Below are 49665 nucleotides of genomic sequence, written 5' to 3' on the forward strand. Positions count from 1 at the left end.
CACCAAAATAGGTCTGAGGCGCCACGTCCGGTAAGCACCCTTCCGCCACGATTGCCCCCACCACCGTTTTTTGAAATAATGGATATGATAATAAGGACCACTATGATAATAACTACAAAGGGAATGCCGCCCCCCTCATCCTTGCGGTTATTCTTTCTAGGATCGGCTTTATACTCTCCTTTTGTATAGGAAATTATCGCATCGGTTGCCCGATTTAAGCCTTCGTAGTAATTCTGTTGCCGAAAATAGGGCGTAATTTCGTTCTTTATAATCCTATAAGTTATCACATCTGGTATTGCTCCCTCCAGCCCATATCCTGTCTGAATAGTTACGGCTCGATCTTCGAGCGCCGCGAGTAGCACAATGCCATTATCGCTTTTTTTTGTACCAACGCCCCACTTCTTAGCCAATCGAACCGCATAGTCAGCTATTTCGTAGCCGCCTGTCGTTTTTATCAATACCACCGCTATTTGAGTAGATGTACTATCTTCAAAGGCTAATAGTTTGTTTTCCAGCGCTTGCACCTCATCAGCACGCAGTGTGCCAGTATAGTCCGTAACCAAATGATCTGGAGCAGCTGGCAGATCTTGAGCCTTTAAAAAAAGTACAGATAGCCACGATGCCAAGTAAAAGAAAACGAGCTTCTTTTTATTCGGTAATAAATCTCTTAGTACATGCATTAATTTTTTCCAAAATAAATATCATCAGGAAGTTCGTTGACATCATCTGGACGACTAGGAAAAAACCGCTGTAGCTGTTCTCCAGCATGGTGAATGCCGGCAACCAGTCCATCTGCTAAACTACCTGCTTTAAAGAATGTGGCCATTTGCTCTTTCGTTTCATTCCAAAAGTCATCGCCTACCTTTGTATTGATTCCACTATCACCGATGATTGCAAAGGCATGATCATCAACGGCCAAATAGATTAACACGCCATTTTTAAGAACTGTTTTGTCCATATCCAATTTCCGAAAGTAATAGATAGCGCCTTCTATCGCCGACGCCCCAGCCAACTTCTGATCTACCACCAAGCGAATTTCACCTGAGGTTTTACTTTCTGCCACACTAATGGCTTGTACGATACGTTCTTGTTCGCTAGTTGTGAATATATCCGTCATCTTTCAACAAAAAATGGCTGAAACGGCGTTAGCAATGAATAAGCCAACGCCGCTCATCTTATGTATGTATCTTATTAAAACGCTACGGTTGGTGCCTTATCCGATCCTTCTGTCGCCTTGAATGTTCCTTTTGCTTTGAAACCGAATATACCTGCCATGATGTTGTTCGGGAAGCTACGTACTGTGGTATTGTAATCCTGTACGGCATCATTAAAAGCTTTGCGCTCCACCGATATCCGGTTCTCTGTGCCCTCTAGTTGCACCTGCAGTTCTTGGAAGTTTGCGTTGGCCTTAAGGTCAGGATAGGCCTCTACGCTAACCAGCAATCTGCCTATAGATTGAGACAACGCGTCCTGTGTTTGCTGGAAGCCTGCTATTGCCTCATCAGAAAGATTTGACGGATCTACGTTTACAGATGTCGCTTTGGCGCGAGCCTCAACAACCGCGGTTAAGGTTCCTTCCTCATGCTGCGCTGCCCCTTTTACAGTAGCAACTAAGTTAGGGATAAGATCTGCGCGACGTTGATAGGCATTTTCTACTTGCGCCCATTTCCCCTTCACGTTTTCATCTTTCGAAACCATCGTGTTATAACCACAAGAGCTGAAAGAAAGAGCGGTGAACAGTCCAACAAAAACAATGAGTAATCTTTTCATGTGCAAAATTTTAATCTATTTTTTATAAAAATAACAAAAATGTTCAATAGTAAAAAGTATTAAACAAAGCGCATACCAAGCTTAAGAAAGAGGGCATTTTGACAGACAATGCTTAACTTTGCAGGGTTTTGGGATAAAAACCCAGCCCACCTATATGCAAAAAGAAATTGAAATAGCGTTAGCGCCCGAGCACATTCACGACAACAACTACCTCCTTGATATGGCTAGTAAGAAGCTGAATATCGAGAAGAGTCGTATAAAAGGGCACCACATTATAAAGCGATCAATCGACGCCCGCGGTCGTCAAGTTCGTTACCGGTTGCGTGTGGTATTTTTTATTGACGAGGACACGGCACCTACTATCCTAGCTTCCGATATAAAAAAAGTGCACGATGCGCCGTCCGTGATTATCATCGGTGCGGGGCCGGCAGGTTTGTTTGCAGCATATCGTTGTCTGGAGAGGGGACTAAAACCCATTGTTTTGGAACGAGGGAAATCTGTAAAGGATCGGCGGCGGGATTTAGCCCTTATAAATCGGGAAGGCGTCGTTAACCCCGAATCGAACTATTGCTTTGGAGAAGGTGGAGCCGGTACATATTCAGACGGGAAGCTTTATACGCGGTCTAATAAGCGGGGCGATGTACAGAAGGTATTACAAATTTTTGTAAAGCACGGCGCCACAGAAGATATCCTTGTAGATGCGCGTCCGCATATCGGCACAAACAAGCTCCCTCATATTATTGAAGATATGCGCCATACGATTCTTGAGCATGGCGGAGAGATCAGATTTGACTGTCGGGTTGATGATATTCTGGAAGCATTCGGAAAAGTCAAAGGGGTGCAGACAAGCCAAGGGGATAGGATACTTTCCGATCATGTCATCCTCGCGACCGGACATTCTGCTCGCGATATATTTCATCTATTCCGACGCAAGAGTTGGTTGGTAGAAGCTAAACCATTCGCATTAGGGGTTCGTATCGAACACCCGCAGGACATTATTGACCGCGCACAGTACCATTGTTCTACACGACATGAAAACCTTCCGCCAGCTTACTACAGCTTGGTCGAGCAGGTTAATAACCGCGGTGTATTCTCTTTTTGCATGTGCCCGGGAGGTATCATAGCGCCCTGCGCTACAGCGCATGAGGAAATTGTCGTTAACGGTTGGTCGCCCTCCAAACGAAACAATCCACACGCTAATTCAGGCACGGTAATTCAGGTAAACTTAGAAGATGTGCCGCACGCAGATACAAATCCTTTCGCGCTGTTGGAGTTTCAACACGATATAGAGCAGCGGGCCTTTCGCGCCGGCGGCGGGCAGCTAGTCGCTCCAGCGCAACGCATGGTTGACTTTGTACAAAACCGGCTTTCTAACGACTTACCGGATAACTCCTACAAACCGGGAACCAAAAGTGCTGACTTGAGCGAGATCCTTCCGCCATTTGTTCACGAAGCATTACGAGGCGCTCTTCCGATATTCGGAAAGAAAATGAAAGGGTACTATACCAACCAGGCTGTTCTTGTGGGAGTAGAATCGAGAACCTCATCACCTGTGCGTATACCTCGTGATAAAGATAACCTTCAACATCCAGAAGTTGCCGGTTTGTATCCATGTGGTGAAGGTGCGGGTTATGCCGGCGGTATTGTATCCGCGGCTATTGACGGGATAAATTGTGTGGATGCGATTAGGATTTAAAGCCAAATTAATATTGTACGCCGGAACTTTTTGAATACTCCGCATATAGTCCTTCCGAGGGTACAAATTAATTTTAAAAACCTGTTGACACATATTCAGTAAATTGGTACCTTTGTACCACAATCAGCGAAAGTAGCTCAGTTGGTAGAGCACAACCTTGCCAAGGTTGGGGTCGCGAGTTCGAATCTCGTCTTTCGCTCACATTAAGCCCTCCTAATGGAGGGCTTTTTTTATGATCTATGTTGATCGCTTGAAAATATAGACATCTGGGATCATATTTTAGATTACATACAAAAAGCGTTCGGGATATCCGAACGCTTTTACTATTATCAAATGTAAGGTGTAAATTAACTTGCCTTGGCCTCGAGACCTGCAGCGACTAAATTTTCCACATAACTTCTAACCGTCGGGTTTGAGAAACGCGATGTGACATCGAAGGCAAAGGCGTGCACCAATAAAATGCGTGCAGACTCTTCCCCAATTCCTCTTGCACGAAGATAGAACAAGGCCTCATCATCAAACTGCCCCATCGTACAACCGTGCGAACACTTTACATCATCGGCAAAAATCTCCAATTGCGGCTTGGTGTAAACCGTGGATTTATCGCCAATCAACATATTGTTATTTTGTTGGAATGCATTTGTTTTTTGCGCGTCTTCGCGAACAAAGATTTTCCCGTTGAATACCGCCGTTGACTCATCTTGCGGAATATTTTTATACCACTCGTAAGATTCGCAATGCGGCTTCATATGGTCTACAATAGTATGATTATCGACAAACTGCTTACCTGATGTTAAATTGACACCATACAAGTGCGATTCTACATTTTCTGCGTCTAATCTCACATTGATGTTATGCCGTATAAACGAGGCTCCCGGTAAATTGCAATTGTAATTATTGTAAAGGCTATGTTGCTCTTGATAGACTTCCGTATGATGAATATAATTACTACTACTTTCTGATACCTGAAGATAATAATGCTGCATCTTCGCATTTTCCTGCAACACGATTTCCGTAACTTTTGTATTCAGGTTTTTAGCCGCGCCATTGTTCGTTATGAAAGACTCGACAACTTCAATTTCTGCGTTTTCTTCCAGTACAATGAGGTTACGAGTTTGCGAGAAAAAGTCTGTATCCCCTGCTGCAACATGTATGATGTGCACAGGCTTAGCAACAACTTTATTCTTTGATACGGAAATATATAATCCCGCATGTTGCAAAGCCGTACTTAACTGAACAAATATATTATCTGACTTATCTGCATGCTGCGCGTAATGCTTTTGAAAATTCACTTCGCCATGCGCGTCTGCTATCGTTTTAACGACCAGCCCTGTTTCTTCATCCAAGGTTGATAAGGCTGGGGAAAATTGACCGTTCACCAACACTATTCGGTAAGCCTCAAGCTCTGGGATCACCGCTTTGCTAATATTGATGTCGTTAGGTATCTCAGCCTCGGTATCCAGTACGTAAGCTGTACTAATGAGGCTATGTAAATTTGTGTATTTCCACTCTTCGTTCTTTACAGTCGGGAAGCCTTCCTTTTGAAAACGATCAAAGGCGACCTGCCGCAATGAAACAAGTTCAGCGGGCTCTTGTGCGTTTGCAATCTCTTGAAACGAAGAAACCAACTGTGGATATAATGAATCTGCAACTAATGTACTCATGCTATTTTTTATCAATCCGCTACTAAAGTTATCCATAGATAAATTTTGTTATGCGGTTTGCGTATCGTATTCTTTTAACCAATCGTATCCTTTTTCTTCCAATTCCAATGCAAGCTCTTTGGGTCCAGTTTTCACAATGCGACCATTATAAAGCACATGTACGAAATCAGGAACGATATAATCCAAAAGCCGTTGATAGTGTGTTATGACAACAAAAGCGTTATCCTTAGACCGTAATTGGTTTACGCCGTTCGCCACTATACGTAAAGCATCAATGTCCAATCCCGAATCGGTCTCATCCAAAATCGATAACTTAGGGTTAAGCATAGCTAGCTGGAAGATTTCGTTCCGCTTTTTCTCACCGCCAGAGAACCCTTCATTTAAAGAGCGATTAGCCAAGTTTGCAGAAAATTCCACCAACTTTTGTTTGTCTTTTACGGTTTGTAAAAATTCTTTTGCTTCCATCGGAGGCAAACCTTTATACTCGCGGATATCGTTTACTGCAGTTTTTAAGAAATTGATATTTGAGACTCCCGGAATTTCCACAGGATATTGAAAGGCTAGAAAAAGACCTTCACGTGCACGATCTTCTGGTGATAAATCTAGAAGATCAATGCCATCCAATAATGCAGTACCTTCGGTTACTTCGTAAGAATCACGACCGGCTAATACATTTCCTAATGTGCTTTTGCCGGCACCGTTCGGTCCCATTATTGCATGAACTTCTCCTGCTTTAACTTCTAAATTTAATCCCTTTAATATTTGTTTGTCCTCTATAGACGCGTGCAAATTATTGATTGATAACATTCTATTCTGTATTGCTTACGAACGACGTCGACAGCCGACGCCTCCTCGTTAATTATTAAAATTTAACCTACTGATCCCTCTAAGGATATCGCTAAAAGCTTTTGCGCTTCGACGGCGAATTCCATCGGTAACTGGTTTAAGACTTCTTTCGCGTAACCGTTCACGATCAAACCTACGGCTTTCTCAGAATCGATTCCACGTTGATTCAAGTAGAAAACCTGGTCTTCACCGATTTTTGATGTGGTGGCTTCATGCTCCAGTTTCGCCGTCCGGTTTTTGTTTTCTATATATGGAAACGTATGTGCTCCACAGCGATCACCGATCAGCAGCGAGTCGCACTGCGTGAAGTTTCGCGCTCTATCTGCATTTGGCCCTATTTTTACCAAACCGCGGTAGCTGTTGTGGCTTAATCCTGCCGAGATTCCCTTGGAGACGATCTTTGACCGAGTGTTTTTCCCTAGGTGTATCATTTTAGTTCCCGTATCTGCCACTTGCTTGTTGCGTGTCATCGCTACGGAATAGAACTCACCGACGGAATTATCACCTTTCAAAATCACTCCTGGGTATTTCCAAGTTATCGCAGAACCTGTCTCCACTTGTGTCCAAGATATTTTGGCGTTATCGCCCTTGCATATACCGCGCTTGGTTACAAAATTATAGATCCCCCCTTTTCCATCTTTATCCCCAGGGTACCAGTTTTGCACCGTAGAATATTTGATTTCTGCATCGCGCTCGGCTATCAATTCCACCACGGCAGCATGCAATTGATTTTCATCCCGCATGGGCGCTGTACATCCTTCCAAATAGGATACGTAAGACCCTTCATCGGCAACGATTAACGTGCGTTCGAACTGCCCTGTATTTTGTGCATTGATTCGGAAATAGGTAGAAAGCTCCATCGGACAGCGCACTCCTTTAGGAATATACACAAAGGATCCATCGGAGAAAACAGCAGAATTTAATGCTGCATAGATGTTATCCGTTTGAGGAACAACAGTTCCCAAATATTTTTTTATAAGTTCCGGATACTCCTGAACAGCTTCGCCGAACGAACAGAAGATGACCCCTTGTTCTTTAAGCTTTTCACGAAACGTTGTTTTGACGGAAACCGAATCGAATACAGCATCCACCGCTACGACACCAGCCAAGATCTTTTGCTCATCCAAAGGGATGCCTAGCTTTTCGAATGTAGCCAATAATTCCGGATCCACTTCGTCCATGCTCTCCAACTGCTTCTTCGCTTTTGGCGCGGCGTAGTAAGAAAGCTCCTGAAAATCCACTTCTGGATTTTTAAAGTTTTGCCAAGCTGGCATCTTCATGGTTAAAAAATGGCGAAACGCTTTTAGGCGCCATTCCAACAACCATTCAGGCTCATTTTTTTTTCCGGAAATTAAACGTATTGTATCTTCATTGAGCCCCTTAGGAGCAATTTCCATTTCTATATCGGTCGTAAAACCGTATTTATATTCTTCGAGTTCTAACTCTTTTAGTAATTCGTCGTCTTTGGTACTCATTTCTCTTCCCCTTTTTTTAATCGGCGATTCCTACCTTATTTTGGACTACAAAGATACGATTTAATATACAATTAACGGTATCGCGCTCTGCCATAAATAAGCCATATCAGCAAAAAAAATGATATTAGTCTCTTTCTAACTGTATGATCTCCTATCCAATAAAATGCTTTTTTACATTCCCATGATTTCAGATAATCTTACATTATAGCAATCTTATATTAACATAAATTTTATCTATGGGCATCATGGAAGATAGCGCACTTTCAATCAAAATAAAATTTCGTATATTTACAGATTGTAAAATTAAATATTCGATTTAAGTAGATACGAAAAATGCCTTACCAACCGGATAAAACTGATCTAAAAATCTTGAAGTTATTACAAGAGAACGGCAGGATAACAAATTTACAGCTAGCTTCGAACATTGGATTATCGCCTGCGCCTACATTGGAGCGCGTGCGTAAACTCGAGAATTCTGGCTTTATCAAAAGTTATCATGCATTTGTTGATGAAGAGAAATTGGGGCTGGGCATAAAATCTTTTATTCAGATATCGTTGGATTTCCACACCCAAAATGCCATACCCGAATTTGTAGAGGCGGTAAAGCTGATTCCCGAAGTTACCGAGTGTCATCATGTGACGGGAAATTGTGATTTCATTCTTAAGGTTTACGTGAAAGATATAAAAGCATACGAAACGGTGATCATGGAAAAAATTTCAAAAATCCCTTTCGTAAAAACGTTTCAAACAATGATGATCATGTCGACAAGTAAAAAAGAACCTATTGTGCCTCTAGCATATTAAATTAAGAATTGATGCGATTTAACCAAATGGAATATAACGATTTGGCTTTGATTCTGACATGGCCTGATGCGACAATAAGAGGTGACGAAAAATGGATGATGTTTTTCAAAAAAGTAGGCATTGTCAAAAACTTGAATTTTAAAGTTGGCCACACAGGTATTGTCATCCTTAAACGAGATACGGGAGAAATGCTTTTTTATGATTTTGGACGCTATATAACGCCCCGCGGTTACGGTCGCGCTCGTTCAAAATTTTCAGACCCACGTTTAGAAATTAAATTTAGGGCGACTTTTGACGGGGAGGATATAGAAAATCTTGAAGAGATCATTGTTCATTTTGAGGAGTTAAAAAATGCGATGTATGGCGAAGGGATTCTTTACTTCTCTATCGCAGATGGTATAAACTTCGAATTAGCCAAAGCTTATGGTGATGATTGCGTTCACCAGGGAACTTACCCTTATGGCGCAGTAGCAAAAAATAACAACAACTGCTCCCGTTTTATCACGCGTATGCTCATGAAAGCGTCTCAAAAATACCGTTGGAATCATAGCATAAACTTTCCGGAAACAATTAAAGCGAGCCCGATAAGCAATGTGGTAAATGCCGTTTCTAATAGGATGATTTATTCGTTTACACTGGAGCAAGGCTTAAAACATTTTAAGATGAATCGTTGGCAATCTTTTGCTTTTCTTCTTAGAAAGCTAGGCGATAATGTCAACCGCAAAAAGGCTTCTTGCTTACCAAATGACTTGATTATCGGTTACATGCATTTCCCGTCAAAACCAATCAGCGTGCCTAAAGATGCGCAATATTTGGGCGGCGTGGGGGATGGAGCTTGGTTTTGCGTGCATGCTACTACCGAAGATAAAGTGATTATTAAACGGTTTACGTCGAAGGGCGATCTGGAATACGTGGTTTTGGGGGAACCGATGGAGCCCATCAACCTAGCGGAATCTTTTGAAGTTACTTACGATAGTCATCTATTATTCACACACATCAAGCAACTGGGTCGTAAGATTCGTATAAACCATATCCAAAAGCTTGACATAACAGACTTTCAATACAAAGGTTTGAAAGAACGGTACGCTTAAACCTGCCAGTTAATTGTTGGTTTGGACGCTGCGGCTAAGTATTCATTGGCTTTGGAAAAGTGCTTGCTCCCGAAGAACCCGCGGTAGACGGATAGCGGCGAAGGGTGCACCGATTTTAAAATTAAATGCCGCTTGGCGTCTATTAAAACGGCTTTCTTCTGAGCATAGCTTCCCCAAAGGATAAAGACCACATTGTCTAATTTTTGGGATACCGCATGGATAATTTGATCTGTAAATTCCTCCCAACCTTTCTTTTGGTGTGATGCAGCTTGATGAGCACGTACAGTCAGTGTAGCATTTAGCAGCAGTACACCTTGCTTTGCCCATGCGGTGAGATCGCCCGATGTCGGGATTGCGAAGCCGGGAATATCCGTAGCAAGCTCTGCATAAATATTTCGCAATGATGGAGGTAACATGATTCCCTTCGGAACAGAGAAAGACAGCCCATGCGCCTGACCGTCGTTGTGGTAAGGATCCTGTCCGAGAATAACGACCTTGACATCTTCAAAGGCTGTAAGCTTAAATGCATTAAAAACTAAGTTTTCCGGAGGAAAAACCAGCGAGTTCTTCCGTTCCTGCTGAACAAACATGGACAATGTTCGCATAAAGTCTTGCTTTAGCAACGGTTTCAAGATAGGCTCCCAGCTCGGATGATAACGTTCTGACATACAACAAATGTACAATTTTACAATTTTATAAGCTAAACGAGTTGTATAAGCTCTAAAATAACCGGATATTTGTGGCTAAATTCATCTTTAAAGAAACATCAATATGTCGAATATAGTTCGAATAATCCTTAGCAGTTTGCTGCTCATCGGGACAGTAGTACTCTTTTGGTTTGGACATTGGGGCTTAGGTATCTTAGGCATTTTATTCACTATACTGGCTTGGGTCACGGTATTTTTTAATGAAAACATGCTGCTCGCGCAGTGGTTTTTGCGTAAGGAAAATATGCCAAAGGCGGAAGCCTGGTTAAAACGAATCACAAATTATGAAAAGCAACTAATTTCTGCGCAACACGGTTACTACCACATGCTGTTAGGAATTATTGAGTCACAGCGTGCCCCATTACAATCCGAGAAGTTTTTCAAAAAAGCGCTTACTCTTGGCTTACATATGGATCATAATATTGCGTTGGCAAAACTTAGTCTTGCGGGTGTAGCTATGGCGAAGCGTAATAAGCGAGAAGCAGAAAAATTACTTGCAGAAGCTAAGAAGGCAGATAAAAATAAGTTGCTAGCAGATCAAATCAAAATGATGAAAGATCAAATGTCGATGATGGACAAACAACAGTTTCGTTATTCGCGATAAAGAAGGTGGCAAGCAGGTTGCTATGTCCTTATGCTAATACATACAAGAGGTGGAGCTACAGCTCCACCTCTTGCGTTATAAATTTCCCGTCTTCCCCGCTATCTTCAAATACAAGAAGCAGCTTTTTCGGTTTCTCACCTGTCCAATCTGCATACTTTATAGTCAACGGTACTGGCACGTTTTCTTCGAACAAATAGTGCAGATAATTTTGCTTATCGGCGATATTGATTGTTACCCGACCCATTTTCATTAAAGTATATAGATGCTGTTCTCCTTTCTCGTCAAGCACTTGCGTGGCGTAGGTGTTCAGCTTAAATTCACGTTGATCCATTTGATAAGAGATTAAAAATAATTCTACCGTCAATGTATCCGTTTCGGCATTAAGGTTTACGCTTTTTACGTCGATTTGGATGTCATCTGACACCTTATTTCCCTCAGTTTCCTGGGCGAACAATTGGCATCCAAACAGAAAGAAAACTGGGAGTATGTACCACTGTAATACCTTCATAGTTTTATCTCAAACGATCTGCAGATTTAATCAATTTTTCGTCCTGACGGATACCGCCAATGGCCATTGCTAAAAAAATAATAGCTACCGGCAGCAAGAAGAAGCCCACCCCAATATTTCCTGCCTGAATTCGTTGGGAAATGGTGTCTAAAACACTGCTTGCTGAGAAAAACATCCACACGCCTAAAAGTACGATCAACGCGATGGCTATTCCAACGAATAAAATTTGCTTCTTTCTATTTCTAAATAGAAAAACAGTAACTAAGGGCAGCGCGGCAACTATACCTGCTAAAATGGCCTGAAAGATCGAACTACTCTCGCGGCTCATCTCATTATTTAATGACGAATATGTCCCTGTCACAAAAATCTGCTTCCCAAGTCCTACCAAATCAATAAAGCTAACATAAGGAAAGACGAACAGTCCCAGTAATGTGATCGAAGCGGCCAATAACCATAGGGTTTGAATACGTTGAATCATAATCTTATTTTAAAACAGCACAACAAATATACTATAAACATTAAAAAATCCAATTTGATTGCGCGATGGCCGCTTTAATTTTGTTAGCCGCTATCGACATCGCGCTGCTGGGTAATGGAATTGTTAGATTGTATTTTAACCAGAGCAGCATAAGGGACTTTTAGCTACATTTGCACCGTGGAAAGTAGCATGCAACGTTTTTTTCTGGAGGTGGTTTATGATGGCACGAACTATCACGGGTGGCAGGTTCAAGACAACGCGATTTCTGTACAGCAAAAGCTTAATGAAGCGTTGAATAAGATTTTGCGCACAACGGTTGAGACTGTAGGTGCAGGCAGGACTGATACCGGCGTGCATGCGAAACAACTTTATTTGCACTTTGATGTAGAAGAAGACCTAATCAAGGATGAAATTCGTTTTCTGCATGCGCTAAATTCCTTGTTGCCTACAGACATTGCCGCGCATCGCTTACTTGCGGTACACAAGGATGCGCATGCACGATTTGATGCCATAGCGCGATCTTATGAATATCATATCCATTTTGGTAAAGATCCTTTTCTGTTAAACAAATCGTGGCAGCTGCGCGAATTACCAGATGTATCAAAAATGAACGACGCGGCGAAGCACTTGCTTGGAACAAAGGATTTTGGCTGTTTTTCAAAAAGTAATACACAGGTTTTCACCAATATCTGTACAATAACGCGAGCAGAATGGGTTTTTGAGCGGGGGCAGTTGGTTTTCCATATAAGCGCCGATCGCTTTCTTCGCAATATGGTACGGGCCATAGTGGGCACGCTACTTGATATCGGGCTAAAAAACAAACCGGCGGCGTCTATTGTTGACGTTATCAACAGTAAAGATCGGTCAAAAGCGGGCACATCCGTTCCGGCCCATGGCCTTTACCTAACAAAAGTAATTTATCCTTATATAAACGAACATTGAGCGAACAAAAAATATCTGGCAAAACTTACGACAGTAAGCTATTAAAAAGAATGGCTTACTATATGCGTCCCTACCGAGGCATCTTTTGGGCATCCGTTGTTTTGACCGTATTATTAGCGGCTGTAGCTCCGGCGCTGCCCCTACTTATTGAATACACGCTGGATAACTACATTTTAAAGTCAGATTCATCCGGGTTGACAATGATGTTAATCGCTATGATGGCTTTACTTATCGGTCAAACAGTCATTCGTTATTACCATACATTAGCAACGAACGTGCTTGGTCAAAATGTTATTCGCGATATTCGTATACAGGTGTTTAACCACATCACCAACCTACGGCTAAAATATTTTGATAACACACCACTGGGCAAGCTTATTACACGTACAATATCCGATCTGGAAACGATATCCAATATCTTTTCTCAGGGATTGATACAAATCATTGGCGACTTGCTTCAGCTGGTTGTCATATTGGGCGTGATGCTTTATACGGACTGGAGCTTAACACTAATTGTACTTATTCCTATGCCACTTATGGTATGGGCAACTTATATTTTCAAAGAATCGATGAAGTCTGCATTCGTCGACGTTAGAACATGGGTTTCCAATTTAAACACCTTCCTGCAGGAACATATAAGTGGTATGGCTATCATCCAATATTTCGCCCGTGAAAATCAGGAGATGCGGAAGTTTGATAACATCAATCAGAAACATCGTGATGCGCACATCCGCGCCAATTGGTATTTTTCTATCTTCTTCCCGGTATTGGAGATTATCTTGGCTATTGCCACGGGTCTTTTGGTCTGGTATGGATCGAAGCAGATTTTAGCAAATGCTATATCACCAGGTGTCGTGGTGGCATTCCTGATGTATATCAATATGATCTTTAGGCCCATTCGGGAGCTTATTGACAAATTTAATACGTTACAAATGGGTATGGTGTCCGCTGAACGTATTTTTGAAGTATTGGACACGGATGCTTTCACCCCAAATACAGGCACGCATACCGCTGAGCATGTAGATGGAAGAATAGATTTCGAACATGTGTGGTTTGCATACAATGATGAAAAATGGGTTTTAAAGGATGTTAATTTCAGTGTTAAGCCTGGCGAAACGCTTGCTCTAGTAGGTGCAACGGGCGCGGGAAAATCTTCTACAATCAATATTCTCAGTCGCTTTTACGAAATACAGAAGGGTACTATCCGACTAGATGGAACAGATATACGGGAATACGAACTGAGTCATTTGCGAAATCATATTGCAACAGTTTTGCAGGATGTTTTTCTATTTGCCGATAGTATCTTCAACAATATCACATTGCATAATCCAGCCATCACGCGCGAAGAAGTCATCCATGCTGCCAAGAAAGTGGGAGCCTATTCTTTTATCATGCGATTGCCTGGAGGTTTTGACTACCAAGTTCAGGAGCGTGGCGCAACACTATCATCAGGCCAAGCGCAATTGATATCATTCATACGGGCTTTGGTGCATAACCCGACTATTTTGATTTTGGATGAAGCAACCTCCTCCATTGATACAGAAACGGAGATTTTGATACAAACAGCTATCGATAATATGATGCAAGGACGTACCGCAATCGTGATTGCCCATCGCCTATCAACCATTCAAAAAGCGGATAAGATTATTGTCTTTGATAAAGGAGAAATAAAGGAAATCGGCACGCACAGTGAATTGCTGGCAATAGATGGCTATTACAAAAAATTGTATGAGCTGCAGTTTAATTCGCTCAGTATATAGCTAACAGCCCCATCACTTATTTGTCGCCTTTATTGCACAAGATTTGTGATGGAGCTGTTTTAATTTGTGCCTAGTTAACCTATTTTTTGAGGAACGATGACAGGCTACTAGGACTTGATATCTTAGTTAGGATGGATCATCTCATGGATTTGTCGCATATAAAATCCCTCATTCATCGATTTCGTAAAGTCTATCCATTCTTCATGTGTAAAGGTGAATATAATCTCCCGAACAGGTGTATTCAATACGATTCGGGCGATTCCATCGGGGAACCGGAAAAATTCTTCAACACCCATTTTCTCTTTGATCACATTCCAGAAGCAACTGTATTGTTGTGCATCAAACGTTAACAAAAACGTCTGGTGCCAGATGTAACAATTTCCGCAATGCTGGCAGTAGCTCACTGTTGTTGTTCCGTTTTTGCTAAGTATAATGGATTGACACATGTTATTTTTATTTAGAACAAATATAAATAATGATAGAGAAATAGCAAATTCTTTTTTAAGAACTTTTTATAAAAGCCCTGCTATTCCGATGATGCCAAACATTTCAGGTGAGAAAACAGGGGGATGTGGGGATTCGTTTGCATATTTAGCTATGGCGCAAACGGGAAAATAGGGATAGGGAGCAATCTAAAAACAAAAGATCGGAAAAAATTTCCGATCTTTTTATGTGGACAAGTTGTGCTTGTAAGGCGTTAATTTAATCCTCGCTTTTTCATTAAGTATACCGGATTTGGATCAGCACCCCGGAATGTACGATACATCTCTGCAGGATTGCCCGTTCCTCCGCGTTCCAAAATATTTCTTCGGAATGAAGCGGCAGTTCCAGCATCATAAAGCGATTTCTCTTTGAATGCAGCAAATGCATCGGAATCTAACACTTCCGACCAGATGTATGCGTAGTAACCCGATGAATATCCGCCAGCGAATATATGCTGAAAATAGGTACTTCTATACCGAGGAATAATTGCGTCAATCAAGCCAATTTTTTTCATTGCTGCTGTTTCAAAAGCATTAACATCGGCAGGAATAGGGCTTGTGGCTGCGTGATAGGTTAGGTCTAAAAGGGATGCTGCCAGATATTCTACCGTAGCAAAGCCTTGATCAAAGGTGCCTGCTTTTTCCATTTTCGCAATTAACGAATCTGGAATAGCTTCTTTCGTTTTGTAATGTTTCGCGTATGACTTTAACACCTCCGGATCTGCAGCCCAGTTTTCCATGATCTGCGAAGGCAATTCTACAAAATCACGAGGAACGGACGTACCTGCTAAACTTTTGTATTTCACGTTAGATAACAGTCCGTGAAGTGCGTGGCCAAATTCGTGGAATAATGTCGTTGCCTCATCAAATGTAAGCAACGCTGGATCATCGCCTACGGGTTTTGTAAAGTTACATACGATAGAAATTACAGGTGCAACACGTTTGCCATCTTTTCTACCTTGTGGGCGGTAGGATGTCATCCAGGCTCCGCCTCTCTTGGATTCTCTTGGGAAAAAGTCTGCGTAGAGCAGTCCAAGGTGCGAGCCATCGTTATCTTTTACTTCGAAAACTTTCACATCGCTGTGGTATGTTGGCACATTGTTCAATGCAATGAATGTCAAACCGTATAATTTATTTGCTGTTGCGAAAGCTCCTTCAAGTACAGACGGCAGACTAAAATAAGGTTTAATCTGGGCTTCATCCAATGCAAAACGAGACATGCGGATTTTTTCCTGATAATAGCGCCAATCGTAGGGTGCAACGGTAAACGTATCCTTTGCCAGTGCAATTTCCTGCTGTATGTCAAATGCTTCTGCCTTCGCTTTTTCCAATGCCGGTGCCCATATTTTGTTTAACAAGGCATATACATTAGTTGGGTTTTCAGCCATTGACTCTTCTAAAACATACGCCGCATGCGAGGAGTAGCCCAATAACTTAGCCTTGTTTTGACGTAGGTTGGCAATTTCCACCAGCACCTTTTTATTATCATTTTTGTTATCGTTATTGCCTCTTTTCTGGTACGCTTCCCAAATGTTCTTGCGTAAATCTCGGTTATCGGCATATTGTAAGAACGGCATCACCGAGGGATTCTGTAATGTAAATACCCATTTTCCTTCTTTGCCTTTCGCTTTCGCTTCATCGGCGGCTGCAGAAATCAATCCCTTGGGGAGACCTGCAAGATCTTCCTCTTTATCAATAACCAATTCAAAGGCGTTACTTTCCGTTAAAAGGTTTTGTCCGAATTCGGTTGTTAAAACAGAAAGTTGCGCGTTTATCTTTTTGAGTTTCTCTTTGTTTTCCGATGTAAGGTTTGCTCCTGAGCGAATAAAGCCTTTATAGGTTTCTTCAAGCAATTTGGAATCCTCGGCGTCTAAGTTAAGTGCTGTCCGCTTTTCGTATACCGCTTTTACCTTTGCAAAAAGCTTTTCATTTAAAGATATTTCATCAGAGTGGGCCGAAAGTATTGGCGCCATATCTTTGTCGATAGCCTGTATAGAGTCATTGGTATTGGCACTATTCAAGTTACCAAACACCGTACGCACACTAGACAATAAACTTCCCGCATTTTCAAGTGCTAGGATTGTATTATTGAAAGTAGGCTCTTCATTATTATTGATGATGGAGTCGATTTCTAAATTATGTTGTGCAATAGCTGCTTTGAATGCCGGACGAAAGTGCTCATCCTTGATTTTATCAAATGGCGGAACTTGAAATGGTGTATCGTAGTTGAGTAGTAATGGATTATCTGTTTGTTGCGATGTGTTTTGATCTTGACAGCCTACTACAACCGCTGCAATGACCAAGCAAAGGGGTAAGAATTTGTTTTTACTCATTACTTCTATTTAAATTTCGGAACAAAGATAATAATTCAAGGCTGGTAAATACAAAAATCAAGGAGAATCTCTCAGGAACCAAGCTGTGTACTCCCTATCAAGCAGTAACTTGGCTTCATTTTTGAATATTACAGAAACAGGATTGTTACCTGATAGCATGCTAGAAAATTAAAGAAAAAAGATATGATTGGAATAGTAGGAGGTGTCGGTCCGCTTGCTGCACTTGACATCGCAACAAAAATTATTGAAGAGACACTGACGGAGACAGAGCAGGATCATCTCCCTGTATTGCTGCATTCGCAGCCGCAACTTATTGTTGATAGGGCAGAATATCTATTAGGGAAGGTTGCTGAAAATCCAGCGTACGCGATAGCAAATAGTATTTTGGAGCTTGAAAAGGAGGGAGCTACAGTCGTAGCGATGCCCTGCCATGCAGCGCACGCCCCGCGTATCTTCGAAGTTGTCGAAGAGGAGCTGGTCAAGGCCGGTAGCCGTGTTCGCTTACTTCACTTGGTAGAAGAAACAGCGCAGTTTATCCAGCACGAAGGAGGCGTTTCTTCTGTTGGCATTTTAGCTACAGCTGTCACAAAGAACAGCGGTTTGTATCGGAATAGTCTTTCCAAGCATGATTTGCAAGCTATAGAACCGGATGAAGAGCTGCAAGCCAGGATTGAAGCAGCAATTGCTGATCCTACCTACGGTATTAGAGCGGTATCGTCGCCGGTGAGTAACCGCGCCCGACAAGAAATTATCAATGCAATAACAGATTTGAAAAAAGCGGGAGCGCAATCGATTATTATGGGTGGCACGGAATTCAATCTTGCATTACATGAGAAAGAAAGCGATGGACTGCCGCTTATCGACCCGAATAGAATTCTTGCTCGCGCGCTTATTCGGGAATTTGCGCTCAACAAACTACGGGGATTATCTATATGATATAGGTTTTAAGAACTTTGTTTGCTGTGGATGTATTAAAATAACGTACTCCACCAATTTTTTTTAATGCCTACATACCATGACCCTTGCTCTTGTTTGGTAGGATAAACCTGCACAAAGTTATTTTGTCCAACATCTCCTTTACCTGACTTGAAATCAAAACGATGCCTGTGATAAGGGCACACCAGCTTCTGTTCTTCGCACCAACCCTGCGACAGATCCGCGCCAGCGTGTGGGCAGCGTGCCGCTGTGGCGTAAATTTGACCTTGTGACAACAACAAGCAAAGAGTTTTGCTGCCTACCTTGATTTTTAAAATTTCTCCCTCCTTTTTTGGAGGAACAATAACATGCCATTCCAACCTATCCATCTTTAAAGATAGAAAACTGGCACCAAAAGTAAAAGGAGCCTCAGACAACTGAAGCTCCTTTCAATTTTATATTTTTTAGCGTTTAATTAGATTTGTCTAAAACCTAAATAGGCGCTATAGATTACTGGAATTTTTTCGCGTTAATTTTACGATCACCTTCAGAAAGGTAAATCTTACGCAAACGCATAGATTGCGGAGTAACCTCGATGTATTCATCTGCTTGAATGTATTCCATACATTCTTCCAAAGAGAATTTAATTGCCGGTGCGATACGCGTGTTATCATCTGAACCAGACGCACGCATATTTGTCAATTGCTTCCCTTTAGTGATATTGATCGTTAAATCGTTGTCGCGGATATGCTCCCCTAAGATCTGTCCTTCATAAATATCCACACCTGGATCCACGAAGAAGCGACCACGATCTTGCAATTTATCGATAGAGTACGCTGTAGTAGATCCTGTATCCAAAGAAATCAATACACCTGCTAAACGGCCTGGGATCGTCCCTTTCCATGGCTCATAGCCTTTCAAACGGTGGGCCATTACAGCTTCACCGGCGGTAGCTGTCAACACATTATTCCGTAATCCGATAATACCACGTGAAGGGATAGAAAACTCTAAGTGTTGCATTTCGCCTTTCGATTCCATGATCAATAGTTCGCCCTTACGCTGCGTAACCAACTCGATCACTTTACCAGATACATCACCCGGTACGTCTACCACCAATTCTTCTATTGGCTCGCATTTTACACCGTCAATCTCTTTGACAATTACTTGTGGCTGACCCACCTGTAGTTCATAACCTTCGCGGCGCATTGTTTCGATCAATACCGACAAGTGAAGGATACCACGGCCGTAAACCAACCAAGCGTCTGGAGACTCCGTAGGGACTACACGCAGGGCAAGGTTTTTCTCTAACTCTTTTTGTAAACGATCGTATATGTGGCGGGATGTTACAAATTTACCTTCTTTACCAAAGAATGGTGAGTTGTTGATGGTGAACAACATATTCATTGTTGGCTCATCAATATGCATCACCTCTAGTTGTTCAGGGTTCTCAAAATCGGCAATGGTATCACCGATTTCAAAACCTTCGATACCAACAACAGCACAGATATCACCTGCATGAACCTCTGAAACTTTTATACGGCCCAAACCTTCGAACACTTGCAATTCCTTCACACGTGACTTTACAATTTTCCCATCACGTTTTACCAATGAAACAGGTTGGTTTTCTTTGATAACCCCACGTGCAATACGGCCGATAGCAATACGACCAACAAATGTTGAGTAGTCTAATGAAGTAACTTGCATTTGCAACGTACCCTCAGACACTTGTGGTGCTGGAATGTGTTCCAAGATAGCGTCCAATAGATCTGTGAAGTCTGTCGTTGGCTTTTTCCAGTCGGTAGACATCCATCCTTGTTTAGATGAACCGTATAATACCGGGAAATCCAATTGCTCTTCTGTCGCCCCTAAGTTGAAGAACAAGTCAAAAACGTTCTCATAGACCTCATCTGGACGACAGTTCTCTTTATCGACTTTATTGACGACAACGATAGGCTTGATACCTAAACCAAGTGCTTTACCTGTTACAAAACGTGTTTGCGGCATCGGACCTTCAAAAGCGTCAACCAAAAGTACAACACCATCAGCCATTTTTAACACGCGCTCTACCTCACCACCGAAATCGGCGTGACCAGGCGTGTCAATAATATTGATCTTGACATCCTTATATTTTACCGATACGTTTTTGGAAACGATAGTGATTCCACGCTCACGTTCCAAATCGTTATTATCTAAAATTAGTTCACCAGCATTCTCGTTCTCACGGAATTGATTAGTGAAATATAAAATCTTATCAACGAGGGTAGTTTTACCGTGGTCAACGTGTGCGATAATCGCAATATTTCTGATGTTTTGCATTGAGCGATACTGTATTATAAAAAATTCGAGGTGCAAAGATAATTATTTTGCACCTCAAATTTTTATTTTTTATATTATTATTTTATTACGTTTAATTCCTTACCCACTTTCGAAAATGCGGCTATGGCTTTATCAAGATGTTCGATTTCATGCCCGGCAGATATTTGCACCCTTATTCGCGCTTTTCCCTGAGGAACAACAGGATAATAAAACCCGATCACATAGATGCCTTCTTCTAACATTTTAGCAGCAAATTCTTGCGCTAATTTCGCATCATACAACATGACGGGGACGATGGGATGAAATCCAGGTTTGATGTCAAACCCTGCCGCAGTCATCTTTTCCCGGAAGTACTGTGTATTGCCCTCCAGTTTATCACGTAAGGAAGTTGTCTCACTCAACATATCCAACACTTCTATGGAAGCTCCGGCGATGGATGGTGCCAGCGTATTGGAGAATAGGTACGGTCGCGAACGTTGGCGTAACATGTCAATGATCTCCTTCCGCCCGGATGTAAATCCCCCGGATGCACCTCCCAGCGCCTTACCCAAGGTTCCGGTTATGATATCTACGCGATCGATCACATCAAACAACTCATGGGTACCTCTACCTGTCTTCCCTATAAAACCAGAACAATGCGATTCATCGATCATTACTAAAGCTTCATATTTATCGGCCAAATCGCAAATTTCATCCAAAGGCGCGACAGAACCATCCATCGAAAAGGCACCATCGGTTACAATAATGCGATGCCGAGCGTCAGCCGCCGCTTTTAGTTGTTCTTCCAAATCGGCCATATCGCAATTTTTATAACGGAAGCGCTGCGCTTTACATAAACGTACACCGTCGATGATTGAGGCGTGGTTCAGTTCATCCGATATAATCGCATCCTCCGCCCCAAACAAGGGCTCGAACACGCCGCCATTGGCATCAAATGCGGCAGCATAAAGAATAGTATCCTCCATACCCAAGAAGGATGAAATTTTTGCCTCTAATGCTTTATGAAGATCTTGTGTACCGCATATAAATCGTACCGAGGACATGCCATAACCATGGCTGTCTATAGCTTTTTTTGCCGCCTCTATCACCTTGGGATGCGATGAAAGGCCTAAATAGTTATTGGCACAAAAATTAATCACTTCCTCGCCTGTGGACACTTTAATATCAGCACCCTGGGGCGTAGTGATAACGCGTTCTTCCTTATATAATCCAGCCTCTTTAATAGCGGCAAGTTCCTTTTCCAATGCGGGTTTTAACGTTTTAAACATGTTTAGCAAATTAAAAAGTGATAATTCAAAAGTTAGAAGTCAAAATTAAAAAGTCAAAAGTGATAATTCCAAAGTCAAAAGTGATAACTCAAAAAACGCACAGCAATCTACACCCTATAATGTTGCGACTTAGATCTAACTGACTGCGAAGATAAAGCTATAATTGAAAACTAAGGCATGAAATGGATTACTTAATTTATTCGTAACGTAGTGCTTCTACGGGATCGAGTTTTGATGCTTTTGACGCTGGATAATAACCGGACAGTATCCCGACGATTATACACACCGATATTCCTAAACCCATCCATTGCCAAGGAATAATGAAATCGGCGCCCAGCGCCAAGGCCAACAAATTGCCTATGGTAATTCCTAATATAATGCCTGCGATCCCACCTAACACACAAATCACAATGGCCTCCATTAAGAATTGTTTACGGATAACATTTGGCGTAGCGCCAATTGCCTTCCGTACGCCTATTTCCCGCGTACGCTCAGTAACGGATACGAGCATAATATTCATTAAACCTATTGATGCACCAACCAATGTGATAAACGCAATAATGATTGCTCCCATCGTCACATAGCTGAGATTTTGCATCAGAATTTGGGCTACAGCATCTGACTTAACAATCTCAAAATCATTAGATTGCTTCGCATTTAACCCCCGTATTTTACGGAACGTCGCTACAGCTTCCCCTTCGGCTGCATCCATCTTAAACGGATCGCTAGACATTACGGTAATGATAAAAGATGGGTTTCCGCGCGCCATCATCGCTCGACCGCGAGAAAGGGGAACGAAACAGGCTTTGTCAGATCCGAAGCCGGCGCTGGATCCTTTGCTCTCTAAAACGCCAATCACCGTAAACCGATCGCCGCCTAACGAAATATACTCCCCTAACGGATTTTTATTGTTTTTAAACAACTTATCTTTTACCTCTTTGCCAATAATAACCACGCTCGCTGCATTTTCAACATCTTGCGTGGTAAAATTACGCCCATCCGCAAGTTTGTAGCCGGACGTTTGAAGATAGTTTTCATCGGTTCCTAAAACACCGATGTTAGGATTGGTTTTTTCATTTTGGTATTTCGCGGTGGCGCCCCATGTAACATTTGCATTAAGCGATACCAATGCGCCAAAATCAAAATTACGTTTGAAATCCAAAGCGTCTTGATAGGTTATGGCTGGAAAGATTTTCGCTTGGCTCCCCGAATCTCCAATCCGAACGTTAACGCCTCGGTTTCGTATATTGAAAGAATTAGAGCCCATGGAAGAGAAAGAGTTGGTAAGGGAGCTTTGTATTGCATCGATGGAAGTGAGCACTCCGATTAATGCCATAATACCGATGGCGATGATCAGCGCCGTTAAAAATGTACGCAACTTGTTACTTACAATAGATTGTAAGGCCAACTTTACATTCTCCCGATAAGACATGTTAACCGACATGGCAAGTTATTTCCACCAAAATACGGGAAAAAGTTAAAAACAGAAAGCGAATCTGAAAAAGATAAGACCGCAGCCTGCGCGCCGCAGTCTTGTACATTAGTCGATTCTTTTCCAGGTTTCGGTGCGACCGAGCAACGATACGCCCATGTATCCACGGATATCGAGCTTATCCTTGCCTTTCAGCGTCATCTTGCAGCTATACGTCTTTCCCGATTTCGGATCGTAAATCTGACCACCGGAATAGGTGTCTCCATCTTTCGTGAAATTTGTTAAAATTTCCAGCCCCTGTATTTTTCGGGATCTTAATTTCTCATCCGGGTTCTTTGCATCTTTCTTATTTGCATCCTTTATCCAGTAAAGCTTCCCGTAATATTTATCGCTTTTTTTGTAAATTTCTATCTTGCCTTCGCCACTGGGATTTTGCCATTTGCCTACGATGGGATCATTTGCCTGCGCAAAAAGAAGTACTGCAAAAAATACAGAAACAATAGTTAATACAACCTTTTTCATATGTTTATCGTGTAATGAGTGAGCAGGATAAGCGTCATCCTTGTTTGGACTTAGAAAACTTACCCCAGATAACTGTTTATAATCTTAGGTTAAAGATACGCATTATTCATATGCAAGCATAGTATTCGGCTCAAAAAAAGTTTTTTTTGCTTTCGTTCCTGATACATTTGGAATCACGACGTCCGATTTCGATGATTCTGTTATAATCATGCCTTTTGGCATTTTTTTTGACTATACCCTTTTATTGTTTTATAGTATAATACGTAACTTATGAGATTTATTATCAGTCTATTGCTAACCGGCTTAGTGATTGCCGTCGCATCTTTTATCGTACCTGGGGCGCATGTTGACGGGTTTGGCTGGGCAATTATCACTGGCTTGGTGATTGGTTTAGTTAACGCTGTTGTCGGTGGAATTCTACGGCTATTTACTTTTCCCTTAAACTGGTTAACGTTCGGTCTCGTATCGTTTATTATTACGGTGTTAATGATAATGCTTAGTGATAGTGTGATGGGTAGCAAATTCGACGTAGACGGTTTTTGGACTGCCGCGCTTTTTGCTATCGTCGTAGCGGTTATTGAGATGTTTTTGGGAAGGCTTGCAGGAACCAAAGAGTGATATCAATGACTATTAGGCAAGGTGCTAACATTCATAGTGGCATGCCGAATAGTAAGCATTTTGTACATAACGATTAATTGGTCTACTTTAAAAAGTCGGGACGCTTTAAATGATGATGCGGTAATAATCAAGCTCCGATAACGAACGGAGTTGGTAGAAAGAAAAAATAGGTAAGGCTTTTTCGCCCTACCTATTTTATATGTGTTATAGACCGTAGTTATTAGTATGCTCCTAAATAGAAGCTACCTGACTGATTTTTCAACCTAGCACCTTTCGTGATCTGTTTGGTCTTCCAGTTGATAAGGTAAAGATTTCCGTCTACACCGTTTGGTGTCATCGGCACGTAAGCATAGTCACCAGCTACACCAATATTTTGATATTGACCAAAAGTACCCGTGATAGCCGCAATGCCTTGTGCATTATTTGCAGAGCGACCTGAGAACCCAATATCGGTCTGATTTTCTGTTTGCAATTTCGTAGCTGTTCTTGCTGTAAGATCTACCAAAGCAATAAAACCACCATCTACATTTGCCTCTGTGTATAACACAACAGCGACACCATCTCTGATGTATCTCCATGCTCTTATCGACACATTGTTTGATGCACCCAAAGCTGTTTTCAAGTCGAAATTGTAGCTATTGTCATACTCATTTGTAGATCCGTTGATACGTAAAATTTGCGAACCCGATGTTGCTGTAGCTTGGTACACGTTACCGTCTGTCCCTACGTACTGCGTCATCGTCCGGTAAGAGTGGTTGTTTGTTTTGCTGATCGCAGGATCCGCATAGATAAGTTTAGGATTGGCTAATGAAGGGTAATCAACAACCAAAGTCGCTGTACCTAACTCTCTTACACCGCTACTCCATGTTTGATTTCCGCTGTTATTGACGGTTGATTTTTTGGTTACATCTGTTCTAGTCAAGTTACAACCAATGAAGACTTTGGTTTTTGCGGCATTGATAATCGGCACATCAATACGACCAATCTGGTAACCCGCTTTTGTTTGTTCAGCTGTGAAAGGAATAACGAACTCTGTTTGGCGCGTTATCTGCGGATCATCCAGATCCAAAACAGCTATTTCTGCAGTACTTTTTACATCGACGAAGTCAGCATTTGCGCCAGCTGCAGATCCGGTTATCACTGCAGACGCATAAACGCCGATCCCAACGCCTTCAGCAGCAACTACCCAACGTGGAGCAGTACCAAGAATTGGTTCTGTATTTACCTCTTCCCCTGTATCAACAAAATCTTTCCCACCATTCACTCTGTATTTATTAAATATCCCACCATCATTACCCGTATATTGGATATTGTACAAAAAATTTCCGTTTGCGGAACCTTGCACGCGTGCAGTACGCTGCGAGCGCAGACCGTAACCACTAGTGAAAACATTTACTTCGAAATTTGGGTCTTTGGCCTGATCTAATGAGATAGAATAAGCCATAGTACCGCCATTACCGGCAGTATTTTCCGCATCAGGAAAAGCTGCAGTAAGCGTTATTAAACTTCTTTCCCATGCATCTGGCCCAGAAGGCTGGCTCCCCGCAGGGGCATTATCTTTTTTACAACCTGCTAAAGTAGCTACCGCGACCGCAGAGCCAAACGTTAGTGTTTTAAACAAACTAGTTCTCATATTATGATTTATTAAAATTATTAATTGTGTAATTTAATTTGATATAAAAAGCTCGACCTGGTTTTTGAACGCCAAAATTATCGTAAACCTCCGCATTGAATAGATTCTTGCCATCCAAGCTCACGATAAGCCTTCGATTAGGAAAACCATAGCTTACGCCAAAATCATGTGAAAATTGTGCGGGGGTCGTAAACCATTCCGATTCTATCCAGATTGTACTAAATGGGGCTACGTATCCGGTGTTGTAATACATGTTTAAAATTGATTTCTTTTGGAAGACGTTATCAAAACGATACTGTAGATTTCCGTTTACCGTAAAGAACGGCTCGTTGGGCACTTGCAAATCGTACAGGCTATGAGGGTTTCCGCGCTCATCAGTTTCTACCTTAAACAGCGAGTTGAATTTTGAAAAGTTAACCACAGCATTTAAGCGATTATCAAATACGTAATTGATCTCGGCCTCAAACCCTATCGATTGGGTGCGTGCCAAATTGACAAACTGCGTTACTTGAATATCCTCAACTTGGTTTTCACGACCTTCAATGACAGGATCTGTCCGCGTTTGTTGAATAATTTTATCCCGACCGTTTCTCCAGAATGCATTTCCATAGAGGGATACCCTATGGCGTTCATTCGTGCTAAACTGATATCGCGCCCCAAGGTTATAATTTATGGATACCTCCGGCAAGATATCAGGGTTTGGCAGTAAATTGATCTCTGGCTCCCCAAATACGTGTCGGTCCGTTGGCATAACAAAAGCTTTCTCTGCTGATACCAATAAAAAACCATCTCGAATAAACTGATAGGAAAGCGCCCCACCGAAACCTTGATTATCTCTAGTGCTGGTATTTCTCGCATAGTCGATGACTCCGTTAACCTCGCTCTGCGGGGCCAGTTGAATGGTTTTCACAACCGAATGCTTTCCAAAGAGATTGGAGCGTAATCTCCCATCAAACCATTCCGACTCATAGTTAAGCGCAAAAATATTTGTCATGATCTCGTTATTCGTGATCCAACGGCTACGTTCTGGATTCAGCAGGTCGCGGTCATCACGTTTGGAGTTTTCAAACTTGTGGTTGAATGATACCCGATGACCTTTTGTTATATCATAAGACAAATTAGACCGGATGTTTGATATCGTCCGATCGATATCAGTAATGACTGCTTCCCCTTGTTGACCTCGCCCTGGCACATGCGGAAATGGTCTTGAAACTCCATCTTGGTTTGGCGGGGCCATTATCACGGTGCCATCCCAGTTATAAGGCTGGCTGACGGTATCTTGCAGGTAGGTAGAGCGCATACTATGCACCGCATTTACATTCAATCCTAAACCGGGCAGGAAAAGATCTTTTTTAATATAGTTCAAACTAAGCACATGCGCCTGATACTCATTAAAACGACCAAAATAAGGCTTCGTCATAGTGATTCCGTGTGGAACTTCTTTATACGTATCAGAAATATTATAACCTATAAAAAACTGATCAGCCCATTTTACGTCAGTGAAACCGAATTCAAATCGTCCCCCTATGGTTTCGAATTTGTCGTTCGCTCGTTTTGTCCTGTAATAACGTTGCAAGCGTTGGCCAGGTAGGGTATACTTTGAGAACTTGCCCCACATTTCGTAGTCATTATCTGAATGACTGAAAAAACCTGATACCCGTGCCGTAAATCCATTCTTTTGGTTACGGTACAAGCCGCCCACATCAGCTCGATAGGTGTTAAAAGATCCATAGGAAACAGATGCGGTAATATTATTTGCGGAAGCATCTTTCTTCATGATGACGTTGATGGCTCCACCGATATAGTTACCACTCAAGTGCGCGGGAAGCACACCTTTGTACACCTCTATACGTTCGATCATGGCAGGAGGGATATTGTTTAGATTAAAAGACGAGCCGTATGTTGAAATCTCTATTCCATCCAAAAAAAGACCGATCGTACTTCCAGACATCCCATTTAAGTTATAATCAATCGGCGAACCCTCGCCGCCATTTTGTCTTACACGAACGCCCACCGTACGATCCAATAACTCATTGGTCGTTAAATTCCTTAGCGATGCCTCTTTCGTTTCAACAACGGCTACCGCAAATCCACCCACCTCCATATCTCGCTTTTCTGTATTGCGGCTAACGGTCACTTCTTCAATACCCACTACGCCCTTATCATTCACGGAAATATCAAAGCGTTGATTGGGTTGATTAATGGTTGTGGCAAACTGTTCCTTTTCCACCTCAACGGAGCTAACTTCAAAAAGCTGCTTTCCATAGGGAACCCCCCGAAGTTCGTACCTTCCTTCGGCATTTGTCATCGTAGCAATCGTGCTCCCGATGAGCTTTATAGACGCCTCGCTTACTGCCTTGCCCTCTTTCGTTTTTATATAGCCATGGAGCTGCGATACTTGAGAAAATGCGGTAAAAAATATTATTGTAAGAAGAAATGATAAAAATATTTTTTTCATTATTCGAGATTAATACAGTATATTGGGCGATCTTTAGAACAAGTCTAAATTAACCGTTGCAAAAATAGAATTAATCTAAATAGCGAGATGACAGGATTGGAAAATAAACATGTAGATTCCGAAAAATATGCTTGTGAGCTTCAGACTCTCGCATTTAGCGAGCTACAAACAAGGCTACAGTATGTGGTACTTCAGGCACAAGAACAGCTCAGCATCGTTTTTCCAGCACATGGTTTCCTCAATATTCTTTGCGGCGAGCAAAAAACTACATTATCCTACCACATCGACTCAGATAGTTACGCTATAGAGAGCGATCAAAACGTGCTTCAACGGATTAGCGAATCACAACGCTTGCGTATAAAAAATCTACCAGGAAGGCGGCAAATCATCATTGTATTTATACCGCAAAACTCGCTTCCAGAGTGGGCTGTTCAAGCAGATGTCATGTGTCGCATAGCAGACAATAGTCGGCTGAATTTGCTTAAGGCACGGGTTCTAGATCTACACTTTACCGAAAACATCGCTAAAAACATCCGAATCCAGAGCCTTTTACTGGATGCACTGGCGTTACAACTGGAGAGTTTGCAGCACAGCTATACCTCAACGATACAGACAAACCTTTTGGAGAAGATCATCCAAGCGCAACAGCTTATAGAAAAAGACCTTGCCAAAAGTTTTACGATTAGTGAATTAGCAAAAGCAGTGGGCACAAATGAGCAGTATTTGAAGAAGTATTTCAAACAACATTTAGGCAAAACTATTATGCATTATACATTGGAGGCTAAAATGTTGTATGCCAAGAAATTGATTATGAGTGGAGACTATCGTATAGCCGATATCGCGCGTATGACTGGATACAAACACGCCACGCACTTTAGCATGAGTTTTAAAAAGTTTTTCGGCATTCTCCCGACCGCCTTGAGGTACATCTTAATGGTATGGCCAAGTAGTCTTATCGAATTTGTAGAAGTCGAGCTGCTTGTCCTTGTCGAATCGAGCAGCATCCTCAGCTATTGTTAAAGATTTCTTGTGCGTCATTCGTGCGATCATTTCTAGCACAAACTACCTAAAATAAAGTATGTTTAAAACAGAAAAAAAAGCCCGCCGAAAGCGAGCTTTTAAAATATCAGGCTGCTGTTAATCAAATTTCCAGCGTACGAAGGCTTCAATAGCTTCGTAATCTGCTAAGCCCAATTTATGATAAAGTTCCGCAGTTTCACTGGTGCGATCTTCCGCACGTACCCAAAATTCGCGTGGATCATCACCCGGGAAAACAGGGACATCTTTCTGCGACTGGTGTTTGAAGATTGCCAAACGTTTCCGTTTAACTTCGAGTGGAGACAGGGGTACCGCCATTTCGATCTCGTGGATAGGGTATTCGTGCCAAGCACCGCGATACAACCATAGCCAACAATCTTTGGTCCACTCGTCCGTTTTCGATAAGCGTTTAAGTGCTTCAAACAGTATATCGAAACAGACTTTATGTGTACCATGCGGATCCGCAAAATCGCCTGCTGCAAATACTTGGTGAGGCTTTACTTGGCGTAAAAGCTCCATGGTTTGCACGATATCATCTTCGTTGGACACTTCTTTTGAAAATTTTCCCCGATCGTAGAATGGCAGATCCTGAAAGTGGATATTTTCATCAGGTAAGCCTACAAAGCGCGCGCCGGCAATGGCTTCTCCCTTACGGATCAATGCTTTGATCGTCCTGATAATCTCTGGATCAACTTGATTGGGCTGTTTTGTTTTGAAGAATTCGCGCGCTTCCTTATAAATTTTTGTCGTGACCCCATTGTCGTCATCTACCGCAACGGCGAAGTCTTGAACAAATTCCAGATATCGCAGAACGTCATCGTCCCACACGGCCGTGTTACCGGATGTTTGATAGGCTACGTGCACATTGTGTCCTTGATCTGCCAAACGGATAAAAGTACCTCCCATGGAAATCACATCATCATCCGGATGCGGCGAGAACAAGATAACATTTTTACGTGCGGGCTCGGCGCGCTCCGGTCTGCTGGAATCATCCACACCAGGCTTTCCACCTGGCCAACCTGTAATCGTGCGCTGTAGCTCGTTGAAAATTTTAATGTTTATATTATATGCTGGACCTTGCTCAGTTACCAACTGCGCCATACCGTTATTGTTGTAGTCTTCATCTGTAAGCTTCAATATCGCTTTATTCAGTTTCAAGGACAACCAAACAACGGCCTTTTTAATTACGGAGTCTGTCCAAACTACTTCATGGGCTAACCATGGCAAATAGAAACGAGTTAGTTGGGAAGCAGCATCCTTGTCCAAAACAAACTCTACTTTGTCTGAAAGTTGCAAGAAGGTAGCAGGGATATCGGCTGAGATTTCGCCTTCTATCGCTTTCTTCACGATATCGGCCTTTTTCTCGTTCCAAGCCATCAAGATAATCTCCTTTGCTTTGAAGATCGTTCCGACGCCCATTGTTATTGCCTTTGTTGGTACGTTTTCTTTACCACCGAAGTCGCGTGAAGCATCCCGACGTGTCAGGTCGTCCAAGATAACCAGTCGTGTTCCCGAATTGGGAGCAGATCCCGGTTCATTGAAGCCGATGTGGCCTGTCCGTCCGATCCCCAATATTTGAATATCCAAACCTCCCAATTCAGATATTTTATGCTCATAAGCTTCACAGAAAGCCTGAATTTCATCCTGTGGCAAGGTACCGTCCGGAATATTGATGTTTTCTTTAGGAATATCAATGTGGTCGAACAGGTTTTTGTTCATAAAGGTCACATAACTTTGATCAGCATCCGGCTTCATTGGGTAGTATTCGTCCAGATTGAACGTGACCACGTTGGTAAAGCTAAGCCCCTCTTCCTTGTGTAAACGAACCAATTCTTTGTACACCTGAACGGGAGTAGCCCCCGTCGCTAAACCCAATACCGCCTTCTCACCTTTCTTTTGTTTTTCTGTGATAATTGCCGCTATTCGATTCGCAACATCCACAGAGGCCTCGCTTTGACTTGGGTACACTTTTACCGGTACGCGCTCAAAGCGTGTTTCCTCTAATAAATTTAATCTTGCCATTAATAAGGAGAATTATATTGTTAACAACCTGAATAACAAATTTAAAAAATAAAATGATTCAAAAACTAAAAATCAGGCGAAATCCTGCAAAAAAATGCAGGAACCGCATTGCAATCGATTGTTAGACTATCTTATGGAGCAAATCTACTGCTTTGGCGAGTGTGATATGGTCTTTTGCAAAGCATATTCGGAGCAGGTTTTGCTCACATGGCGCGCTGTAAAACGTCGATACAGGAATTGTCGCAACGGCATAATGTTCAGTAAGGTGTTTCGCGAAATCCAGTTCGGAAAGATTACTAACGGCACTGTAGTTAACGAGCAGAAAGTAAGTTGATTCGCTGTCGACCACTTCCAACCGAGAGCCTTGCAAACCACTTGTTAAAAAATCTCTCTTTTCCTGAAAAAACGCCGCTAGTTCAAGATAACTATTGCTATCCTTTAAGTAATCTGCAATAGCTAACTGCATGGGCGTATTGGCACTAAATACATTAAACTGATGCACTTTTCTAAATTCACCGGTCAATATCGGCGGCGCTATGACATAGCCGAGCTTCCAACCGGTGGTATGTAAGAGCTTACCAAAGGATGCCACTACATAGCTTCGCTCGCGGAGCCGTGGATAGGAAAGAACGGTTTCATGCACACGGTCATCAAACACAATATGCTCATACACCTCATCACTCAGCAGGAAAGCATCGCTATCTTTCAATAACAATTCCAGTTGGAGTAGGTCTTCCCTACACAACATTTTCGTGGATGGGTTATTAGGGTTGTTGATGATGATCAATCTTGTTTTTTCCGTCATGGCGGACCGTACGTATGCCCAGTCAATGTTAAAATCTGGAGCCAGCAAACGGATCGGGATAACCTTACCGCCGAACAGCTCGACACTTGGGCGATAGGAATCATAGGCTGGTTCGAAAATAATTACTTCATCACCGGGGCGGATCAGCGCGGCGATAGTCGTGAAAATGCCTTGGGTAGCACCGGCGGTAATTGTAATTTCACTTTCGGGGTGAACATCCAACCCATACATTGCCTCGATCTTTTGCGCAATGCGTTCCCTTAGGGGCATCATTCCAGCCATGGGCGCATACTGGTTGTATCCCTTTTCCATATAGGCGTTCACCAATGCAATCAATTCTGGAGAGACAGGATAGTTTGGAAATCCTTGAGACAAATTAAGTGCTTGGTATTTTTCTGCTAAGGCTGACATCTGCGAAAATATGCTGACCATTGTGTTGGGCAGTTTCGAATGTATTGGAGGGTATTGAAACGATTTTGTCATTTTAGTAAAGAGTTACTCCACTAAAATAATAGATTATTTATATTTGATACCACGAACGAATAAAATAACGAGATTTCATGAAAAAAATAATTTTTATCGCCCTTTTCGCTTTGCCTTTCTTGCTATTTGCGCAAACGAAAGAGCAGCTCATCACGCAAGTAAAGGCAAACCCTAAAAATATTGAAACCCTAAAAACTATCCAACGTGTCGGCGGATACTATCCGGAATATAAAGAACTGCGAAGTCTTTTTAATGGCCTGGATAAATCTGTTAAAAAATCAAAAGAGGGAAAGGCCTTCGATTACTATCTCAAACGGCTTGAAAGCACTTCCGTTGGCAAAAAAGCGCCCGGCATAACGCAACTCACACCGGAAGGTGAACCTTTTTCGTTAACAGACTTACGCGGGAAATATGTCTTGATCGATTTTTGGGCGGCATGGTGTCCTGACTGTAGAAAAGAAAATCCAAACTTGGTAAAGACTTATGCTGAATTTAAAGATAAAAACTTCGAGATCTTAGGCGTTTCTTTTGACCGAAAACTCGAAGACTGGGTGAAGGCTATTAAAAATGACAACCTCACCTGGAAACATATTTCGGATTTACAATCTTGGCAAAATGCAGCGGGGACGTTGTATGGAGTGCGTTCTATCCCTCAAAATATCCTCGTAGATCCGGAAGGTATTATTGTCGCGCGCAACCTTCACGGCGAAGATTTGAATGCGAAACTTCGGGAATTACTAAAATAAAAATTTTCCGCGTGCATGTCTATATTTGCATGCATGCGGTACTTTCTTATGACTCTTCCTCTATCCTAACCAGCTCCTCGTAATTTTTATCTAATTTCCTTACCAGCCGTCTATACAATATCTTATAGTACACTTTGACGATGAGAATAAACAGCCAGCAAAACAACGATATAAATAAGACCATAAAAATTACCTTAAAGACTATGTTCCCGGGAGATTTATCGACTAGATCGGTCATCATTATATCGATGGTGACAAATGCAAACATAAATATGATGGAATATATGTTGAACTGGATGTAGTGATTGACGTGCTTCCTTGTGTTCAGTATCGTTTCCAACAAGATTTTTGTATTTGTGGTGTTTTTAATATTCCGGTAGCTCGCAAAGAAATTATAGATGAAATAGCCTATCACGACGTAAAAGACGACGGAAAATACGATATAGATAATGTCGTAAAACGATGTATGCACACGATCTTCGGTAGGCAAGACAAAGCCCCAAACAATACCTAGCGCAAGCTCGATAACACTAATTATAAATATCCATTTCACGATAGAGGATGAGCTTTTGTAAAGCATGCTTTTGATCTGCTCTTTATCCACTTTAGGAAAATTATTGTCCTTATTCCAATGCTGCTTCAGTAAATCCAAACCATCCATTATATACCTCCTTGCTGATTTAACATACTTTTTAATTTCGTTTTGATACGATTCATTTTTACGCGGGCATTCACTTCGCTGATCCCGAGGGTTTCGGCTATTTCCGAATAATCCTTATCTTCCAGGTACATGTAAACCAAGGCTTTTTCAATATCGTTCAGTGTCCTCACTGCCGTGTATAAAAACCGGAGCTGTTCTTCTTGCTCATCATTATATTCTTCATAGCGAATATTTTGCAGCGTATGGTCGAGCTCTACGGTTGCGATACGTCGCTTTTTTGTTCTGTATAAAGAAATTGCGGTGTTTAGAGAGACACGATATGCCCATGTCGAAAATTTAGATTCCCCTTTAAACTTTGGGTAAGAGTGCCACAACTGAATGACCATTTCTTGAAACAAATCTTTGTGCGCCTCTAAATCCTCTGCATATAGCTTACAGATTTTATGGAGGATATTTTGGTATTCCTCCAGCAGGTCGACAAATTCCGTTTCCAGATTATTAATCATATAAGGCTATATGTCGAAGGTAAGGACTAGTTGTTACAATTGGCAGAGAATATTTGAAAAAATAATATCCGCTGAATTTGCTAATTTCGTAGAATGGCTAAAGCAAAATCGACATACTTCTGTCAGCAATGTGGTTACGAGTCAGCAAAATGGTTGGGTCAGTGTCCATCGTGCAAGCAATGGAACTCTTTTGTGGAGGAAGTGGTAGAGAAGACAAGTTCTAAGGTTCCTGAATGGCGCAGCACGACGGCTCCGGCGTCTACGCGCCGCACCAACAAGGCTGCCGTGATTAACGAAATTGTCTACCAAGATGAGCAGCGCTTGGCCAGTCCCGACCGGGAGTTTAACCGCGTACTGGGCGGGGGTATTGTCCCGGGATCGCTGGTACTTATTGGCGGAGAGCCGGGCATTGGTAAATCGACGCTGATGCTGCAATTAGCATTAAGCATTCCGGCGGTAAAAACATTATATATCTCCGGTGAAGAAAGCGAACAGCAAATCAAGATGCGGGCGGAGCGTCTTGTTCAAAACTCCACTGCCAATTGTTATATATTAACAGAAACTTCTACGCAGAATATTTTTAAACAAATAGAAGTCGTACAGCCGGATATTGTGGTGATAGACTCTATACAAACCTTGCATTCCTCACAAATTGAGTCGGCACCGGGATCGGTATCTCAAGTTCGTGAATGTACGGCAGAATTGCTGCGTTTTGCCAAGGAGACGAGCACGCCTGTATTTATCGTGGGCCATATTACAAAAGATGGCTCTATTGCTGGGCCAAAGGTACTGGAGCATATGGTGGATACGGTGTTGCAGTTTGAAGGTGACCGGCATCACGTTTACCGAATCTTAAGATCAGTAAAGAATCGTTTCGGTTCGTCGTCGGAGTTGGGCATCTATGAAATGCAAGGCTCCGGTTTGCGCGAGGTATCCAATCCTTCCGAAATTATGCTGTCCCAGCGTGAGGAACCTGTGGGCGGGGTCGCGATTGCGGCTATGCTGGAAGGCGTGCGCCCGATCATGATTGAGGTGCAAGCCTTGGTAAGCAATTCCGCCTTTGGCACGCCACAGCGTACGTCTACAGGCTTCGATACGAAACGACTCAGCATGCTACTCGCCGTGTTAGAAAAGCGCTTCGGCTTTCGGTTAAGTGCACAAGACGTATTTCTGAATATTGCGGGCGGTCTTCGTGTGGAGGATCCTGCTATCGATCTGGCCGTTATTGCGGCATTAATTTCTTCCCAGCAAGACATTCCCTTATCATCTCAGTTGACCTTCGCCGGTGAAGTCGGCCTATCTGGGGAAATACGCGCGGTAAACAGGATTGAGCAGCGCATTGCTGAGGCCGAAAAGCTGGGTTTTGAAGGCATCTTTATATCGAAATACAATACAAAAGGGCTTGACGCAAAAAAATATAATATTGCTATCCGTCCGATGGCGACGTTAGAGGATCTTTTTAGGGCATTGTTCGGATAATGGAATCGCCATTATTCGTTTTCCTTGAGAATGCGCAAGAAATTAAGCCCCATGATTTTGGCTATATCTTCTTTCTTATATCCGCGCTTTAGCAGTGCGTCGGTAAGTACCGGGAATTTAGAAACATCATCTAAGCCTTGCGGTGCTGATTCAATGCCATCAAAATCAGAGCCTACTGCAACATGATCTATACCCAACTTTTTCACAAGGTAGTCGATATGATCCAGCAACAGACTTAACGGCGCGTCAGCCTTACGTTGTATGGCGCGCGGTAGCTTTTCGTACTGTCGCGTCGCAGATAGACTGTAGTTACCCTTATCCCCGAAATGCTGCTTATACAATTTTTTAGCACGCGCTGAAAAATTAGGATCCAAAAAGCCCGAATAAAAGTTTACGCCGACTACGGCTCCATTTTTCTTTAAAGCTTCCAACTGTGCATCTTTCAGGTTGCGGTAGTGAGGCATCAGACTATAGGCATTGCTATGGGACACCAACACGGGCTTGCTCGTTATTGCCAGCACATCATAAAACGTTTTCTCCCCCACGTGCGATAGGTCGACCATCATCCCTAATTGATTCATTCGCTTGATGATGGCTTTGCCCTCTGCAGAAAGCCCTTTGCCTTGATCGCCGGTCGTTTTGGATTCTATGGCTGCTGCGGTTGCCCAGGAAAGGTTGTAATTCCAGGTCAACGTGAGGTAGCGCGCGCCTCTATCGTAAAGTGCTTCGAGGTTTGCTATACTTCCTTCAATCATATTGCCGCCCTCGATTCCAATCAGTGCGGCAATTTTGCCTGTTTTCAATATAGATGCTATGTCGGCGCTACTTTTAGCGATTGCAATCGCTGAGGCATTGGCTTTCACCATTTTTTCTAGTGCGTCGATCTGTGCATTGGCGTGTTTAAAAGCCTGCCCCTTACCGAATTTTTTATCATCAGACCATACGGCAAAAACCTGAACATCGACACCTCCTTTTTGCAGTCGTGGAATGTCGGTATGACCGACCGCGAGCTGCTTGCCGATATCGCGGCCTTTCAGTAAAGATTCGTAAATAACATCATTGTGCCCATCGACAACAATTAAGCTTTTGTGAAATGCCGCGTAGTCTTGTGCCAATACCGACAGTCTTGAGCATATTGCTAAAACCATCATGATTATCGTTTTCTGCATGGTATTAAATATCTTTTTAGAACAGTACTTCTAAGTCTAGGATTAGCTACCGCTGCGCGGTAGGCTGCATTCCTGACTCCTATTTCGCCTCGTTTATTGTTTCATAGATTGCATCCTGAATACGGCTTCGGATGTTCAGATTGAGTAGCTTGTCGCTGACCTGCGGATGCACACGGTTTGACAAAAATATGTAGACCAGTTGGTTTTGGGGATCTATCCAAATACAAGTTCCCGTGTAGCCTGTATGTCCAAACACCGAAGAGTTCGCGAGTTTGGATGGATATCCCTTTCTAACATCGGGGTCATAGCGATCGAAGCCCAGCCCGCGGCGGCTTGTAAGCGATTGTTTCGAGGTAAACAAATCCACGGTTTCGGGTTTGAAAAAGCGCACACCGCCATACTGTCCACGATTGAGCAACAGCTGACCATAAATGGCTAAATCATTTGCTGATGAAAACAGCCCGGCATGGCCAGCAACGCCGCCTGCCATTGCTGCCCCCTGATCGTGCACGTAGCCCTGTAGCAAAACCTTTCGAAAGGAGGTGTCGTTCTCCGTGGGAACAATACTGTTTTTAGCAAAACGTTCCCGCGGATTGTACCCCGCCGTTTTCATGCCAATAGGTCTGTAGAGCAACTGCTGTATATACGCACTCATGGGCGTCGCCGTTAGATGTTCAGCAACCTCTTTCATCACATACATACTGATGTCGCTATATACATAATTTCCTATAGGTTTTACGGCAGACTGCAACATTTGCGGCCACATCACATCACGGTAATAGTTGTTGAGCAAGTAGGCACTATCCGCTACTTTAACTTGATGGCGAGCATCTTCTGTACGTAGTAAATCGCCTTTTTTAAGATTCTTGTAAAACGGAATGAAAGGCGTAAATCCGGCTTCGTGAAGCAGAACCGACCGTAGGGGGATGTTTTTTTTGTTACCCTCTTTGGCTTGCCATAGGTAATAGCCCATCGTGCTATCGAGATTGATCAACCGGCGCTCTTGTAAATGCATAATGACCGGGGTGGTTCCGGCGATTTTACTGACAGACGCTAAATCAAAAATGTCCGTAACCTTTGTATCTCGCTCATTGTCGTAAGTATGGGAACCATAGGCCTTTTCGAAAATTACCTGTCCGTTTTTTATTGCCATGACCACTAACCCGGGCGTGGCACGTTGCTGGATAGCCTCCCTTGCTATTGCATCAATCTTACTTGTCATGCGTTTGATATGCAGTCCGGAGCCTTCCCCTTGCGTATATTGTAATCGCGTTTGTTCCGTTTTATGATCTCCTGCTGTGATGGCCAAGCCGCCGAAGATAGACATGGCTGCGTTTTGCTGTGCAGACTGGTTAAAGCTTGGATAACGCAATACTACGCCCTGATTTGATGAGCTTACCTGCGTCCAAGACGACTGCCCGGTGTCGCGACCAAAGCGAACGACAATAACATTCTTTTTATTCACCAAGGATTGTGTCGCTTTCAACAGAACGTCGTTCCGAAGATCTTCATCAGTGCCTGCCACAATTATCGTATTGAAATACTTTGTTTGCTCATCATATTGATTGAAATCAAAGCTAGCCACCTCCGCATACCGCCCCATCCTATCGATGAAAGCTTTATATTTATTGGGGAAGGGTGTAACGACAGCAATTTTAAGCTGATCTAAATTTTTAAACGGGATCAGGTTTTGTGCGTTATTTAGTAATGTGGCTTCGTTAACGATGGTCTGTTTATACTGTGCCTGGACTTGAGGGACATGGGATAACGCACTTGCAATAGTCATTAGCGCGATAATAAAACATTTAGTATTCATGTTAGGGCTGATTAAAAAGTAGTATTGCTACGTAAATTTAGAAATAAAACGCAGAAATAGGCATAGCAGGCGGGAACAATTCCAAATGTTAGTCTTCAGTCGCGCTTGATTAGTTCGCAACACAGCCGCTTGTTCAACTAAACGCTAAGGTTAGGATATTGTATTTAAGCCCAATTTTTTTTATGTTTGGTTTATGCCGGAAGTCGTAGACAGCAAAACCATATTCTCTTTATTGGAAGTATCGCGAAGCGTTCAAAAAACTATTGCCGATCGATACAAAAGCCTGTATTGGATCAAGGCAGAGATGAATAAGCTGAACCATTACACCCATTCCGGCCATTGTTATCCCGAACTGGTCGAGAAGAAGGATGGAAAGATTGTTGCCGAGATGCGATCTACATTGTGGAAAGCCGATTTCCAACGCATCAACCAACTTTTTATGAAGGTGTTGGGCGAGCCTTTACGGGAAGGCATCACGATCTTGTTTCAAGCAGCGATAGCCTACGATCCTCTATATGGTTTTAGTCTGAAAATTATTGATATCGATCCGACTTTTGTATTGGGTGAGTTGGAAAAGGAAAAGCGGGAAAGCATCCGTAAGCTTCAAGAGGAGGGCCTGTTTGATGCCAATAAGCGATTAGTATTTCCGATGATTGCGAAACGACTAGCCATTATTTCTGTGGAGACCAGTAAAGGGCTGTCTGACTTTTTTAAGATCATACGAGGAAACCCTTGGGGCTATCGATTTGAGTATAGCTTATTTCCTGCCTTACTACAAGGTGATAAGTCTATTCCATCAATTATCAGACAGTTGGCAATTATTGCCGAGCGGCTAAGCGATTTTGATGCTGTAGCAATCATCCGGGGCGGCGGCGGTGAGGTCGGGCTTTCGTCCTACAACAACTACCTACTATCCAAAGCCATCGCGATGTTTCCTATTCCGGTGATCACGGGCATCGGCCATTCTACGAATGAGACGGTAAGTGAAATGGTGGCATATAAGAATGCGATAACGCCTAGCGAGCTTGCCGACTTCCTCATACAGAAATTTCATCAATTCGCCATCCCTGTTGACGAGTCGCTGCGCCGTATTGTTGAAGCTACTAAAGCACGATTCTTGCTGGAAGAGCAGCATTTACACGCTTTCTCTCGGGCTATTTCCTGGAGTAGTAAAGCGGTACTGAGTAATCAAGGAAATGAATTACGTAGCCTACAGCTACAATTGCAATTATATACGAAACAACTGTTCAAAGATCGGGCTACCGAAATCAACAATGTTGATCGCCTATTGCGGCTTGCAGACCCGAAGGAGCTCTTGAAACGAGGATTTAGCATAACGCGTGTCAACGGCCGTGCCATCAGCAGCGAAGCCTCTGTCAGCGCTGGACAGGTATTAGAAACAACACTTTTTGAAGGGAAGTTAAGTAGTAGCGTCTTAAAATAAAACCCATATCGTCATGGATACAGAATATACGTATGAAGGAGCTTTCCAGGAACTGCAATCTATCGTTGCAGATATTGAGTCTGGGCAAATAAATGTTGATGATCTCACGGCCAAGATACAGCGTGCCGCGTCACTCATTGCCGTATGCAGGGCAAAGCTTACATCTTCTGAAGCAGAAGTGGAAAAACTCTTGATTAAGCTGCACCAAGCAGACGAAGGAGAGCCCAAACAGGTGGACGAAGAAGAATAGGGATACTTTAAAAGCCATGACATTATCGCTGCTCAAGATTAGCTATCAAGTTCCTGATTTTATTCAACTTACTATTATCACCTGAACGCCACAAAAAGCGTATTATGCGTGCTGGAACCTATCCTAAAAGAACGAAAATCTTAGAAATTCGTTACCTTTGCAACCTATGTCAAACAAATCGGAGCAAAACGCCAAATCATATATCCAAATTAAGGGAGCACGAGTAAACAATCTAAAAAATATCGATGTTGATATTCCTAAGAATAAGCTCATTGTTATTACCGGGATGTCAGGATCTGGTAAATCGTCGTTGGCTTTTGACACGCTTTATGCGGAAGGTCAGCGTCGGTATGTAGAGAGTTTGTCGTCCTACGCGCGGCAGTTCATGGGCCGAATGAACAAACCCGAGGTGGATTACATCAAAGGGATCGCCCCGGCTATTGCCATAGAGCAGCGCGTAATCACTTCCAACCCACGTTCTACCGTGGGCACATCAACGGAGATTTACGACTACCTAAAGCTGCTTTATGCGCGTATAGGTAAAACTATTTCTCCGGTATCGGGAAATGTCGTAACGAAGGATACGGTTTCATCTATAATTGATGAATTGATGGCTGTGCCCGAAGACACCACCATTACCATATTCGCTACTTTATATCCCGTTAACAAAAGGAAGCTTAAAGAAGAGCTGTCGCTGCTATTACAAAAAGGCTTTGTACGTATTCTTTTCGAGGATAAAATACAGAAAATAGAAAGCGTAATCGATGATGCATCGGTAAAGAATAGAGATTTCAAGCCTGATGAGCTGCAGATCGTTGTGGATCGCGTGCGCTTGGATAAGCAAGAAGACACCTTCAGTCGTATTGCAGACTCTATACAGACTGCTTTTTTTGAAGGTAAGGGCGAATGTTACATCGATATTGATGGCACGAAGAAACACTATTCAGATCGTTTTGAATTGGATGGTATCACCTTCGAGGAGCCCACACCAAATTTTTTCAGCTTCAACAATCCTTACGGTGCATGTAAACGTTGTGAAGGTTATGGCAAGGTGATTGGCATTGATGCGGACCTTGTTATTCCAGATAAAAGCAAATCAGTGTATGATGGTGCAATTGCACCGTGGCGGGGTGAAAAGATGGGAGAGTGGCTGAGCCGTATGGTGCGCAACGCATTGAAATTTGATTTCCCTATTCACAGGTCATATGCTGACCTCACAAAAGCACAGCAAGAGTTGATCTGGACAGGTAATAAATATTTTTCTGGCCTCAACCAGTTTTTTGAGGAACTGGAGTCACAAACGTATAAGATACAATACAGGGTGATGCTATCCCGCTATCGCGGAAAGACGGACTGTCCAGATTGTAAGGGCTCTCGACTGCGGAAAGATGCTACCTACGTGAAAATTGCCGATAAATCTATTACGGACATTGTCTTGTTACCGTTGGACGAAGCATTGAAGTTTTTCAATGAACTGTCCTTAACGAAAAATGAGCAAACTATAGCGAAGCGGCTTCTTGCCGAAATTATAAACCGGCTCCAATTTTTATGCGATGTTGGTTTAAGTTATTTGACGTTAAACCGCCTGAGCAATAGCCTTTCCGGTGGTGAATCTCAGCGTATCAATCTCGCTACTTCTTTAGGCAGCTCTTTGGTTGGCTCTATCTATGTGTTGGATGAACCCAGCATCGGACTTCACCCTCGCGACACACAACGGTTGATCGGCGTTCTTAAATCTCTTCGTGATGTAGGGAATACCGTCATCGTGGTAGAGCACGAGCAGGAAATGATGGAGGCAGCAGATTACCTCGTCGACATCGGCCCTGAGGCGGGCATCAACGGTGGAGAACTTATTTTCGCTGGTACCTATGCGGAGATTCTGAAGGATAAGAAAAGCTTGACGGGCCGTTATCTGAACGGTGAGTTAACCATCGTGACGCCTAAGAAGCGGCGGAAATGGACCGATAGTATTGTCGTCAAAGGAGCTCGGGAGAATAATCTCCAGGGTATTGATGCTGCCTTTCCTCTAAACATTTTTACTGTGGTTACGGGTGTTTCAGGCTCTGGTAAGACTTCCCTAGTGAAACGAATTCTTTATCCTGCACTACAGAAAGCTATTGGCAATTATTCCGGTGAACAAACAGGTATCTTTGATGCGCTCGAGGGCGATATTGAGCGTGTTGAGCAAATAGAAATGATTGATCAGAATCCTATCGGTCGTTCCTCGCGTTCTAATCCTGTGACTTATGTAAAAGGTTGGGATGAGGTACGGGCGTTATATGCCGCTTTACCTGCTTCAAAAGCAACAGGATTGAAGCCGGCCGCCTTCTCGTTCAACGTAGAGGGGGGGCGCTGTGATGTTTGCCAAGGCGATGGTGAAGTAAAAATCGAAATGCAGTTCATGGCAGATATTGTTCTACCCTGCGAGGCTTGTGGCGGGAAACGATTTAAGCAACACGTACTCGACGTATTATACAAGGAAAAGTCTGTTTCTGATGTACTTGACCTGAGCGTTGACGAAGCGATTGATTTTTTTAATGACCAGCCAAAAATTCTGGCCAAGATACAACCCCTGCAAGACGTAGGGTTGGGCTACATAAAGCTAGGACAGGCTTCTAGCACGTTATCCGGAGGCGAGGCGCAGCGCATCAAATTAGCATCGTTTCTTATAAAAGGTAACAACAGCAAAAAGACACTTTTTATTTTTGACGAACCCACTACCGGGCTTCATTTTCACGATATTCAAAAATTGATCAAAGCTTTCGACGCTTTAATTGAATTGGGCAACAGCATCCTCGTTATCGAGCACAATATGGAAATGATCAAAACGGCAGATTGGGTTATCGACATTGGTCCTGAAGGAGGGAATAAAGGAGGAAAAGTGGTGTTTGAAGGTACCCCTGAGGGCTTAGCAGCATGTAACGAATCTTATACTGGGATGTTTCTAAAAAATCACCTACTTTAGCCTTTCTTTCTCAAAATCATGTGTATGTGGAAATCATTTTTTACAGGTTTATTGAGCGCAGCACTAGCTTTACCGACTTTCGCTCAACCTGCACGACCAAAATTAGTAGTTGGCCTCATGGTCGATCAAATGCGGTGGGACTATCTTTATCGTTTCGCTGATCGCTATGGAGATAAAGGTTTCAAACGATTGTTAAACGAAGGCTTCTCTTGCGAAAACACTATCATTAACTATATACCGACGTATACCGCTATTGGGCATAGCTCTGTCTATACAGGGTCTGTTCCTTCGATTCATGGAATTGCCGGCAATGACTGGATTATCCAAGCTACTGGTCAGTCGATGTATTGTACGCAAGACGACAACGTGCAGGGTGTGGGCACAGCGGAAAAAGAAGGGCAGCAATCGCCGCGTAACTTGTTGGCGTCTACCGTTACTGACCAACTGAAGCTGGCAACAAACTTCCAGTCTAAAGTGGTAGGTGTTGCTATCAAAGACCGTGGCGGCATTCTTCCTGCCGGTCATTTCGCCGATGCTGCCTATTGGTTTGAAAGTAAATCCGGAGATTGGATCAGCAGCACCTTCTATATGAAGGAACTTCCTTCCTGGGTTACAAAGTTTAACAACCAAAAATTACCTGAAAAATATCTAAAACAAGATTGGAATACACTATATCCTATCGAAACGTATTCGAAAAATAGCATTGCTGATAATAATCCTTATGAGGGCAAATGGGCAGGTGAGGAATCGCCTACATTCCCGCGGAAGACATCGTTATTAATGAAAGATGCGGGCTATGAACTGATTAAGACAACGCCGCAAGGAAATACGTTTACATTGGATTTCGCAAAGGCCGCTATTGCGAATGAGCAGCTTGGCAACAATCCGACGAACGCGACCGATTTTCTTTGTGTGAGCCTTTCTGCGACAGATTACGTTGGCCATCGATACTCGCTATCGGCTGTAGAAATTGAGGATACGTACCTTCGTTTGGACCAGGATATTGCAGAATTCCTAGCCTACCTTGACAGAACTGTAGGAAAAGATAATTACACCCTGTTTCTAACGGCTGACCATGCGGCTTCGTATAACCCCATGTATTTCACGGATCAGAAAGGAAACGGTGGCTATTTATTTGATAGGCAAATACGAAGAAACCTTAATGAAGCGTTGGCCAGCGAATTTGGAAGCGATAAGTTGGTACGTAGCTTAACGAACTACCAAGTGCATCTTAATTATCCCATTATTGATTCGTTGAAGCTTGATGAACAGCGGGTAAAAGCGAATATCATCAAGACCCTCAAAAAAGAAGATGGTATTGCTTACGTAGTGGATATGGAGAGTGGTGAGAATATGTTTGTGCCTGCGCCAATCCGGGAGAAGATTATCAACGGATACAACCGCAAAAATAGTGGTGTTATCCAAATCATCGCTGAACCACAGTGGTATTCAGGATCGCCACGCGGAACAGGCACCACACATGGCGTCTGGACGGCATATGACTCACACATTCCGTTAGTGTTTATGGGTTGGGGTATTAAGCCGGGGGTAAGTAATAAAGAGGTTCATATTGTGGATATTGCACCTACAATTTCTTCTTTGCTGCACATTATGGAACCCAATGGCAATATCGGAAAACCGATCGTAGAGGTCTTGGGGCAGTAGTTTCAGGAGCGAACTAATTTCCGTACCTTTGGGCTACGATAGTTATTGATTAAAGGTATACATATGCTTTCTAAGAAAACAAAATACGCCATTAAGGCGCTAATGGTTCTGGGACGAAATTATGGAAAAGAGCCGATGCAAATCATCAAAATTGCAGAGGAAGAGCGTATTCCAAAAAAGTTCTTAGAGCAGATTTTATTGGAAATGCGTAATGCCGGCATTTTATATTCAAAAAAAGGTGCGGGTGGTGGATACAGCTTGAACAAAGCGCCGGAAGATATTTTCTTATCGCAGGTGATGCGACTTATCGACGGCCCTATCGCTTTACTGCCTTGCGTGAGCCTAAACTTTTATCGGTCTTGTGAAGAATGCGTTGAAGAGCATGCATGCGGCATCCGTGATACATTTGTGGAGGTGCGTAACGCCATGCTCCAAATATTAAACGACACTAGCGTAGCCCAACTGATCAACAAAGAGAAACAGCTTTCTTTCGATATTGATCCGGAGTCTTAAGTAAACTAGATCGCACAAGCAACGGAAAAGCTTCGTACAAAAAGCGATATATTTTAGAAGCCATCCTGAAAGAAAGTTCTCACTACTTTTATTAGGATGGCTTCTCTTTTTATTCGCGTTCTACAACATTTCCATTAAACGCTCAAAAGCCATCCCGCGAGATGCTTTTAAGAGAATGGTACTACCTGTTATCGGATGAGCTTGTAACGCTTTCTTCGCTTCGTCCGTAGTTTCATAAAATTCTGCGTCTGTATGTTGATGTGCGTAGAAAGCGCGTCCAACAAAAATCTTTCGCGCAGCTGAAATGCCTGCTGTTTTTTCTACTAGCTTTTGGTGTTCCACGGAGCTTTCATCCCCCATTTCAAACATATCGCCCAGAATGATCGTCTTTTGGTTTGCATCAATAAACGCAATATTATCCAAGGCGGCGGCCATACTGCTCGCATTAGCATTATAATAGTCGGCGATAACCGTATTTGTGGCGGTTTTTACTACCTGCGATCTATTGTTGGTAGGTGTGTATTCCTGAAGACCTCGATTAATCTCGGAGGCAGATAACCCTAAAAAATTCCCTACTGCCGCCGCAGCCAAGATATTTTCGGCGTTGTAAGACCCTGTCAACTGGGTTGATACGGTATGGATGGATTCTTTTTCTGCTGTCAGACGCCATGTAATTGTCAGAAAAGGATTGGCATTAACCAATTGACCAACAATATCATTATCTCCTGAAAAGCCATAGCGAACAACCTGCTCCACGTGGCGTGCATGCTCCATCTCCTGCAAATGCGGATTATCGCCTTGAAGAAACAAGATTCCCTTGTGTGCCTTCAGGTAATCATACAGTTCGCCTTTCGCTTTTTTTACGCCCTCGAAAGATCCAAATCCTTCGAGATGGGCTTTTCCCACATTGGTGATAAGGCCGTGTGTAGGAGCTGCAATGTCGCATAGAAAAGCAATTTCTCGTTGGTGATTAGCGCCCATCTCAATAACTGCAACTTCCGTACTTTCATCTACAGCAAGCATACTTAAAGGCACGCCAATATGGTTGTTCAAATTACCTTTGGTGGCGAAGGTTTTATAACGTTGCGACAGAACGGCGTGCAGCAATTCCTTCGTTGTGGTCTTGCCATTGGTACCGGTAATCCCGATAATGGGGATGTTCAACTGTGTGCGATGATATCGTGCCAGATCCTGCAACGCCGAAAGTACGTCAGAAACCAAAATACAGCGTTCGTCTGCCACATACTGTGCTTCATCGACAACGACCAAACGCGCTCCTCGCTCTAGCGCTTCCCCCGCGAAGGCGTTTGCATTAAATTTCTCCCCTTTTAAGGCGAAAAATATACAGCCCGGTATGATGTTGCGCGTATCGGTAGAAATTAACGGCAGTTCTTTGTATCGCGAATACAGCTGTTCTATAGTCATCGTTTTTATTTTATAGCAAAGGTAATCAACGGCTAAATAAAAATAGACAAAATATTGCATTGGCTATCTTTACTACGCTATCATTACCATAGCGCGTTTGTAAAATAGAAGCGCGCCATACCACAAAATAATTGAGGGTATGGCGCGCACTATTCCAATGAGGTTGTTATTGTAATCTGTATGCTTTTACGCTATTGTTGTTAAATGTAGGAATGAAAAGGGTATTGGTTTGTGAATGGTAGCCCAAATCTGCCGTATTCATCTTTCCACGAACATCCAGCAGTTTATCAAACGAACCATCAGCCTTCACATGATAGATTAATCCACCCCAGCAGGTTACTATAAATTCGTTGTTGCCAATCGGCTCTAGTCCATCACCGCCAAGTTCAAAACCCTTTGCCACGATGCTGTGCTTTTTGTTCGCATCAATTCTCCAAAGTTCTGGCCCTACCAGCGCATACAGATGGCCGTTCGAATATTTAAGACCGTTTACTGATGGTGTGTTTTCTAGGTAAACTTGCGGTTTATTATTTCGCATTTGATATATTTTTCCAGACCGTGTGTCAGACACGTAGACAATCCCATTATCATCAATGGTCACATCGTTCAGCATGACTGCTCCTGGAAACTCTACCTTACTCACCACATTTCCTGTCACCACATCAATAATCCAAACAGATGTAATGTCTGCAACGTACAGCAAATCCTGATAAAGTGCCAAACCTTTCGGCGCATCCATTTCCGTGATCCAGTCCTTCTGCTTAATGGTGCCATCAAGGTTTAATATGGCTACGCCACCTTTACCATCTTTACCCATCGCATCGCCATCGATTAGCGAAACATACAGTAAATCATTTTTCGCAGAATAAAGAACTGATTCCGGTGTCGGTAGGTCTTTCGTTTCCCAAATTTCCATTAGTTGATGTTGTCCAAATACCGTCGTAGACAGGCATGCACCCAAGGCTAAAAAGAGTAGTTTTTTCATGGTCATAAATTGTTCTTTTAAGATATAAAACCTTCCGCTTCCTCAGCCCTCATACCGGTCAGAGAAATCGGGATGGTTCCTACGTTAGTCTTACTAGTTAAGATAACCAAGCGATCTTGGTTTATACACAACAGTAAACACGTTGTTATAAACAAGTGACGACAACAAATGTTTATATTTCATCCTTTTCAATCCACTTTGTTACTGTTGGCGGCTCATGGCTCTCCATTTTTCCTAATAATTCTTCGATGGTTTCCCCCACCAATAGCATCGCCCGATTCTCTGTCCTCAACAGGCCCTCATCAACCATATGGTCAATAAATTTAATAAGATTCGTATAGAAACCATTTGTATTCAGTAGGCCAACAGGTTTTTTATGAAGGCCGAGCTGCGCCCAAGTAATCATTTCGAAAAGCTCTTCCAACGTACCGAAGCCGCCAGGTAGCGCGATGACACCATCCGCATGCTCGTTCATAATTCTTTTTCGATCATGCATAGTTTCTACGGTAATTAATTTCGTAACACCCGTGTGCTCTCTTTCTTTAGAATTCAAGAAGTGAGGAATCACGCCGATAACGCTCCCTCCAGCATCCAGCGCAGCATTTGCTACCGTACCCATTAATCCCACTTTCCCACCGCCGTAAACAAGCTGGATACCGCGCTCTGCAAATACTTTACCTACATGCGCTGCTTGTTCCCTATATACCGTCGTATTGCCATAACTCGACGCACAGAAAACAACTATACTTTTCAGTTTCATACATACAAGTATAAGGAAAAAAGTAAGATGGCGGTATGGTTTCTAAACGGATTGTCCTACGCTAAACCCTTCCGCCGCATGCCGCGGCAAAGCAAATACTTTGTAGGTTAATGTAGTTTCTAAACGGATTGTCCAACGCACACCCCTTGCGTCCTTAGCCAGGACAGGGCGTTCCTTTTGTAGGGCAAAAGGAACCAAAACCCCGTCGCTTATTTTTGTTGCATCCTTTTTGGACAGTGCAAAGGCAAATAACTACAGACGCAACAAAACTGATGCGACAATTCGTTTAATTAAGGACGGTGCATTGTAGTATCTTTTCTAATTTCTCACTACGCTCTACGCAATACACTGTACTAATCGCTTTTGAGGCGACATTTCGCTTAATAATGGGAAGAAGCGATAAAGTATGGGAAACTTAAACTTCTCGCACTACGCGATACACAATACTCAATACCAATCCCCAACGCACACCCCTTGCGTCCTTAGCCAGGACAGGGCGTTCCTTTTGTAGGGCAAAAGGAACCAAAACCCGGTCGCTTATTTTTGTTGCATCCTTATTGGATAGTGCAAAGGCAAATAACTACAGACGCAACAAAACTGATGCGACAATT

General features: G+C 42.8%; 44 protein-coding genes and 1 tRNA gene. 18 read left to right on the plus strand and 27 right to left on the minus strand.

All coding sequences use genetic code 11. The features are described 5' to 3' along the window. The 3 genes from DI53_RS07020 to DI53_RS07030 form a co-directional block, all read right to left on the minus strand. Positions 1-680, minus strand: a 680-nt coding sequence (locus DI53_RS07020) for a TPM domain-containing protein (RefSeq protein ID WP_037497130.1), incomplete at its 3' end; no start/stop codon positions are given. Next, entirely contained in the window at positions 680-1117 is a 438-nt protein-coding gene (locus DI53_RS07025) for a TPM domain-containing protein (RefSeq protein WP_037497132.1), read from the minus strand. The genes DI53_RS07025 and DI53_RS07020, both read right to left, overlap by 1 nt. A gap of 74 nt (positions 1118-1191) precedes the next feature. After that, positions 1192-1770 carry a LemA family protein gene (locus tag DI53_RS07030; protein WP_037497133.1) on the minus strand — a complete coding sequence of 193 codons (579 nt, stop codon included), beginning with the start codon at positions 1768-1770 and terminating at the stop codon, positions 1192-1194. A gap of 154 nt (positions 1771-1924) precedes the next feature. Here DI53_RS07030 and DI53_RS07035 point away from each other — a divergent pair, with 154 nt between their 5' ends. Both DI53_RS07035 and DI53_RS07040 read left to right on the plus strand, forming a co-directional pair. Further along, positions 1925-3466, plus strand: a complete 1542-nt coding sequence (locus DI53_RS07035; protein WP_037497135.1) for an NAD(P)/FAD-dependent oxidoreductase — start codon at positions 1925-1927, stop codon at positions 3464-3466. A 126-nt stretch (positions 3467-3592) separates the two neighbouring features. Then, positions 3593-3665, plus strand: a tRNA-Gly gene (locus DI53_RS07040). 148 nt (positions 3666-3813) lie between these two features. On the opposite strand, the gene sufD is transcribed toward DI53_RS07040, so the two are convergent. The 3 genes from sufD to sufB form a co-directional block, all read right to left on the minus strand. Then, a complete protein-coding gene (sufD, locus tag DI53_RS07045; protein WP_241462389.1) occupies positions 3814-5130 on the minus strand; it encodes a Fe-S cluster assembly protein SufD in 1317 nt (438 codons plus the stop codon). A gap of 48 nt (positions 5131-5178) precedes the next feature. Then, the gene (sufC, locus tag DI53_RS07050; RefSeq protein WP_037497139.1) at positions 5179-5937 is read right to left on the minus strand and encodes a Fe-S cluster assembly ATPase SufC; all 759 of its coding nucleotides are present in this window, start codon (positions 5935-5937) and stop codon (positions 5179-5181) included. A 62-nt stretch (positions 5938-5999) separates the two neighbouring features. Further along, the gene (sufB, locus tag DI53_RS07055; protein ID WP_037497141.1) at positions 6000-7451 is read right to left on the minus strand and encodes a Fe-S cluster assembly protein SufB; all 1452 of its coding nucleotides are present in this window, start codon (positions 7449-7451) and stop codon (positions 6000-6002) included. Between the two features lie 333 nt (positions 7452-7784). On the opposite strand from sufB, the gene DI53_RS07060 reads away from it, so the two are divergent. Together DI53_RS07060 and DI53_RS07065 are read left to right on the plus strand one after the other, a co-directional pair. Beyond that, entirely contained in the window at positions 7785-8255 is a 471-nt protein-coding gene (locus DI53_RS07060) for an Lrp/AsnC family transcriptional regulator (RefSeq protein WP_037497143.1), read from the plus strand. Between the two features lie 11 nt (positions 8256-8266). After that, positions 8267-9346: a DUF6695 family protein gene (locus DI53_RS07065; RefSeq protein WP_037497145.1), complete on the plus strand. Its 1080-nt coding sequence runs from the start codon at positions 8267-8269 to the stop codon at positions 9344-9346. Here DI53_RS07065 and ung read toward each other — a convergent pair. Continuing rightward, positions 9343-10014, minus strand: coding sequence for a uracil-DNA glycosylase (gene ung, locus DI53_RS07070; protein ID WP_037497147.1), 672 nt, complete (start codon positions 10012-10014; stop codon positions 9343-9345). The genes DI53_RS07065 and ung overlap by 4 nt on opposite strands. Before the next feature lie 103 nt (positions 10015-10117). Here ung and DI53_RS07075 point away from each other — a divergent pair, with 103 nt between their 5' ends. After that, entirely contained in the window at positions 10118-10657 is a 540-nt protein-coding gene (locus DI53_RS07075) for a tetratricopeptide repeat protein (protein ID WP_037497148.1), read from the plus strand. Positions 10658-10712: 55 nt separating this feature from the next. On the opposite strand, the gene DI53_RS07080 is transcribed toward DI53_RS07075, so the two are convergent. Both DI53_RS07080 and DI53_RS07085 read right to left on the minus strand, forming a co-directional pair. Continuing rightward, the gene (locus DI53_RS07080) at positions 10713-11165 is read right to left on the minus strand and encodes a hypothetical protein (RefSeq protein ID WP_037497149.1); all 453 of its coding nucleotides are present in this window, start codon (positions 11163-11165) and stop codon (positions 10713-10715) included. 4 nt (positions 11166-11169) lie between these two features. Further along, entirely contained in the window at positions 11170-11643 is a 474-nt protein-coding gene (locus DI53_RS07085) for a DUF4293 domain-containing protein (RefSeq protein WP_037497150.1), read from the minus strand. Between the two features lie 189 nt (positions 11644-11832). On the opposite strand from DI53_RS07085, the gene truA reads away from it, so the two are divergent. Together truA and DI53_RS07095 are read left to right on the plus strand one after the other, a co-directional pair. Beyond that, the gene (gene truA, locus DI53_RS07090; protein ID WP_241462390.1) at positions 11833-12585 is read left to right on the plus strand and encodes a tRNA pseudouridine(38-40) synthase TruA; all 753 of its coding nucleotides are present in this window, start codon (positions 11833-11835) and stop codon (positions 12583-12585) included. Beyond that, the gene (locus DI53_RS07095; protein WP_037497152.1) at positions 12582-14345 is read left to right on the plus strand and encodes an ABC transporter ATP-binding protein; all 1764 of its coding nucleotides are present in this window, start codon (positions 12582-12584) and stop codon (positions 14343-14345) included. The genes truA and DI53_RS07095 overlap by 4 nt, the downstream gene beginning before the upstream one ends. Before the next feature lie 122 nt (positions 14346-14467). Here DI53_RS07095 and DI53_RS07100 read toward each other — a convergent pair whose 3' ends face one another. Next, positions 14468-14791, minus strand: a complete 324-nt coding sequence (locus tag DI53_RS07100; protein ID WP_037497153.1) for a hypothetical protein — start codon at positions 14789-14791, stop codon at positions 14468-14470. Between DI53_RS07100 and DI53_RS20270 the strand changes: the two genes are divergently transcribed. Continuing rightward, complete coding sequence (locus DI53_RS20270; protein WP_157836754.1) at positions 14790-14963, plus strand: hypothetical protein; 174 nt, start codon at positions 14790-14792, stop codon at positions 14961-14963. The two genes, DI53_RS07100 and DI53_RS20270, sit on opposite strands and share 2 nt — an antisense overlap. 79 nt (positions 14964-15042) lie before the next feature. On the opposite strand, the gene DI53_RS07105 is transcribed toward DI53_RS20270, so the two are convergent. After that, entirely contained in the window at positions 15043-17160 is a 2118-nt protein-coding gene (locus DI53_RS07105; RefSeq protein WP_037497154.1) for a M3 family metallopeptidase, read from the minus strand. 183 nt (positions 17161-17343) lie between these two features. Between DI53_RS07105 and DI53_RS07110 the strand changes: the two genes are divergently transcribed. Beyond that, the gene (locus tag DI53_RS07110; protein ID WP_037497155.1) at positions 17344-18096 is read left to right on the plus strand and encodes an aspartate/glutamate racemase family protein; all 753 of its coding nucleotides are present in this window, start codon (positions 17344-17346) and stop codon (positions 18094-18096) included. Between the two features lie 35 nt (positions 18097-18131). On the opposite strand, the gene DI53_RS07115 is transcribed toward DI53_RS07110, so the two are convergent. The 5 genes from DI53_RS07115 to DI53_RS07135 form a co-directional block, all read right to left on the minus strand. Next, positions 18132-18464 (minus strand): Rieske (2Fe-2S) protein, encoded by a 333-nt coding sequence (locus tag DI53_RS07115; RefSeq protein WP_052072163.1) that lies wholly within the window; start codon positions 18462-18464, stop codon positions 18132-18134. A 121-nt stretch (positions 18465-18585) separates the two neighbouring features. Then, positions 18586-20391: a translational GTPase TypA gene (gene typA, locus DI53_RS07120; RefSeq protein WP_037497156.1), complete on the minus strand. Its 1806-nt coding sequence runs from the start codon at positions 20389-20391 to the stop codon at positions 18586-18588. A gap of 77 nt (positions 20392-20468) precedes the next feature. After that, positions 20469-21659 (minus strand): glycine C-acetyltransferase, encoded by a 1191-nt coding sequence (kbl, locus tag DI53_RS07125; protein ID WP_037497157.1) that lies wholly within the window; start codon positions 21657-21659, stop codon positions 20469-20471. Positions 21660-21855: 196 nt separating this feature from the next. After that, on the minus strand, positions 21856-23103 hold the full coding sequence (locus DI53_RS07130; protein ID WP_037497159.1) for an ABC transporter permease: 1248 nt from the start codon (positions 23101-23103) through the stop codon (positions 21856-21858). 96 nt (positions 23104-23199) lie between these two features. Continuing rightward, complete coding sequence (locus tag DI53_RS07135; protein WP_037497160.1) at positions 23200-23613, minus strand: DUF2147 domain-containing protein; 414 nt, start codon at positions 23611-23613, stop codon at positions 23200-23202. 270 nt (positions 23614-23883) lie between these two features. On the opposite strand from DI53_RS07135, the gene DI53_RS07140 reads away from it, so the two are divergent. Next, a complete protein-coding gene (locus tag DI53_RS07140; protein ID WP_037497162.1) occupies positions 23884-24231 on the plus strand; it encodes a phage holin family protein in 348 nt (115 codons plus the stop codon). 220 nt (positions 24232-24451) lie between these two features. Here DI53_RS07140 and DI53_RS07145 read toward each other — a convergent pair whose 3' ends face one another. After that, complete coding sequence (locus DI53_RS07145) at positions 24452-25864, minus strand: hypothetical protein (protein WP_037497164.1); 1413 nt, start codon at positions 25862-25864, stop codon at positions 24452-24454. Between the two features lies 1 nt (position 25865). Beyond that, complete coding sequence (locus DI53_RS07150) at positions 25866-28322, minus strand: TonB-dependent receptor (protein ID WP_037497165.1); 2457 nt, start codon at positions 28320-28322, stop codon at positions 25866-25868. An 87-nt stretch (positions 28323-28409) separates the two neighbouring features. Between DI53_RS07150 and DI53_RS07155 the strand changes: the two genes are divergently transcribed. Beyond that, on the plus strand, positions 28410-29342 hold the full coding sequence (locus DI53_RS07155; RefSeq protein WP_037497166.1) for a helix-turn-helix transcriptional regulator: 933 nt from the start codon (positions 28410-28412) through the stop codon (positions 29340-29342). 117 nt (positions 29343-29459) lie between these two features. On the opposite strand, the gene nagB is transcribed toward DI53_RS07155, so the two are convergent. Continuing rightward, on the minus strand, positions 29460-31382 hold the full coding sequence (gene nagB / locus DI53_RS07160; protein ID WP_037497167.1) for a glucosamine-6-phosphate deaminase: 1923 nt from the start codon (positions 31380-31382) through the stop codon (positions 29460-29462). A 121-nt stretch (positions 31383-31503) separates the two neighbouring features. Next, positions 31504-32670 (minus strand): methionine aminotransferase, encoded by a 1167-nt coding sequence (locus tag DI53_RS07165; RefSeq protein WP_037497168.1) that lies wholly within the window; start codon positions 32668-32670, stop codon positions 31504-31506. A 77-nt stretch (positions 32671-32747) separates the two neighbouring features. Between DI53_RS07165 and DI53_RS07170 the strand changes: the two genes are divergently transcribed. After that, positions 32748-33416, plus strand: a complete 669-nt coding sequence (locus DI53_RS07170; RefSeq protein ID WP_037497169.1) for a peroxiredoxin family protein — start codon at positions 32748-32750, stop codon at positions 33414-33416. 46 nt (positions 33417-33462) lie between these two features. Here DI53_RS07170 and DI53_RS07175 read toward each other — a convergent pair whose 3' ends face one another. Together DI53_RS07175 and DI53_RS07180 are read right to left on the minus strand one after the other, a co-directional pair. Further along, positions 33463-34077 (minus strand): hypothetical protein, encoded by a 615-nt coding sequence (locus DI53_RS07175; RefSeq protein WP_037497171.1) that lies wholly within the window; start codon positions 34075-34077, stop codon positions 33463-33465. Beyond that, a complete protein-coding gene (locus tag DI53_RS07180) occupies positions 34077-34583 on the minus strand; it encodes an RNA polymerase sigma factor (protein WP_037497172.1) in 507 nt (168 codons plus the stop codon). The genes DI53_RS07175 and DI53_RS07180 overlap by 1 nt, the downstream gene beginning before the upstream one ends. A gap of 93 nt (positions 34584-34676) precedes the next feature. Between DI53_RS07180 and radA the strand changes: the two genes are divergently transcribed. After that, positions 34677-36062, plus strand: coding sequence for a DNA repair protein RadA (gene radA, locus DI53_RS07185; protein WP_037497173.1), 1386 nt, complete (start codon positions 34677-34679; stop codon positions 36060-36062). An 11-nt stretch (positions 36063-36073) separates the two neighbouring features. Here radA and DI53_RS07190 read toward each other — a convergent pair whose 3' ends face one another. After that, positions 36074-37231 (minus strand): dipeptidase, encoded by a 1158-nt coding sequence (locus tag DI53_RS07190; RefSeq protein ID WP_037497174.1) that lies wholly within the window; start codon positions 37229-37231, stop codon positions 36074-36076. Between the two features lie 79 nt (positions 37232-37310). Continuing rightward, positions 37311-39047 carry a serine hydrolase domain-containing protein gene (locus DI53_RS07195; protein ID WP_037497175.1) on the minus strand — a complete coding sequence of 579 codons (1737 nt, stop codon included), beginning with the start codon at positions 39045-39047 and terminating at the stop codon, positions 37311-37313. Between the two features lie 193 nt (positions 39048-39240). Here DI53_RS07195 and xseA point away from each other — a divergent pair, with 193 nt between their 5' ends. From xseA to DI53_RS07220, 5 genes are all read left to right on the plus strand, one after another. Further along, on the plus strand, positions 39241-40491 hold the full coding sequence (gene xseA, locus DI53_RS07200; protein WP_037497177.1) for an exodeoxyribonuclease VII large subunit: 1251 nt from the start codon (positions 39241-39243) through the stop codon (positions 40489-40491). A gap of 13 nt (positions 40492-40504) precedes the next feature. Continuing rightward, the gene (gene xseB, locus DI53_RS07205; protein ID WP_037497179.1) at positions 40505-40741 is read left to right on the plus strand and encodes an exodeoxyribonuclease VII small subunit; all 237 of its coding nucleotides are present in this window, start codon (positions 40505-40507) and stop codon (positions 40739-40741) included. 166 nt (positions 40742-40907) lie between these two features. Then, the gene (gene uvrA / locus DI53_RS07210) at positions 40908-43706 is read left to right on the plus strand and encodes an excinuclease ABC subunit UvrA (RefSeq protein ID WP_037497181.1); all 2799 of its coding nucleotides are present in this window, start codon (positions 40908-40910) and stop codon (positions 43704-43706) included. Between the two features lie 24 nt (positions 43707-43730). Further along, entirely contained in the window at positions 43731-45371 is a 1641-nt protein-coding gene (pafA, locus tag DI53_RS07215; RefSeq protein WP_037497183.1) for an alkaline phosphatase PafA, read from the plus strand. Between the two features lie 63 nt (positions 45372-45434). Further along, the gene (locus tag DI53_RS07220) at positions 45435-45884 is read left to right on the plus strand and encodes an RrF2 family transcriptional regulator (RefSeq protein ID WP_037497185.1); all 450 of its coding nucleotides are present in this window, start codon (positions 45435-45437) and stop codon (positions 45882-45884) included. A gap of 120 nt (positions 45885-46004) precedes the next feature. Here DI53_RS07220 and DI53_RS07225 read toward each other — a convergent pair whose 3' ends face one another. From DI53_RS07225 to DI53_RS07235, 3 genes are all read right to left on the minus strand, one after another. Then, the gene (locus DI53_RS07225; RefSeq protein ID WP_037497186.1) at positions 46005-47309 is read right to left on the minus strand and encodes a UDP-N-acetylmuramoyl-tripeptide--D-alanyl-D-alanine ligase; all 1305 of its coding nucleotides are present in this window, start codon (positions 47307-47309) and stop codon (positions 46005-46007) included. Positions 47310-47475: 166 nt separating this feature from the next. Further along, complete coding sequence (locus DI53_RS07230) at positions 47476-48300, minus strand: SMP-30/gluconolactonase/LRE family protein (RefSeq protein WP_241462391.1); 825 nt, start codon at positions 48298-48300, stop codon at positions 47476-47478. A 166-nt stretch (positions 48301-48466) separates the two neighbouring features. Continuing rightward, positions 48467-49054, minus strand: coding sequence for an LOG family protein (locus DI53_RS07235; protein ID WP_037497188.1), 588 nt, complete (start codon positions 49052-49054; stop codon positions 48467-48469). Positions 49055-49665 lie beyond the last annotated feature (611 nt).

It is taken from the genome of Sphingobacterium deserti (genome assembly GCF_000757725.1).
Taxonomy (GTDB): Bacteria; Bacteroidota; Bacteroidia; order Sphingobacteriales; family Sphingobacteriaceae; genus Sphingobacterium; species Sphingobacterium deserti.

Bases quoted from the DNA above. Each gene is read 5' to 3' on its own strand.
- DI53_RS07025 (WP_037497132.1), bottom strand. From the start codon at position 1,117: ATGACGGATATATTCACAACTAGCGAACAAGAACGTATCGTACAAGCC.
- DI53_RS07030 (WP_037497133.1), bottom strand. From the start codon at position 1,770: ATGAAAAGATTACTCATTGTTTTTGTTGGACTGTTCACCGCTCTTTCT.
- DI53_RS07035 (WP_037497135.1), top strand. From the start codon at position 1,925: ATGCAAAAAGAAATTGAAATAGCGTTAGCGCCCGAGCACATTCACGAC.
- sufD (WP_241462389.1), bottom strand. From the start codon at position 5,130: ATGAGTACATTAGTTGCAGATTCATTATATCCACAGTTGGTTTCTTCG.
- sufC (WP_037497139.1), bottom strand. From the start codon at position 5,937: ATGTTATCAATCAATAATTTGCACGCGTCTATAGAGGACAAACAAATA.
- sufB (WP_037497141.1), bottom strand. From the start codon at position 7,451: ATGAGTACCAAAGACGACGAATTACTAAAAGAGTTAGAACTCGAAGAA.
- DI53_RS07060 (WP_037497143.1), top strand. From the start codon at position 7,785: ATGCCTTACCAACCGGATAAAACTGATCTAAAAATCTTGAAGTTATTA.
- DI53_RS07065 (WP_037497145.1), top strand. From the start codon at position 8,267: ATGCGATTTAACCAAATGGAATATAACGATTTGGCTTTGATTCTGACA.
- ung (WP_037497147.1), bottom strand. From the start codon at position 10,014: ATGTCAGAACGTTATCATCCGAGCTGGGAGCCTATCTTGAAACCGTTG.
- DI53_RS07075 (WP_037497148.1), top strand. From the start codon at position 10,118: ATGTCGAATATAGTTCGAATAATCCTTAGCAGTTTGCTGCTCATCGGG.
- DI53_RS07080 (WP_037497149.1), bottom strand. From the start codon at position 11,165: ATGAAGGTATTACAGTGGTACATACTCCCAGTTTTCTTTCTGTTTGGA.
- DI53_RS07085 (WP_037497150.1), bottom strand. From the start codon at position 11,643: ATGATTCAACGTATTCAAACCCTATGGTTATTGGCCGCTTCGATCACA.
- truA (WP_241462390.1), top strand. From the start codon at position 11,833: ATGCAACGTTTTTTTCTGGAGGTGGTTTATGATGGCACGAACTATCAC.
- DI53_RS20270 (WP_157836754.1), top strand. From the start codon at position 14,790: ATGTTATTTTTATTTAGAACAAATATAAATAATGATAGAGAAATAGCA.
- DI53_RS07100 (WP_037497153.1), bottom strand. From the start codon at position 14,791: ATGTGTCAATCCATTATACTTAGCAAAAACGGAACAACAACAGTGAGC.
- DI53_RS07105 (WP_037497154.1), bottom strand. From the start codon at position 17,160: ATGAGTAAAAACAAATTCTTACCCCTTTGCTTGGTCATTGCAGCGGTT.
- DI53_RS07110 (WP_037497155.1), top strand. From the start codon at position 17,344: ATGATTGGAATAGTAGGAGGTGTCGGTCCGCTTGCTGCACTTGACATC.
- DI53_RS07115 (WP_052072163.1), bottom strand. From the start codon at position 18,464: ATGGATAGGTTGGAATGGCATGTTATTGTTCCTCCAAAAAAGGAGGGA.
- typA (WP_037497156.1), bottom strand. From the start codon at position 20,391: ATGCAAAACATCAGAAATATTGCGATTATCGCACACGTTGACCACGGT.
- kbl (WP_037497157.1), bottom strand. From the start codon at position 21,659: ATGTTTAAAACGTTAAAACCCGCATTGGAAAAGGAACTTGCCGCTATT.
- DI53_RS07130 (WP_037497159.1), bottom strand. From the start codon at position 23,103: ATGTCGGTTAACATGTCTTATCGGGAGAATGTAAAGTTGGCCTTACAA.
- DI53_RS07135 (WP_037497160.1), bottom strand. From the start codon at position 23,613: ATGAAAAAGGTTGTATTAACTATTGTTTCTGTATTTTTTGCAGTACTT.
- DI53_RS07140 (WP_037497162.1), top strand. From the start codon at position 23,884: ATGAGATTTATTATCAGTCTATTGCTAACCGGCTTAGTGATTGCCGTC.
- DI53_RS07145 (WP_037497164.1), bottom strand. From the start codon at position 25,864: ATGAGAACTAGTTTGTTTAAAACACTAACGTTTGGCTCTGCGGTCGCG.
- DI53_RS07150 (WP_037497165.1), bottom strand. From the start codon at position 28,322: ATGAAAAAAATATTTTTATCATTTCTTCTTACAATAATATTTTTTACC.
- DI53_RS07155 (WP_037497166.1), top strand. From the start codon at position 28,410: ATGACAGGATTGGAAAATAAACATGTAGATTCCGAAAAATATGCTTGT.
- nagB (WP_037497167.1), bottom strand. From the start codon at position 31,382: ATGGCAAGATTAAATTTATTAGAGGAAACACGCTTTGAGCGCGTACCG.
- DI53_RS07165 (WP_037497168.1), bottom strand. From the start codon at position 32,670: ATGACAAAATCGTTTCAATACCCTCCAATACATTCGAAACTGCCCAAC.
- DI53_RS07170 (WP_037497169.1), top strand. From the start codon at position 32,748: ATGAAAAAAATAATTTTTATCGCCCTTTTCGCTTTGCCTTTCTTGCTA.
- DI53_RS07175 (WP_037497171.1), bottom strand. From the start codon at position 34,077: ATGGATGGTTTGGATTTACTGAAGCAGCATTGGAATAAGGACAATAAT.
- DI53_RS07180 (WP_037497172.1), bottom strand. From the start codon at position 34,583: ATGATTAATAATCTGGAAACGGAATTTGTCGACCTGCTGGAGGAATAC.
- radA (WP_037497173.1), top strand. From the start codon at position 34,677: ATGGCTAAAGCAAAATCGACATACTTCTGTCAGCAATGTGGTTACGAG.
- DI53_RS07190 (WP_037497174.1), bottom strand. From the start codon at position 37,231: ATGCAGAAAACGATAATCATGATGGTTTTAGCAATATGCTCAAGACTG.
- DI53_RS07195 (WP_037497175.1), bottom strand. From the start codon at position 39,047: ATGAATACTAAATGTTTTATTATCGCGCTAATGACTATTGCAAGTGCG.
- xseA (WP_037497177.1), top strand. From the start codon at position 39,241: ATGCCGGAAGTCGTAGACAGCAAAACCATATTCTCTTTATTGGAAGTA.
- xseB (WP_037497179.1), top strand. From the start codon at position 40,505: ATGGATACAGAATATACGTATGAAGGAGCTTTCCAGGAACTGCAATCT.
- uvrA (WP_037497181.1), top strand. From the start codon at position 40,908: ATGTCAAACAAATCGGAGCAAAACGCCAAATCATATATCCAAATTAAG.
- pafA (WP_037497183.1), top strand. From the start codon at position 43,731: ATGTGGAAATCATTTTTTACAGGTTTATTGAGCGCAGCACTAGCTTTA.
- DI53_RS07220 (WP_037497185.1), top strand. From the start codon at position 45,435: ATGCTTTCTAAGAAAACAAAATACGCCATTAAGGCGCTAATGGTTCTG.
- DI53_RS07225 (WP_037497186.1), bottom strand. From the start codon at position 47,309: ATGACTATAGAACAGCTGTATTCGCGATACAAAGAACTGCCGTTAATT.
- DI53_RS07230 (WP_241462391.1), bottom strand. From the start codon at position 48,300: ATGACCATGAAAAAACTACTCTTTTTAGCCTTGGGTGCATGCCTGTCT.
- DI53_RS07235 (WP_037497188.1), bottom strand. From the start codon at position 49,054: ATGAAACTGAAAAGTATAGTTGTTTTCTGTGCGTCGAGTTATGGCAAT.